Annotated in this window: 56 protein-coding genes (1 of these 56 cut by a window edge); 19 read left to right on the top strand and 37 right to left on the bottom strand. The window is 60.5% G+C overall.

Features of this window, described 5'->3' with window-relative positions:
- The 15 genes from iolB to ACTZWY_RS04140 form a co-directional block, all read right to left on the bottom strand.
- On the bottom strand, positions 1-694 hold the 5' portion of the coding sequence (gene iolB / locus ACTZWY_RS04210) for a 5-deoxy-glucuronate isomerase (protein WP_444789437.1). It extends 101 nt beyond the left edge of the window; the window shows 694 of its 795 coding nt (coding positions 1-694); it begins with the start codon at positions 692-694; its stop codon lies off the left edge, out of view.
- Between the two features lie 98 nt (positions 695-792).
- Positions 793-1,695, bottom strand: coding sequence for a myo-inosose-2 dehydratase (gene iolE, locus ACTZWY_RS04205; protein ID WP_444789436.1), 903 nt, complete (start codon positions 1,693-1,695; stop codon positions 793-795).
- An 8-nt stretch (positions 1,696-1,703) separates the two neighbouring features.
- Positions 1,704-3,560, bottom strand: a complete 1,857-nt coding sequence (gene iolD / locus ACTZWY_RS04200; RefSeq protein ID WP_444789435.1) for a 3D-(3,5/4)-trihydroxycyclohexane-1,2-dione acylhydrolase (decyclizing) — start codon at positions 3,558-3,560, stop codon at positions 1,704-1,706.
- A gap of 85 nt (positions 3,561-3,645) precedes the next feature.
- The gene (locus ACTZWY_RS04195) at positions 3,646-5,568 is read right to left on the bottom strand and encodes a bifunctional 5-dehydro-2-deoxygluconokinase/5-dehydro-2-deoxyphosphogluconate aldolase (protein ID WP_444789434.1); all 1,923 of its coding nucleotides are present in this window, start codon (positions 5,566-5,568) and stop codon (positions 3,646-3,648) included.
- Positions 5,552-6,673 carry a Gfo/Idh/MocA family protein gene (locus tag ACTZWY_RS04190; RefSeq protein ID WP_444789433.1) on the bottom strand — a complete coding sequence of 374 codons (1,122 nt, stop codon included), beginning with the start codon at positions 6,671-6,673 and terminating at the stop codon, positions 5,552-5,554. The genes ACTZWY_RS04195 and ACTZWY_RS04190 overlap by 17 nt, the downstream gene beginning before the upstream one ends.
- Positions 6,670-7,680, bottom strand: coding sequence for an inositol 2-dehydrogenase (iolG, locus tag ACTZWY_RS04185; RefSeq protein ID WP_444789432.1), 1,011 nt, complete (start codon positions 7,678-7,680; stop codon positions 6,670-6,672). Before iolG ends, ACTZWY_RS04190 begins: the two co-directional genes overlap by 4 nt.
- Positions 7,681-7,735: 55 nt before the next feature.
- On the bottom strand, positions 7,736-8,515 hold the full coding sequence (locus ACTZWY_RS04180; protein ID WP_444789431.1) for an ATP-binding cassette domain-containing protein: 780 nt from the start codon (positions 8,513-8,515) through the stop codon (positions 7,736-7,738).
- 10 nt (positions 8,516-8,525) lie between these two features.
- Positions 8,526-9,611 carry an ABC transporter permease gene (locus ACTZWY_RS04175; RefSeq protein ID WP_444789430.1) on the bottom strand — a complete coding sequence of 362 codons (1,086 nt, stop codon included), beginning with the start codon at positions 9,609-9,611 and terminating at the stop codon, positions 8,526-8,528.
- Positions 9,612-9,705: 94 nt separating this feature from the next.
- Positions 9,706-10,653: a sugar ABC transporter substrate-binding protein gene (locus tag ACTZWY_RS04170; RefSeq protein ID WP_444789429.1), complete on the bottom strand. Its 948-nt coding sequence runs from the start codon at positions 10,651-10,653 to the stop codon at positions 9,706-9,708.
- Between the two features lie 64 nt (positions 10,654-10,717).
- On the bottom strand, positions 10,718-11,542 hold the full coding sequence (locus ACTZWY_RS04165) for a TIM barrel protein (RefSeq protein ID WP_444789428.1): 825 nt from the start codon (positions 11,540-11,542) through the stop codon (positions 10,718-10,720).
- A gap of 124 nt (positions 11,543-11,666) precedes the next feature.
- On the bottom strand, positions 11,667-12,698 hold the full coding sequence (locus tag ACTZWY_RS04160; RefSeq protein ID WP_444789427.1) for a LacI family DNA-binding transcriptional regulator: 1,032 nt from the start codon (positions 12,696-12,698) through the stop codon (positions 11,667-11,669).
- Positions 12,699-12,750: 52 nt separating this feature from the next.
- Entirely contained in the window at positions 12,751-13,566 is an 816-nt protein-coding gene (locus ACTZWY_RS04155; RefSeq protein WP_444789426.1) for a 3-methyl-2-oxobutanoate hydroxymethyltransferase, read from the bottom strand.
- Between the two features lie 18 nt (positions 13,567-13,584).
- Complete coding sequence (locus ACTZWY_RS04150; RefSeq protein ID WP_444789425.1) at positions 13,585-14,793, bottom strand: NAD(P)/FAD-dependent oxidoreductase; 1,209 nt, start codon at positions 14,791-14,793, stop codon at positions 13,585-13,587.
- 3 nt (positions 14,794-14,796) lie between these two features.
- Positions 14,797-15,105 (bottom strand): MocE family 2Fe-2S type ferredoxin, encoded by a 309-nt coding sequence (locus tag ACTZWY_RS04145; protein WP_444789424.1) that lies wholly within the window; start codon positions 15,103-15,105, stop codon positions 14,797-14,799.
- Positions 15,106-15,131: 26 nt separating this feature from the next.
- Positions 15,132-16,211 (bottom strand): fatty acid desaturase family protein, encoded by a 1,080-nt coding sequence (locus ACTZWY_RS04140; protein ID WP_444789423.1) that lies wholly within the window; start codon positions 16,209-16,211, stop codon positions 15,132-15,134.
- Between the two features lie 122 nt (positions 16,212-16,333).
- Between ACTZWY_RS04140 and ACTZWY_RS04135 the strand changes: the two genes are divergently transcribed.
- Positions 16,334-17,359 carry a substrate-binding domain-containing protein gene (locus tag ACTZWY_RS04135; RefSeq protein WP_444789422.1) on the top strand — a complete coding sequence of 342 codons (1,026 nt, stop codon included), beginning with the start codon at positions 16,334-16,336 and terminating at the stop codon, positions 17,357-17,359.
- A 46-nt stretch (positions 17,360-17,405) separates the two neighbouring features.
- Here ACTZWY_RS04135 and ACTZWY_RS04130 read toward each other — a convergent pair whose 3' ends face one another.
- The 10 genes from ACTZWY_RS04130 to ACTZWY_RS04085 all read right to left on the bottom strand — a co-directional run bounded on the left by ACTZWY_RS04130 (position 17,406) and on the right by ACTZWY_RS04085 (position 26,100).
- The gene (locus ACTZWY_RS04130) at positions 17,406-17,732 is read right to left on the bottom strand and encodes a hypothetical protein (RefSeq protein WP_444789421.1); all 327 of its coding nucleotides are present in this window, start codon (positions 17,730-17,732) and stop codon (positions 17,406-17,408) included.
- Positions 17,729-18,454, bottom strand: a complete 726-nt coding sequence (locus tag ACTZWY_RS04125; protein WP_444789420.1) for an orotate phosphoribosyltransferase — start codon at positions 18,452-18,454, stop codon at positions 17,729-17,731. The genes ACTZWY_RS04130 and ACTZWY_RS04125 overlap by 4 nt, the downstream gene beginning before the upstream one ends.
- The gene (locus ACTZWY_RS04120) at positions 18,451-19,713 is read right to left on the bottom strand and encodes a Zn-dependent hydrolase (protein WP_444789419.1); all 1,263 of its coding nucleotides are present in this window, start codon (positions 19,711-19,713) and stop codon (positions 18,451-18,453) included. Before ACTZWY_RS04120 ends, ACTZWY_RS04125 begins: the two co-directional genes overlap by 4 nt.
- On the bottom strand, positions 19,710-20,642 hold the full coding sequence (locus tag ACTZWY_RS04115; protein WP_444789418.1) for a dihydroorotate dehydrogenase: 933 nt from the start codon (positions 20,640-20,642) through the stop codon (positions 19,710-19,712). Before ACTZWY_RS04115 ends, ACTZWY_RS04120 begins: the two co-directional genes overlap by 4 nt.
- Positions 20,639-21,475: a dihydroorotate dehydrogenase electron transfer subunit gene (locus ACTZWY_RS04110; protein WP_444789417.1), complete on the bottom strand. Its 837-nt coding sequence runs from the start codon at positions 21,473-21,475 to the stop codon at positions 20,639-20,641. Before ACTZWY_RS04110 ends, ACTZWY_RS04115 begins: the two co-directional genes overlap by 4 nt.
- 13 nt (positions 21,476-21,488) lie before the next feature.
- On the bottom strand, positions 21,489-22,772 hold the full coding sequence (locus ACTZWY_RS04105; RefSeq protein ID WP_444789416.1) for a TRAP transporter large permease: 1,284 nt from the start codon (positions 22,770-22,772) through the stop codon (positions 21,489-21,491).
- Positions 22,769-23,266 carry a TRAP transporter small permease gene (locus ACTZWY_RS04100; protein WP_444789415.1) on the bottom strand — a complete coding sequence of 166 codons (498 nt, stop codon included), beginning with the start codon at positions 23,264-23,266 and terminating at the stop codon, positions 22,769-22,771. Before ACTZWY_RS04100 ends, ACTZWY_RS04105 begins: the two co-directional genes overlap by 4 nt.
- Positions 23,267-23,425: 159 nt before the next feature.
- Positions 23,426-24,436, bottom strand: a complete 1,011-nt coding sequence (locus ACTZWY_RS04095; RefSeq protein WP_444789414.1) for a TRAP transporter substrate-binding protein — start codon at positions 24,434-24,436, stop codon at positions 23,426-23,428.
- Positions 24,437-24,552: 116 nt separating this feature from the next.
- A complete protein-coding gene (locus ACTZWY_RS04090) occupies positions 24,553-25,437 on the bottom strand; it encodes a helix-turn-helix domain-containing protein (protein WP_444789413.1) in 885 nt (294 codons plus the stop codon).
- A 330-nt stretch (positions 25,438-25,767) separates the two neighbouring features.
- Positions 25,768-26,100 (bottom strand): hypothetical protein, encoded by a 333-nt coding sequence (locus ACTZWY_RS04085; RefSeq protein ID WP_444789412.1) that lies wholly within the window; start codon positions 26,098-26,100, stop codon positions 25,768-25,770.
- A gap of 308 nt (positions 26,101-26,408) precedes the next feature.
- Between ACTZWY_RS04085 and ACTZWY_RS04080 the strand changes: the two genes are divergently transcribed.
- The 9 genes from ACTZWY_RS04080 to ACTZWY_RS04040 all read left to right on the top strand — a co-directional run bounded on the left by ACTZWY_RS04080 (position 26,409) and on the right by ACTZWY_RS04040 (position 35,557).
- Entirely contained in the window at positions 26,409-27,197 is a 789-nt protein-coding gene (locus ACTZWY_RS04080; RefSeq protein ID WP_444789411.1) for a GntR family transcriptional regulator, read from the top strand.
- Positions 27,194-28,699 (top strand): ABC transporter substrate-binding protein, encoded by a 1,506-nt coding sequence (locus ACTZWY_RS04075; RefSeq protein WP_444789410.1) that lies wholly within the window; start codon positions 27,194-27,196, stop codon positions 28,697-28,699. Before ACTZWY_RS04080 ends, ACTZWY_RS04075 begins: the two co-directional genes overlap by 4 nt.
- Positions 28,700-28,760: 61 nt before the next feature.
- On the top strand, positions 28,761-29,687 hold the full coding sequence (locus ACTZWY_RS04070; RefSeq protein ID WP_444789409.1) for an ABC transporter permease: 927 nt from the start codon (positions 28,761-28,763) through the stop codon (positions 29,685-29,687).
- Positions 29,684-30,520 (top strand): ABC transporter permease, encoded by an 837-nt coding sequence (locus ACTZWY_RS04065; protein WP_444789408.1) that lies wholly within the window; start codon positions 29,684-29,686, stop codon positions 30,518-30,520. The genes ACTZWY_RS04070 and ACTZWY_RS04065 overlap by 4 nt, the downstream gene beginning before the upstream one ends.
- 22 nt (positions 30,521-30,542) lie before the next feature.
- Positions 30,543-31,343 carry an SDR family NAD(P)-dependent oxidoreductase gene (locus ACTZWY_RS04060; RefSeq protein WP_444789407.1) on the top strand — a complete coding sequence of 267 codons (801 nt, stop codon included), beginning with the start codon at positions 30,543-30,545 and terminating at the stop codon, positions 31,341-31,343.
- On the top strand, positions 31,343-32,224 hold the full coding sequence (locus tag ACTZWY_RS04055; protein WP_444789406.1) for a polysaccharide deacetylase family protein: 882 nt from the start codon (positions 31,343-31,345) through the stop codon (positions 32,222-32,224). The genes ACTZWY_RS04060 and ACTZWY_RS04055 overlap by 1 nt, the downstream gene beginning before the upstream one ends.
- Positions 32,221-33,777 carry a gamma-glutamyltransferase family protein gene (locus ACTZWY_RS04050; protein WP_444789405.1) on the top strand — a complete coding sequence of 519 codons (1,557 nt, stop codon included), beginning with the start codon at positions 32,221-32,223 and terminating at the stop codon, positions 33,775-33,777. The genes ACTZWY_RS04055 and ACTZWY_RS04050 overlap by 4 nt, the downstream gene beginning before the upstream one ends.
- A complete protein-coding gene (locus ACTZWY_RS04045) occupies positions 33,774-34,760 on the top strand; it encodes an ABC transporter ATP-binding protein (RefSeq protein WP_444789404.1) in 987 nt (328 codons plus the stop codon). Before ACTZWY_RS04050 ends, ACTZWY_RS04045 begins: the two co-directional genes overlap by 4 nt.
- The gene (locus ACTZWY_RS04040) at positions 34,757-35,557 is read left to right on the top strand and encodes an ABC transporter ATP-binding protein (RefSeq protein WP_444789403.1); all 801 of its coding nucleotides are present in this window, start codon (positions 34,757-34,759) and stop codon (positions 35,555-35,557) included. Before ACTZWY_RS04045 ends, ACTZWY_RS04040 begins: the two co-directional genes overlap by 4 nt.
- A gap of 6 nt (positions 35,558-35,563) precedes the next feature.
- Here the strand turns inward: ACTZWY_RS04040 and ACTZWY_RS04035 are convergent, their stop codons facing one another.
- The 7 genes from ACTZWY_RS04035 to ACTZWY_RS04005 form a co-directional block, all read right to left on the bottom strand.
- Positions 35,564-36,526, bottom strand: coding sequence for a succinylglutamate desuccinylase (locus ACTZWY_RS04035; RefSeq protein ID WP_444789402.1), 963 nt, complete (start codon positions 36,524-36,526; stop codon positions 35,564-35,566).
- Entirely contained in the window at positions 36,523-37,395 is an 873-nt protein-coding gene (locus ACTZWY_RS04030; protein ID WP_444789401.1) for an N-formylglutamate amidohydrolase, read from the bottom strand. Before ACTZWY_RS04030 ends, ACTZWY_RS04035 begins: the two co-directional genes overlap by 4 nt.
- Positions 37,392-38,396, bottom strand: coding sequence for an ABC transporter ATP-binding protein (locus ACTZWY_RS04025; protein WP_444789400.1), 1,005 nt, complete (start codon positions 38,394-38,396; stop codon positions 37,392-37,394). Before ACTZWY_RS04025 ends, ACTZWY_RS04030 begins: the two co-directional genes overlap by 4 nt.
- Positions 38,393-39,370, bottom strand: a complete 978-nt coding sequence (locus ACTZWY_RS04020; RefSeq protein ID WP_444789399.1) for an ABC transporter ATP-binding protein — start codon at positions 39,368-39,370, stop codon at positions 38,393-38,395. Before ACTZWY_RS04020 ends, ACTZWY_RS04025 begins: the two co-directional genes overlap by 4 nt.
- A 1-nt stretch (position 39,371) precedes the next feature.
- Positions 39,372-40,295, bottom strand: coding sequence for an ABC transporter permease (locus tag ACTZWY_RS04015; protein ID WP_444789398.1), 924 nt, complete (start codon positions 40,293-40,295; stop codon positions 39,372-39,374).
- Positions 40,292-41,272 carry an ABC transporter permease gene (locus tag ACTZWY_RS04010; RefSeq protein WP_444789397.1) on the bottom strand — a complete coding sequence of 327 codons (981 nt, stop codon included), beginning with the start codon at positions 41,270-41,272 and terminating at the stop codon, positions 40,292-40,294. Before ACTZWY_RS04010 ends, ACTZWY_RS04015 begins: the two co-directional genes overlap by 4 nt.
- Positions 41,273-41,346: 74 nt before the next feature.
- Positions 41,347-42,957: an ABC transporter substrate-binding protein gene (locus tag ACTZWY_RS04005; protein WP_444789396.1), complete on the bottom strand. Its 1,611-nt coding sequence runs from the start codon at positions 42,955-42,957 to the stop codon at positions 41,347-41,349.
- Between the two features lie 177 nt (positions 42,958-43,134).
- Here ACTZWY_RS04005 and ACTZWY_RS04000 point away from each other — a divergent pair, with 177 nt between their 5' ends.
- Together ACTZWY_RS04000 and argE are read left to right on the top strand one after the other, a co-directional pair.
- Positions 43,135-44,067 (top strand): LysR family transcriptional regulator, encoded by a 933-nt coding sequence (locus tag ACTZWY_RS04000; RefSeq protein WP_444789395.1) that lies wholly within the window; start codon positions 43,135-43,137, stop codon positions 44,065-44,067.
- Positions 44,067-45,224 (top strand): acetylornithine deacetylase, encoded by a 1,158-nt coding sequence (gene argE, locus ACTZWY_RS03995; RefSeq protein WP_444789394.1) that lies wholly within the window; start codon positions 44,067-44,069, stop codon positions 45,222-45,224. The genes ACTZWY_RS04000 and argE overlap by 1 nt, the downstream gene beginning before the upstream one ends.
- A 574-nt stretch (positions 45,225-45,798) precedes the next feature.
- Here the strand turns inward: argE and ACTZWY_RS03990 are convergent.
- From ACTZWY_RS03990 to ACTZWY_RS03970, 5 genes are all read right to left on the bottom strand, one after another.
- Positions 45,799-48,009, bottom strand: a complete 2,211-nt coding sequence (locus ACTZWY_RS03990; protein WP_444789393.1) for a methyl-accepting chemotaxis protein — start codon at positions 48,007-48,009, stop codon at positions 45,799-45,801.
- Positions 48,010-48,110: 101 nt separating this feature from the next.
- The gene (locus ACTZWY_RS03985; RefSeq protein ID WP_444789392.1) at positions 48,111-49,763 is read right to left on the bottom strand and encodes a methyl-accepting chemotaxis protein; all 1,653 of its coding nucleotides are present in this window, start codon (positions 49,761-49,763) and stop codon (positions 48,111-48,113) included.
- Positions 49,764-49,765: 2 nt separating this feature from the next.
- The gene (locus ACTZWY_RS03980; RefSeq protein ID WP_444789391.1) at positions 49,766-50,104 is read right to left on the bottom strand and encodes a hypothetical protein; all 339 of its coding nucleotides are present in this window, start codon (positions 50,102-50,104) and stop codon (positions 49,766-49,768) included.
- Between the two features lie 100 nt (positions 50,105-50,204).
- Positions 50,205-50,582, bottom strand: a complete 378-nt coding sequence (locus ACTZWY_RS03975; protein ID WP_444789390.1) for a chemotaxis protein CheD — start codon at positions 50,580-50,582, stop codon at positions 50,205-50,207.
- 140 nt (positions 50,583-50,722) lie between these two features.
- Positions 50,723-51,727 carry a CheB methylesterase domain-containing protein gene (locus ACTZWY_RS03970; RefSeq protein WP_444789389.1) on the bottom strand — a complete coding sequence of 335 codons (1,005 nt, stop codon included), beginning with the start codon at positions 51,725-51,727 and terminating at the stop codon, positions 50,723-50,725.
- Between the two features lie 210 nt (positions 51,728-51,937).
- Between ACTZWY_RS03970 and ACTZWY_RS03965 the strand changes: the two genes are divergently transcribed.
- The 7 genes from ACTZWY_RS03965 to ACTZWY_RS03935 are packed head-to-tail and all read left to right on the top strand — an operon-like array spanning position 51,938 to position 56,826.
- Positions 51,938-52,213 carry an STAS domain-containing protein gene (locus ACTZWY_RS03965; RefSeq protein WP_444789388.1) on the top strand — a complete coding sequence of 92 codons (276 nt, stop codon included), beginning with the start codon at positions 51,938-51,940 and terminating at the stop codon, positions 52,211-52,213.
- A complete protein-coding gene (locus ACTZWY_RS03960) occupies positions 52,210-52,578 on the top strand; it encodes a response regulator (RefSeq protein ID WP_444789387.1) in 369 nt (122 codons plus the stop codon). Before ACTZWY_RS03965 ends, ACTZWY_RS03960 begins: the two co-directional genes overlap by 4 nt.
- 5 nt (positions 52,579-52,583) lie before the next feature.
- Positions 52,584-54,695 (top strand): chemotaxis protein CheA, encoded by a 2,112-nt coding sequence (locus tag ACTZWY_RS03955; protein ID WP_444789386.1) that lies wholly within the window; start codon positions 52,584-52,586, stop codon positions 54,693-54,695.
- Positions 54,696-54,699: 4 nt separating this feature from the next.
- On the top strand, positions 54,700-55,170 hold the full coding sequence (locus ACTZWY_RS03950) for a chemotaxis protein CheW (RefSeq protein ID WP_444789385.1): 471 nt from the start codon (positions 54,700-54,702) through the stop codon (positions 55,168-55,170).
- 5 nt (positions 55,171-55,175) lie between these two features.
- Complete coding sequence (locus ACTZWY_RS03945) at positions 55,176-56,021, top strand: CheR family methyltransferase (protein ID WP_444789384.1); 846 nt, start codon at positions 55,176-55,178, stop codon at positions 56,019-56,021.
- A gap of 23 nt (positions 56,022-56,044) precedes the next feature.
- Positions 56,045-56,434, top strand: coding sequence for a response regulator (locus ACTZWY_RS03940; RefSeq protein ID WP_444789383.1), 390 nt, complete (start codon positions 56,045-56,047; stop codon positions 56,432-56,434).
- The gene (locus tag ACTZWY_RS03935; RefSeq protein ID WP_444789382.1) at positions 56,431-56,826 is read left to right on the top strand and encodes a hypothetical protein; all 396 of its coding nucleotides are present in this window, start codon (positions 56,431-56,433) and stop codon (positions 56,824-56,826) included. The genes ACTZWY_RS03940 and ACTZWY_RS03935 overlap by 4 nt, the downstream gene beginning before the upstream one ends.
- The last annotated feature ends 133 nt before the right edge of the window (positions 56,827-56,959 follow it).

Here is a 56,959-nt window from a genome sequence, read left to right as displayed (position 1 = left end):
CACAGGGGTGGTGGCCACGCGGAACAAGGGCCACGTCATGGTTCTTGACGGCCATGGTTTCATCAAGACTGCCATCATCAGTATAGACCCGCTGCAGCGCCCAGCCATTGGCGGGGTTCAGGCGATGATAATAGGTTTCTTCCAGATAGGTGATGCGCGGGTAATCATCTTCATCATGGCGGTGGCTGGGATAGCTGGACCAGTTGCCCGCAGGGGTGAACACTTCGGTCACCAGCAGGCTGTCGCAGAAATCCTCATTCTCCATGGCGATGTTGTTGATCCAGCGGGTATTGGCCCCTTCACCACGCTGGGTCAGAGTAATGCCATCCGGGCCAATGCGCCGCGCCGCGTGCCCGCCCACCCCCGGGGCGGAACAGACGGCGATGGTGCAGTCGGTCTGCGCCACAGCCCGCCAATCATGGCCATTGGGCACATACAGGCAATGCGGCGGGGTCTTTTCAAACACATTCATCCGCGCGCCCAGCGTCCCCCAATCCTGCCCGGCGGCGGTGATGGCGGCCTTGCCCTCGACCATGACCAAAATCACTTCGCGCGCACCAGTCACTTCGCCCACCTCCTCGCCCGCGCGCAACCGGTGCACGGCGAATCCCACATAGCGCCAGCCCGCTGAGTGCGGGGTGATGTCATGCACCTTGCCATGGGTGCCGAAGGGTTTGCGCAACAGATGGGACATGGGGTTTCCTTTATTTCGGGGCGTTTGGGGGGGGGCGAAGACAATGCCGCCATACGTCCATAGCGGGCGACAGCACAGCGGCTGCACGTCCGCCAGCGTCACTGCGAAGGTGTCAGTCCGGTCTTGGCCGCCAGCCTGCGCAGCGTGTGCAGGCCAAGGGTCTGATACAACAGCGGGTTGCGGATCGCGGGGTCCTGTTCAGCCTCGATCACAATCCAGCCAGCATAGCCATGGCGCGCCAGCACAGCCAGCAGCGGCTCAAAATCCACTACGCCGTCCTGGTCGCCGGGCACCGTGAACACACCCGCGCGCACGCCGTCCATGAAGGACAGCCCCCCGCCCTCGACCCGCGCTTTTACGTCCGGGCGCACATTCTTGGCATGGACATGGCGCACGCGGTCCACATGGCGCGTCAACACTGCAACCGGGTCGCCCCCGCCGAACCAGCAATGGCCTGCATCAAACAACAGTTTCGTATGCGGCCCGGTTGCGGCCATGAACGCGTCAATATCCTCGGGGCTTTGCACCACAGTTCCCATATGATGGTGATAAACCAGATCGATACCATGTGCTGCACAATGCGCGGCCACGCCCTCAACCTTCGCGCCAAAATCGCGCATGCCCGCAGCATCCAGCACCGGACGGCTGGACAGAGGCTGTGCCAAACCTTGCACAGAATTCGACGTCTCGCACACAATCGCCACCTTGCAGCCATTATGGGCCAGCTTCTCCAGATGGGGCTGGATGGCACGAATCTCATCCTCGACCGACTGGGTCAGCAGGTTCATCGAATGCCAGCCCGACACAAATGCCAGCCCGTGGCCCGCCAGCAGCACGCGCAATTCCTCGGGGTCCTCGGGCCAGCGATGGCCATTCTCGATGCCGTCAAAACCGATCAGTTCCCCCGCTTCATGCAGAATGCGCGCAGTCGGAATATCCGCGCCAAGGCTGGGGTCGTCATCATTGGCCCAGGCGATGGGATTGGTGCCGAAACGGATCATGGATGCCCTCAATTGCTCAGCCGCGCGCGGGCGGCATTGGTGATGTAATTTGCGTACGCGTCGCGCAGCCGCTCTGGCCCGCCAACTTCCGGCACGGCAACGTCCCACCAATGGCCCGCCCCCTCCAGCCCGTCGCCGGGGCCTTGTGCAGCAGTGGTGTCAATCACAATAACCGTAGGAATGTCGCGGCCCCGCGCCGCCTTGATTTCGACCTGCAGCGCGGTCAAATCACCCGCTTTCACCGCATGCGCCCCCATGCTGGCAGCATGGGCCACATAGTCAATCTGTGGCTGCCCCTCGACCAGACAATCCACATACATGTTGTTGAACGGCACACAGCCCGTGCCCTGTTGCAGCCGGTTGATACAGCCATAGCCGCGATTGTCGGTCAGGATCACCGTAAACGGAATGCGCCGCATGACCGCTGTGGCCAGTTCGGAATTGGCCATCATATAGCTGCCATCGCCCACAAAACACAGCACCTCGCGCGCAGGCTGGGCCAGCTTCAGCCCCATCGCGCCCGCAATCTCATAGCCCATGCAGCTATAGCCATATTCCATGTGATAGCCGCCCGCGCTGGCGCGCCATAACAGCTTCAGCGCACCGGGCATTGTGCCCGCAGCACATAGCGCCACGCTGGCATCAGTTGCCACCGCCTGCACTGCGCCGATGACCTGCGCATCGCCGGGCAAATCGCCCGCTGCAACCGGGGCGCCGCATTTGCCGTCCACTGCCGCCAACCATGCGGCCCGCGCGCCCGTGTCAGGCTTGGCACGGTAGTCCCCAAGTCGCGCAGACAGCGCCTCCAGCGCGACCTGCGCATCCGCCACCAGACTGACCGCGCCATGCTTGGCCGCGTCATAGCCATGAATATTGATCGAAACCAGCTTTGCATCCTGCGCAAACAATGCCCGCGATCCCGTGGTGAAATCCTGCAACCGTGTGCCAAGGCCCACCACCAGATCCGCCGCAGCCAGCGCCGCATTGGCCGCAGCCGACCCATCCACCCCCGCCGCACCGAAATTCATCGCATGCGCCTGCGCCAACGCGGATTTGCCCGCCTGCGTCTCGGTCACGGCAATCCGGTGGCGGTTGGCAAAATCCCCAAGCGCCGCCTCCGCCCCTGAATAGATCACCCCACCACCGCAGATGATCACAGGGCGCTTGGCCTGCGCGATCATCCCCGCCACCTCCTCCAGCTCGCGCGCATCAGGCGCGGGGCGGCGGATATGCCAGATGCGCGGGGCAAAGAACTCCTCCGGCCAGTCATACGCCTCGGCCTGCACATCCTGACAAAAACTCAGGCAGACCGGCCCGCAATTGGCAGGGTCCGTCATCACCCGCAACGCGCGCGGCAAGGCGCTCAGAAGTTGTTCAGGGCGCGTGATCCGGTCGAAATACCGCACAACAGGGCGGAAACAATCATTGGCGCTGACCGTGCCATCATCAAAATCCTCGACCTGTTGCAAGACCGGATCGGGGCGACGATTGGCAAAGACATCGCCCGCAATGATCAGCAGCGGCAGGCGGTTCACATGCGCCAGCGCCGCCGCTGTCACCAGATTGGTCGCCCCCGGCCCGATGCTGGACGTCACCGCCATCGCCTGACGCCGCGCCCGCCCCTTGGCAAAGGCAATCGCGGCATGCGCCATGGTCTGCTCATTCTGGCCGCGCCATGTCGGAAAGGGGGGCTCGCATAAATCGCCATGCTGCGCGCGCTGCAGCGCCTCGCCCAGACCGGCGACATTGCCATGTCCAAAAATCGCCCAGATGCCGGGAATGAACCGCTGCCCCTCCGGCGTCATCTGCACGCCCAGCCAGCGCACCATCGCCTGTGCCGCTGTCAATCGAACTGTCCCGCTCATGCTGTTCCTCTTTCCAGTCTTCATCTTGCCAAAAATACTCCGGGGGGAAATCCGCGCTTGCGCGGATGGGGGGCAGCGCCCCCTGTCACGCGGCGGCAACTGCGCGCAACCGCGCCTTGTCCCAAACGCTGCACAGCCGCGCATAGCGCGCGCGCATTTCCGCCACGGCCTGCGCGTCATCGCACTCCCCCGCGAACCAGCGCCGCGCCACATCGCCGAAAATCGTGCGTCCCACGGCAAACCCCTTGACCAACGGGAATTGTGCTGCCGTAGCAAAACTGCCCGCCAGCGCATCCTCTGGCGCGTCCAGCCCCAGAACCACAATCCCGCGCGTGTGGCGGTCATGCGTTTCAATCGCGGCAATCGCATTGGCCCAAGCGGCTCGCGTGGTCAGCGGCTCCAGCTTCCACCAGTCGGGATAGATACCCTCGCGGTAAAAGCGGTCGATCACCTGCGCGGTGGTCTGCTCATTGACCGCGCCGACCTTGGACGGGATCACTTCCAGCAGGAATTCCAGCCCGTTGCGGCGCGCGGATGTGAACAGCCGCCTGACCGTTGCGATCTGATCGGCCCACAGGCTTTCCGCGTCATCGGGATGGCAGAAGCACAGCACCTTGACCACATTGCCGCGCGCCCAGGTCGCAAGCCCGCCGCAGTCAGGGCCAAGGGCCGGTTCCAGCGTCAGCGGGCGCGATCCCGGCCATTCCGCAGGCCGCCCGACCCATAGCCCCGTGCCAGAGGCCGCATGCAGCGCCCGCCGCCCGATCCGGTCATCGCACAGGATGCCATACCCCGCGCGCCCATCCTGAACCGCCAGTGCCGCTTCAAGACACAACTCCTTGAACGCCGCGCCGCGTTCGGGCGTGTAACCCGCCATTTCCTCCAGTTGCAGGCGGTGGTCGAAGGCAAAGATGCGGTAGTCATCCCAATCCGGCCCGTGATTGCGCGCGCGGTTGGTGGACCAGTGTATCTGCTCCAGCGCCGCGTCATTGCGCAGATCAGGCCGCAGCACGCCGCGCTTCAGAAAGAATTCCAGTTCTGCAAGCGAGGGATAAGCCGGTGTGCAGCCATGGCGCGAGACGGCAAAGGCCCCGCAGGCATTGGCGTACTTGAGCGCGGTCGGCCAATCCGCCCCATCAAGCCAGCCCTTCATCAGCCCCGAGAAGAACCCGTCCCCCGCGCCCAGCACATTGAACACTTCGATCGGGAAGCCCGGACCGCTTTCGCCCTCCTCCAGCCTGTCAGGGATCGCGCCACTGAAGGCCACCGCGCCTGCGGCACCGCGCTTGCACACCAGCGTGGCATCCGACACCGCGCGGACTGCGCGCAGCGCCGCAATCGTGTCGGTGCTGCCGCCTGCAATGTGGAATTCTTCCTCCGTGCCCACGATCAGGTCGAAGAAATGCAAATGCGATTGCAGTTTCGCGGTCACCGCCGCCGATTCCACAAACCGGCTTTCGCCATCGCCATGCCCAGCCACCCCCCACAGGTTGGGGCGGTAATCGATATCCAGCGCGGTCTTGACCCCGTGCTGCCGCGCCAGCCGCAGCGCCTTGAGCACAGCTGCCTCAGTCCGCGGGTGGGACAAATGCGTGCCCGTGGGCAACAGCGCACGGGCCGAGGCGATCAAATCCTCGTCTATATCCCCCTCTGACAGTGCCATATCCGCGCAATTCTCGCGGTAGAAAATCAGCGGGAACTGCTCCTTATCGCGGATACCCAGCAGCACCAGCGCCGTCAGGCGGTCAGGGTCGGTCACCACGCCATCGGTGCACACCCCTTCGCGCGCCAGTTGTTCACGGATGAAGCGCCCCATATGCTCATCGCCGACCCGCGTGATTACTGCAGACCGCAACCCCAGCCGCGCCGTTCCACAGGCAATATTCGTAGGGCTGCCGCCAATATACTTGGCAAACGATCCCATATCTTCCAGCCGACCGCCAACCTGGGCGCCGTATAAATCCACCGAACTGCGCCCAATCGTGATAACGTCAAGATGTTTGGTCATGGGTCATTTCCTCCAATCGGATCGGGTGGCCGTTTGACCGTGCCATGGCGTGGATGATCCGTTCAATTCCCAGCCCTTGGGCAAAATCAGGGCCGCAGGGCGGGCCGCCGTCAATTGCGCGGATCAGGTCGCGGGCTTCGATGACTTTTTGTTCATTGAAGCCGAAATTATGCCCCGGTGCGGGGCAGAACGCCGCGAAATCAGGCTGGTCAGGGCCGGTCAAATGGCGGGTGAAACCGGCATCCCCTGCGCGGTGCACCCATAATTCGTTCATGTTTTCCTGATCGAAAACAAGCGTTCCTGCACTTCCCTGCACTTCCCATTGCAAACGGCATTTGCGCCCCCGCGCTACGCGGCTGGTGGCAAAGGACCCCTGCGCGCCACTGGCGAAACGGACCAGTGCCAGCGCGCTGTCCTCATTCTCGACCGGGCGGGGGCCATCGGGGGCAGGGCGCTGGGGCACGGCAATCTGGGTCATGGCCGTCACTTCGGACACCGCGCCCATAAGCGCCACCATCACACTGACCAGATGGCAGCCCAGATCCCCAAGCGCGCCCAGCCCGCCCCCTTCCTGCGTCATACGCCATGACCATGGCAGGGCGGGGTCGGCGCAGTAATCTTCGTCATAGGCACCGCGAAACGCCAGTGGCGTGCCAATTTCGCCTGCCTGCACCATGGCGCACGCGGCCTGAAACGCTGGCGCGCGCAAATAGTTATAGCCCAAAAGCGTGACCTGCCCGGGATGGGCGGCTACCAGATCCGCCATGGCCTGCGCGTCTGCCAGCGTCAGGGCCATGGGCTTTTCCAGCCAGACATGCTTGCCCGCGCGCAAGGCCGCGTCCGCCATGGGGCGGTGCAATCCGTTGGGGGTGGTGATGGACACCACATCAACAGCCGGATCGCAAATTGCGGCTTGCCAGTCGACCATGGCGCGCGCAAACCCGAATTGCGCGGCACATGCATCGGCCTGCGCTTGGGTGGCGTCGCACAGGATTTCCAGCCGTGGATGGGCCACGCCAAAAGCAGGCCCGACCGCGCGCCACGCCAGCGCATGGCATTTGCCCATGAACCCTGTGCCAATCAGCGCGACACCCAATGACATCATGCGGCCTTTTGCGTCGCTGCGGGCACCTGCACCGCTTGCCCGCTTTGCGCCGATTGCAGCGCGGCATCAGCCAGTTCAAGCGCGCGCAACCCGTCCAGCGCCGTGGTGGGCATGGGCGTTCCATCGCGCAACGCCGCAACAAAAGCCGTGATTTCTGCCGCATAGGCCGCTGTATAGCGTGTCATAAAGAAATTCAGCAGCGGGGCATCATGGAAGCCTTGGGCATCGGCGAACTGGATATTCGCTTCTGACTGGTTCCTGGCGCTGACCATGCCCGCCGCGCCCAGAACTTCGATGCGCTGGTCATAGCCATAGGTTGCGCGGCGCGAATTGGTGATGATGGCCTGTTTGCCGCTGGCGGTGCGCAAGATTACATTTGCGCTGTCGTAATCGCCCAAGTCGCCAATCTGCGGGTCCGTCAGAACAGAAGCCTGCGCCATCACGGTTTCAACCTCCTCGGCCAGCAGCCAGCGGGCCATGTCGAAATCATGGATCGTCATGTCCCGGAATATCCCGCCCGAGCGCGCGATATAGTCAGCAGGTGGGGCGCCGGGGTCGCGGCTGGTTATGGTGATCATTTCAACCTTGCCGATGCGGCCTGCGTCAATTGCGGCCTTCATCGCGGCAAAATCGGGGTCGAACCGGCGGTTGAAGCCCAGCATCACGCGGCCTTTGGTTGCCTCGACGACGCTCAGACAGTCGCGCACGCGCCCCACATCCAGATCGACGGGTTTTTCGCAAAAGACCGCCTTGCCCACACGGCAGAAACGTTCAATCAGGTCGGCATGGGTGTCGGTGGGTGTGCAAATCACCACGGCATCCACGTCATCTGCCGATTCGATAGTGTCTATGGTGCGGATATCGCAGCCATATTTCGTGGCCACACTGTCAGCGGCGGCGGCAACAGGGTCTGCGATGGCAACAAGCGTGGCCCCGTCGACCTGCGCAATCGCGCGGGCATGGACCTGACCAATACGGCCTGCGCCAAGAACGGCAAAACGTGTCATAAGTGTTCCTTTTGAAAAGACGCGAATGGCGTCCTGTTTGTTACGGGTCGCGGTGTCACAGCACACCGTCGGTCATGTATTCAGGCTGGGTTTTGGCACCCGTGATATAAGCGACCACCTGTTCCCCCGTCACCTCACGCGCAAGCAGGTTCGCGCAAATACGCCCGCGCCGGAACACCACAATCCGGTCACATAAATCCATCACCTGCCGCATGTTATGGCTGATCAGGATCAGCGGTTCGCCCTGTTCCTTCAGGGTGCGGATGATGTTTTCCACCTGCGCGGTTTCCTGCACACCAAGCGCGGCAGTCGGTTCATCCATGATGGTCAGTTTCGAATGGAAGGTTGCGGTGCGCGCGATGGCCACGCATTGCCGTTGCCCGCCGGACATATATTGGATGGTATTGCGGATGGACGGGATTTTTACGCCCGTTTTTTCCAGTGCGGCCAGTGTATCGGCATGCATGGCCTTGTAATCAAGTCGCCGGAACGGGCCAAGCCAGTTCCATTTCGTCTTTTCACGCCCCAGAAACAGGTTGTCGGGCACGTCCAGATGGTCCGCCAAGGCCAAAGTCTGGAACACCGCTTCAATGCCGACTTCCCGCGCGTCCAGCGGACCTGCGAAATCCACCTTCGCGCCGTTGAACCGGATTTCGCCACGGGTGGGGCGTTCTACCCCGGTGATCTGGCGCACGAATGTCGATTTGCCCGCGCCATTATCGCCCATGATGGCAACATGCTCGCCTTTGCGGAGGGTGAAATTCGCGTCCTCCAATGCATGCACACCGCCATAATGCTTGGTCAGACCGCGTGTTTCGAGTGTGTACTCGCTCATTTTCGTCCCCTTACATGCGATGGGCCGCGCGGCGCTGGCGCCACTGGTCCAGAACGACGGCACCCACGATGATCGCGCCCTTGGCCATTTCCTGATAATAGGCATCCAGCCGCAAATAGGTGAAACCGGAAATGATAACCCCGAAAATCAACGCCCCCAGACAGGTGCCAACAATCGATCCGCGCCCGCCCTGAAGCGAAATGCCCCCGATCACGGCCATGGCAATGGCGTCCAGTTCATACATCACGCCCATACCGGCCTGAGCCGTCAGGTTCTTGGAACTCAGGACCACAGCCGCAATGGCCGCCAACCCGCCCGCGATGGTGTAAACCAGTGTCAGGTGGCGCTGAACATTGATGCCCGACATGCGCGCCGCATCAATATTGGACCCGATGGCGTAGGTATGCTTGCCATAAACAGTGTGGCGCATGACCAGATAGAACAGCACCGCAAGCGCAAGAAAAATGTAGACAGGCATCATGCCAGAACCGATGGCGGCGTAACTTTCCGTCGGAAAGGAAACTGGCTGCCCCTTGGTCCACCATTTTGCCACGCCCCGCGCAGCGACCATCATACCAAGCGTGGCAATAAAAGGCGGGATGCGCGTGTAAGCCACCAAAAGGCCGTTGACCAGCCCTGCCAGCAGCCCGCAGGCCAGCCCGACGATGACGGGAACAAACACCGGCAAATCAACCCAGCCCTGTTCAAAAAACACCGCGCGCGCGAAGGGGTTGCCATTCACCTCGCTGACCTGTGCAAAACTCATGGCAATCATCGCCGTTGCGCCGACAATCGAGCCCGAAGACAGATCAATCCCGCCTGTGATGATCACCTGTGTGACCCCCAGCGCAATGATGCCGATGATGGCGACCTGCAAGATGATGATCTGCAAGCGCGCTTCGTTGAAAATGGATGAAAACCGCCCTTGGGTGTCGAACAGAAAGCTTTGCCCGTTCATATATGGCAGCGTTTGGCCCAACACCTCGAACACACCGATAATCAGGACAAGTGCCAAAAAGACATTCAGTTCCGGGGGACGACTTCGCTTTCGGTGGTCATATTTCAACCCTCCGACACCCACTGTTGCCTCTGCCATGCCAGTTTCCCTCCTCGTCCATCGCGCTTGGTCTTAATTGCGGGGCGGTGCGACACCACCGCCCCCTCGTCAGCCGGTCCGATCTTGTTGTCGATCAGTTGGCGCTCAGGTAATCAGCCACGTTTTGCGGTGTGACCAGTTCAAACGGAATATACACCTTGGACGCGACAGGATTGCCCGCCGCCAGATCAAGCGCCGCCTGAAGCGCGCCAGCCCCCTGCCCTGCAGCGTTCTGGAACACTGTTACATCCAGATCGCCCGACTGCATGGCCGCCAGCGCATCCTGGGTGGCATCAACACCCGTGACAATGACATCAGCCATGGAAATGCCTGCCGATTTCATGGCCTGAATCGCCCCGATGGCCATTTCGTCGTTGTTGGACAGCACCGCGTCGAACGGTTCACCTGAAGACAGCCAGTTGGTCATCATGTCCTGCGCCTGATCGCGCGACCAGTTGGCCGTCTGGCGGTCAACCACATTCATGAAATTGCACATGTCGATCCCAAGAATATCGTCGAAATCCTTGGTGCGTTGCACGGCAGCCTGGTTCGACAACTCGCCCATCAGAATATAGATATTCGCGCCTTCGCCCTTGCCCTCGGCGCGCAGCAATTTGCAGGCCTCAAATGCCGCCAAGGTGCCGGATTCAATTTCGTTGGACGCCACGAAAGCCTGATTGTCCGGCAGGGTGTCCACGTTGACGGGCTGGCGGTTGACATAGACCAGCGGCACGCCACCACTTGCGGCGGCATTGCTCATGGCTTCGGTTGCCGCAGTGTCAACCGGGTTCACGATGATCGCATCCACGCCCGACGCCACGAAATTGTTGATCTGGTCAAGCTGCCGCGCCACGTCATTTTGCGCATCTTCCACCTGAAGCGTGACGCCGTCCATTTCTGCGGCCATCTCGATCATGCCATTGCGCAAGACGGTCAGGAAATTATCGTCAAACAGCGCCATCGACACACCGATATTCTGCGCATTGGCCATGGATGCCATAAGTGCAGTGGCCGCCGTAGCAGCAAGCAGGGTTTTCTTCATGTTCTGGTTCCTCCCGGTAATGGTGTCCGGCGCACCTTGCTCCTTTGCCGGAATTCCTTTCCGCTCAGGCGGCTTTGGCCTGTAATTGGGCGGAAATGAAATCGAATGATTGGCGCAGCGCCGTCAAAGGGTCGCCAAGCGCCTGTGTTTCTGGCGAGAAACACTCATAACTGAAGGCGCCCTTATATCCTGCTGCCAGCAAGGCGGCCATCTGGTCGATATTGCCCAAACGGTCGCGGCGGTCGATCAGGACGCGGTGTTCATCTTCCATCTGCTCGATCCTCAGCGAAGGGTCCACCACCGCCGAGATATGCACAATGCCAGTCTGCGCCGCATAAAGGGCGCCCCCCCCGGCCAAGGTATGATGGAACGTGTCATGCACAATGCGCAACCGCGCGCCCATATCCAGCGCGGCGATCATGTCGACCAGTTCCTGCTTGGACCGCAGTGATGACCGGCCAAAGCCCAGCGGCTCGACCAGGGCCGTCATGTCTGCGGCCACCAGCAGCGGGTAACACGCCTTCAGCGCCACGCGCAGATTGGCCTGACGCTCTCCCTCGGCGCCGCCGGTGCCGTCATTGCGCGGGATCAGGCTGATGGTTTCGGCCCCCGCGCGCTTGGCCGTGTCAATCAGCGCGGCCACTTCCGCTTGGCGTGCATCATCCCAGCTGTTGAACGGATAAACCTGGCTTAGCCCAAGAAACCGCAACCCGCGGGCGCGCACCAGTGCGCCCGCCTGCGCAGGGTCCAGCCCGTCAAATAACGGGCGGCCCAGCCCTGCCATGTCGTTGCGCAACTCCACGCCCATGCAGCCCAGATCGCGCGCCAGATCCAGAAAAGATGCAAAAGGCAAATGCGGGGCCGTCATCTGGTTCAGCGCGAATTGCATAGGCAAAGTCCTGTCATGTGGGTTGCGTTGGCTGCACGCTGCATGCGAGAGCAGATTCAGTCAATCTGGGGCACATGTTTTTCCATCATTGATGACGTTTTTCTGCGCAAGCGAAATGACGTTTTTACATCATTTCAGGCAGAATGATACATGGGTTCAGGAAATGCTGGCCCGTGATCCCGTCTTCGCCGCCCTGCACGGCACGCACCATCAATTCCACCATATCGGTGCACAGTTCCGCCAAAGGTGTGCAGATCACCATTGTGACATAGCCATCCGCAAGCGCGGCGCGGCTATCGGCGGTCAACTCATTGACCACCAGCGCCACACGCGGGCTTGCATGCATTTCGCGCAATGCGGCGATTGCGCCTTCCATGCCGCCGCCCGCGCAATAAATGCCGGTCAGGTCGGGATGGCGGCGCACCAGATCAAGCGTGGCTTCATAAGTCAGTTGGCGGGTTTCCAGATTGACCAGCGTTTCCAGCACCGAAAATTCAGGCGCGTTTTCGCGCACATAGGACCGGAACCCCACTTCGCGCAAATCATGCCCATGCCACCGGTTGCCGCCCACAAATACCGCCAGCTTTCCGGGGCGCTTTACGCGGCCTGTGATCATCCATGCGGCGATCCGGCCTATTTTCATGTTGTTCAGACCAAGGTAGTTGCGCCGCACCCCTTGGGCAAAATCGTTCAGCAAGGAAAACACCGGCACGCCATCGGCCTGCATGTCCTGCACGGCCTGCGTCAGCCGCTGGTGGTTGACCGCAACCCCCGCCACCGCGTCGCATCGCGTTCCCAAAGCGCGAAGCTCCTGCGCAAAGGCATCGGGCGACTGGGACGATGTGTAGCGAATGATCACGCGCCCGCGAATGTCGGGGCGGGCCGCCACGGCATGTTCGATTTCACGCGCGAAATTCTGGTAGAATTCCTGTGATTTCTTGATCAGAACGACCCCGAAGGTCAGTTCGGGTTTCGCCGCATCCAGATTTTGCGCCAACACCCCCCGTGCATGATACCCCACGCGATGCGCCGCATCAGCGATTTTGCGCAACGTCTCCTCGCGCACCTTCAGGCGCCCGTTCAAGGCGCGGTCAACCGTCGTCACGCTGACACCCGCGGCGCGCGCCACATCCTGAACTGTCGGCCGCTTGGTCACGGGGCACCCCATCTGCATGACGCTTTTACATCATTGTGGCAGTCACGAACCGTTATGACAAGCCTGCGTTTGCATCCAACCCCTGAAGAAACCCGTCAAGTTCCGCATCCGCGATGGGCACAGTATGCGCCGCCGCCGGATAGGCACCTTGGGCAACGTCGTCCTTGAACGCTGCGAATGCATTAACCCGCATCTGGTGCAGGCGCGCGTATTCCGACGCGAAATCAGCGTAGGATTTGGCGTGGCGGGGTTTGTGCCCGCGGGTGCAGCCCAACACATCCTCGGAAAACAGATATTGCGCATCAGCCCCCGCGCCCGCGCCCATTCCCAGCAAAATCAGGGAACTGCGGCGGGACAGTTCCGCCGCCACGCGGTCAGGCACCACCTCCAGTTCGGCACCAAAAGCGCCCGCATCCTGCAGGGCCTGCACATCGCGCCACAACTGCAATGCGGTCCGGGCGGTTTTGCCAACGGCCCTGAAGCCGCCGGTCCATGTGGCCTTGGATGGAATCAGGCCGACATGCCCGACCACGGGAATGCCATCATCGGCCAAGGCCCTGATGGTGCCCAGCGACGACGCACAATATACGCAATCTCCCCCTGTCTGCATCGCGGCATGGGCGGCGCGCTGGTAGTCTTCTTGCGTGACAAGCTGGCCATATAAAAGCCCCACCTGCACGAAGCAAGTTCCGGCGGCAGCGCGCATTTGCGGTGTCCAAAGCGGCGCTATGATCGACAGCATGTCAATTCCCGCCTGCGCGGCAGCGGCGGCTTCCTCAGCGGTTTCGACATACAGCATTGTCAGGGTGCGTTTGCCCTTCTGGGCGCGAATATCGGCCACTGTGGGCCGCGTGGTGTTCGGTGACACGGGAATTTCCTTTTTCGGTCAGGCGGCCGTGGCGCGGCGCAACAGGGCTTTTAGCGGTTGCCCCACATCGCTCAGGGCGTCGGGGGTGACAGGCATGGCAGCTTGAATCAGGCGTTCTGCCAAGGCGATATCCTTGGCGCTGCTGCGCCCCGCGCCCAGCCCTGCGGCCCCGATCAAGGCCCCATCTGCACCCAGCCAGAACAGGATTTCACCATCTTGCACCAATTTGCGTGACGCGGCCGGGGCCCCTGCCACATTGCCCACAACCTGCAGGCCCAGATCATACTGATCCGACCAGAACCATGGCAGGGCCTCGAAACAGGCTGCGTCGCCCGCAAGGGCCCGCCCGGCAAGAATGCCTTGATCACGGGCATTGCGCCACGTCTCGAAGCGGTGAACACTGCCATCCGGCTGGCGCAGGGCCGCACAATCCCCAGCGGCGAAGATAGCGCCCCCGGAACAGCGCAACTGACCATCAACACAAATGCCATTTTCGCATTCAAGCCCTGCACCCTGCGCCAAGGCTGTTTCAGGCACCACCCCGATGGCCGCGATCACCATGTCACAGGGCAGAACGTCCCCCCCGTTCAACTGGACCTGACCCTTGGAAATTGCATCAAGGGTGCAGTTGAAACGGAACGAAACCCCCGCGGCACAGTGGCGGGCCACAAGCCGACTGGCCAGTGGCTCAGGAACCGCGCGGCCCAGCGCGCGCGCGCCCGCTTCCAGCACGGTAACGCGGGCCCCCAAGCGGCGCAAACTGGCCGCCAGTTCCAGCCCGATCAACCCCGCCCCGACAATAACGACATGCCGGTTGGCCAAGGGCTGGCTGAAAATGGCATTTGCATCGTCATAACTGCGCAAGACCAGCGCCTGCTCCGCGCCCGCACACCGCAGGCGGCGCGGCGTGCCCCCCGTGGCCAGAAGCAGGCGCGCATAGCCGATGGCAGTGCCGTCCGACAGCGCAAGCGATTGTGCCGCAACGTCAATGCGCGTGGCGCTGATACCGTCACGGTAGGTGATGTTTGCCGCGCGCAAGTCGGCGCCGGCGCAAATCTTGTGGCGCTTCACTGCGCCCGCATCCGGTTTCGACAAGGGGGGGCGTTCATAGGGCAAGCCGGTTTCCTGACCGATCAGCGTGATTGGCCCGCTATACCCCGCATCCCGTGCCGAAAACGCCGCGCGCGTGCCGCATTCGCCCGCGCCGACAATCACAAGGCCCGTCATCGCCTAAACCTCAATCAGGACACGCCCGCCTTCGGTTTTCACACGATAGGTGTTCAGGTTCACACAAGCCGGGGCGCGCTTGGCTTCGCCTGTGCGATAGTCGAAAGTTGCATTATGCTTCGGGCATTCAATTTCATAATCCATCACCAACCCATCCGCCAGATGCACTTGTTCATGCGTGCAAAGTCCGTCTGTACAGAAAAAATCATCATCCGGGCTGCGATAAATCGCAAAGGTGCGTCCGTCATGGTCAAAACGGATCAGGTCCTCGCTGTCGATGTCGTCAGTTGCGCAAGCGTCAATCCAAGGCATTGCTCTCTCTCCTTCGGGAACAGGTGTCATTGCGCGGCGGTGCCAAGCGCGGCATGGTGCAAATCCTCACGATAGGGTTTTGCCGTCGCGGGCAGATCGCGCTTCAGAAAGAAATCTTCGTTCTGTAACTGGCGCCGCAAGGCAGGCCACATTTCCGCAAATGCCTGCGCAATGGAACGGTTGGGCGCAGGCAGATCATGCTTGATGGCCTGATGCAGTTCCGGCAGCCGGTGATAGGGCACCATGGGGAACATGTGGTGTTCGACATGGTAATTCATGTTCCAATAGATGAACCGGCTGACGGGGTTCATATAGACAGTGCGCGAATTCAGCCGATGGTCAATCACATTGTCGGCCAGCCCACCATGCTGCAACAGGCCCGTCATGACGTGATGCCACGCGCCATACAGACGCGGCAGACCGATAACCATCAAGGGCAGGATGGACCCCAGCGCCACGGCCAGCGCGATGGTGGCCCCGTAGATCAACACCCAGATACGCGCCACGCGAATGACCTTGTGCTGCTCGGCCTTGGGAATGTAGCTGGCTTCTTCAGGGTGAAGCTTGCCCGCCGCGTTATACAGCATGCGCGCCCAACCGTTCCATGCATCGACCAGCCCGAAGAAATTGGCGATCAGGCGGGCAAATTCCGGCGGGCGCATGATGGCGATTTCGGGGTCGCGCCCGACAATAACGGTGTCGGTATGGTGGCGCGCGTGACTCCAGCGCCAAGTGTGCGGGTTGCGCACCATGCAGAAGCTTGCAATCTGATAGATAACATCATTCATCCAGCGCGTCTTGAACGCTGTGCCATGGCTGCATTCATGCCAGCGTGAATCCATGGCCGACCCATACAGCACGCCGTAAGCCAGCCAGACCGGCACCGACCACAGCGACGGCCAAAGCGCGATCCCTGCCCCCGCAAATACCACCATCGCCCCGAACAGGATGATCGTATCACGAATGGCAGGCGCGTCCTGGCGGCGCATCAGGTCTTTCATCTGCTTGCGCGGAATGTCCGTATGATACCATTGCGCCGCAGCAAGGCCCGTTTCAACCGCGCGTTTTGCATCTGGTCCCAACATGGAATAATCTCTGTTTGGCATAGGCCCCTCCAAACCCTATTGTGGAATACAGATTATTCGGCCAGCGTCAGCATGCCAGAAAATTAGGTTGCAACCCCCTCAAAAACCCTCAAGTTAATGCAATGGTATGAGGGGAATCCATCATGGCACGCAAACCCACACTGTCCGATCTGGCGCAGGCCGCCGGGGTAAGTCTGGCAACCATCGACCGCGCGGTTCATGGGCGCGGCAAGGTGTCGGCGCGCAGCCTTGCGCGTATTCAGGACGCAGCGTCGCGCATAGGGTTTTCTGACCCACAGTTCCAGCCAACCCCACCCCCGCGCATGGCGCTTCGGCTGGGGTTTGTGCTGCATAAGGGCGGTCAGGAATTTTACCGTAATCTGACCCACGCCTTGGAATGCGCCTGCAAGGCACGCAGGGATTTCAACATCACTGCGGAATTTCATTACGCAACATCACAAGCGCCCGATGATTTCTGCACCGGGTTAAGCGCGGCCAGTGAAACTTGCGCGGCGCTGGCGTCCTCTGCGGTCACACATGCAAAGGTGGCGCAGGCCGGGGCGCGACTGGTGCAGCAGGGCCTGCCGGTTTTTGCGGTCCTCAATGATTTCGGACGGGATGCCCATATGGGATATTTCGGGCTGGACAACCTGCGCGTTGGCCGCATTGCCGGCTGGATGATGGCACAGCGCTTGCAACAGGGGGGGCGTGTGGCAGTGTTTGTGGGCGGCAACCGCTGGCATGGGCACGCCCTGCGCGAGACCGGGTTTCGCAGCGCGTTGCGGGAATATGCGCCGCATGTCACTGTGCTGGACACATTGGTGAATCTTGAAACACGGCAAGTCACCTATGAGGCAACGCTGAACCTGCTGCACACATATTCCGACCTGCGCGGTATTTACGTCGCCGGGGGCGGCATGGAAGGCGCGATTGCCGCACTTCGGGAAACGCGCCCGCCCGACAAGGTTGCACTGATCCTGAATGAACTGACGGGGGACAGCCGCGCTGCGCTGTCAGACAGATATGCCATGATGGCCATTGCCACCCCTGTGGACGCGCTGGCCGCTTCGCTGGTGGACGCCATGGTGCAGACCACACAAGACCTGTCAGCCGCACCGCGCCGCGCCACTGTGTTCGACCCGCAAATATGGCTGCCGGAATCGTTTTGAAGGTGCAACGCCAACCCGACAACGCCCCCCAAGGCGCGCTGTCGCGTCAGCCCGTGCTGCGCATCGCAGCCGCTTCATGCGCGATGTTGTTTAGCACATCCAGCACTGCGGCCCTGTCCCCACTTGCAAAAGCCGCATCAAGCGCCGCAGCATTCGCGCTGATGCGGTCAAACATGGCGTCAATCTCGCGGGCGGGGACGGGCATACGTTCGACGAATTCCACAAAATCATCGGCTTGTTTGGCCAGAACGTAATAGGCTGCGGCCTGTGGTCCGCTGCGCGCTTTTTCATAGGCCGCTTCGGCCAATGCGCTATAGCCATGAACCCCGCGCCCGTGGTCCTTCAGGGTGTCGATCAATGCAGTGAACATCATGCAGTCCTTTCTTGGAAAAACAACCGGGATGCCCCGCCATGGCGGGCCGACCAGTCAAGCGGATTGTCAAGGAATGACCGTATTTCGGCCAGTTCGGGCGCGCTGAAGGGGCCATCGCTACCTGCGACGGCCAAAATATCCTGCCAGTTGGCCAGCGCGTGCAGGGTCAGGCCCTGGGCGTGCAGCATGTCGCGGGTCTGAGGGAAAATATCATAGTAGAAGATCACCAGACAATCCGACACAGTTGCCCCCGCACGGCGCAGCGCCTTGCAAAACCGCAGCTTCGATCCGCCATCCGTGGTCAGATCCTCAATCAGTGTCACTTGCTGGCCGGGGGTTACCACCCCTTCGACCTGCGCATGGGGGCCATACCCCTTTGGCCGTTTGCGCACATATTGCATGGGCAGCCCCGTATTTGCCGCAATCAGCGCCGCAAAGGGGATGCCGGCGGTTTCCCCCCCCGCAACGGCCTGCGTGCCGGGCATGTCGTTTTGCAACAGTTCCGTGGCACAGGCCATCAGGCTTTCGCGCACCGCAGGGTAGGAAATGATGCGGCGACAATCGATATATACCGGGCTGACAAGGCCAGAGCTGAACATGAAGGGGCGGTCCACCGACAGCCGCACCGCACCAATCTGCAACAGCGCTGTGGCAGTTTCCCGCGCGATCTGGCTGCGTCTGGCTGGCGTCAGTCGGGGCATGGCGGCGGGTCCTGTGGTCATGTGTCCTTCGCTTCCAGATAGGCGGAAATGATGGCGGTTCCTACCATAAAATCCGAAATCTCCATGGCTTCGCGCGGATTATGGGACCCGTTGCGGTTGCGCACGAAGATCATCGCGGCGGGCACGCCCGCTTGCGCGAAGACCGCCGCATCATGCCCGGCACCCGACGCCATGGAAAACGGCGCAATGCCCGTGCGGCCCATTGCCGCCATCAGCCCCGCCACCATAGTGTCATCCATCTGCGCAGGCGCGGCGGGTATTTCAGGGCCCGTGTCGAACCGCACGCCGCGCACGCGCGCGATATCGGCCATTTCTTCATGCAGATAATCGCGCATGTGGTCCAGAACTTCGGTATTCTGGGACCGGATGTCCAGACTGAAGCTGATGCTGTCGGCAATGCGCGCAATGGCATGGCGCGCGGGGTCCGTCCCTACCACACCCGAGGTCAGCACCAGATCACCACCCGTTTGCAGGATATGCAGCCAACTGTCATCCAGCCGCGTCAGCAAATCGGCCATGGCCAGCACCGGATCATGCCGATAGGCGCGCGGCACCGCGCCGGAATGCCCCCCTTCGCCCGTGCAGGTAACCGAGCGGTAGCGGATATTGCCCCGAATGCCAGTCACCACGGCGGCGGGAATATCGCGTTCAACCAGCAGCGGTCCTTGTTCGATATGCAGTTCCACATAGCCCAGGATGCGTTCCAGCGCGATCAGGGGCTGGCCTGCGGCAATGGGCGCCGTGTCAATTCCCAGCGCTGTCATATGGTCGGCAAGCGACCTGTTGTCGCCCTTGTGCGGGGCGGCAAGTTCGGCGGCGGTCATCTGGCCGGTCAGTGCCTTGGACCCCAGATAACATGACCCGAACCACGCGCTTTCCTCGGCGCGCAGCGCAAGGCACTTCACGGGCACGCGCAAGCCCTTCTCGCGCCCGCGGATCAGCACCAGCAACCCGGCCACCACACCGGCAAGCCCGTCGAAATTTCCGCCTTCGGGGACAGTGTCGACATGGGACCCAACCACCATGTAACGCTGGGCGTCGCGGTGTTCGGGCAGGCTGAACCACAGGTTGCCTGCCGCGTCCGCGTCGACCGCCAGCCCCTGCGCACGGGCAAATTCCGCCAGATAGTCCAGCGCTTGCGTTTCAATGCGCGAATAGGCAGGGCGGCTGACGCCCGCGCCATCAGGCGACATGGCGCGCAAGTCCTTGAAGATTTGCTGCGCCAGCGCTGTCAGGGGGGCAAGTTTGTCCATCATCATGTCAGCATCGCCGCAACAGGGGTATCGGGCAGCGCCACTGTACCGCGCAGGTCACGCACCGACGCCACGTCATGTGCCGCCAGCCAGTCTTCCAGCCCCGAAAGCAGCCTGCGCATGGTGGTGGGGGACTGGAATGTGGCTGTGCCCACCTGTACCGCCGTCGCACCTGCAATCAGGAATTCCACAACATCGGCCACTGTCGAAATACCGCCACAGCCGATCACCGGAATGCGCGTGGCACTGGCCGCCTGATAGGTCATGCGCAGTGCCACAGGCTTGATGGCGGGGCCGGAAATGCCGCCCATCACATTGCCAAGGCGGGGTTGGCGGGTTTCCACGTCAATGGCCATGCCCAGCAGGGTATTTGCAACAACCAACGCATCCGCGCCAGCGGCTTCGGCAGCTTGCGCAACGTCTACGGGTTCTCCGGTATTGGGGGACAGTTTCACCCATAACGGCAGGTCGGTCGCCCCGCGCAACTGCGCGACCACCTGACCCGTGGTATCGGCGCGCACAGCAAACGCCCTGCCGTCAGCCTCTATGTTCGGGCAAGAGATGTTGGCCTCGATCGCGGCCACACCGGGCACCGTCACTGCGGCAGCCAGCCGCGCGAAGGCGTCATAACTATGCGCGGAAATGGACACCACCAGCGGCACATCATAGCGCGCCCAGAACGGCAGCGTCTGTGTCAGAAAATGCTCCAGGCCCTTGGACGGAATGCCGATGGCATTCATCATGCCACCCGTCAGGTCGCACACCCGCGGCGTCGGGTTGCCAGTGCGAATTTCCGGTGTAAAGGTTTTCAGCACATGCGCGCCAAGAATGCCAAGGTCGAACACATCGGCCAGATCCTCGGTAAAGGTGCCGGATGCGGGCATGATGGGGTTGGCCAGCTGCAACTGGCCGACGCGGGTTGCAAGCGCGCTCATGCCACCACCCCTGCCAGCGGGAAAACCGGCCCTTCGCGGCAGACCCGGCGATGCACAATCTTGTCCCCGTCACGGAACGGGCGCACGCAGGCCTGACACATGCCAAGGCCGCAAGCCATCTGCTGTTCCACTGCAATTTCGCCGGGAATGCCATGTGCTGCGCCAATGTCTTGCAACATGCGCGCAATCCGCGCTGACCCGCAGGTATAGAACGCGTCAACCCCGCCACTGGCAATGCGCCCTTCGATCAGCGCACGCAACGCATCGGGCGCCGAGGATCCATCACTGTCGGTCACGACAATCACCTCGGCCCCGCAATTGCGGAAATGTTCCAGCGACATGACGAATTCCGGCGCGCGCGCCGAACATATCGCGGTCAGCTGACGCCCGCGCGCCTGCGCCAGACGTGCAAGCGGCGCAAGTGTCGCCAGCCCCACGCCACGCGCCACCAGCATAAGCCGTTGCCAGTTGTCTGGCATGGTGAACCCCTGACCCAGCGGGCCAAGCACATTCAGCCGATCCCCCGCACGCAGCGTGGCCAGCCCGCGCGTGCCCGCGCCAGTCACCTTGTACAGAAACCGCAAACTGCCCGCCTGCGCGTCGAAGTCATAAATGCTCATGGGGCGGCGCAAAAATGGCTGATCGTCGTCAGTGCCGGGGCATAGCAGCTGGAAGAACTGCCCGGGCGCGCAATCCAGCACCTCGGGCGGGGCGTCCAGCGTCAGCAAGCGGTAGTCGGTATTGACCACCTGATTGGTGCGCACAACGCCCAGCGCTTCCGCGCAGCGGTAGCGCGGCGGGGTCAAGGTGGCATCCTTGGCGATTGCATTCATGGCTATTCCCCCTTCAACCGAAAATAAGCCGCGGAATAAACAGCGAAATCTGCGGGATATAGGTGATCAGCATCAGCACAATCAGGTTCACCGCCAGAAACGGCCATACCCCGCCAATGATCGTCGCCACCGGCTTGCGCAACGTCGAAGACGCCACAAATATATCCAGCCCGAAGGGCGGCGTGATCATGCCCAACCCTATATTCAACGTGACGATCAACCCGAAATGCACCGGATCAATGCCCATCGCCACAGCCACCGGATACAGGGGCGGCACAAGGATCAGCAGCGCCGAATTGGGGTCAATGAACATGCCCGCAATCAGGAAGCAGATGTTGACGACCAACAAGAAGGTGATCCAGCTTGCATCGATCGCGCCAAGAAAGCTGATAATCTCGTTGGGGACCTGCGCCAGCGTGACAAAATAGGACACAAGCCCCCCCATCGCCAGCAACACAAAGATGATGCAGGTGTTGATCGCGCTTTGCTCTGTCACCTCGAACAGGCCACGCAAGGTCAGGCTGCGCAGGATCACCACCTCGACCAAAATAGCATAGACAACGCTGATGGCTGCGGCCTCGGTCGCGGTGAAGGTGCCCGAATAGATCCCGCCCAGAATAATGACCGGCATTCCAATGGCCCATTTCGCCTGCCAGATGACCCGCGCACGGGTGGGCCAATCCGCGCGCGGTGCCCGCGCAATGCCATCGCGGCGCGCAACATAGGTGACATAAATCGAAAACGCCAATCCCAGCACCAGCCCCACGGCCAGCCCGCCCGCAAACAGCCGCGCAATGGATGTGCCGGTCATCCAGCCATAGATAATCATGGTGATCGACGGCGGAATCAGAAGTGCGGTTTCCGCGCTGGAGACAATCAACCCCAGCGAAAACTTGTCAGAATAGCCGCTGCGCCGTAATTCGGGATAGGCCATGCGCGACATGGCCGCCACAGTTGCGGGCGCCGATCCCGACACGGCGCCAAACGCCATCGACCCGCCAACAACCACATGCCCCATGCCGCCGCGCGTATGGCCCAAAAGCGCCTTGACCACCGACACCAGTTGCCGTGCAATTTGCCCCGACCCCATCAGGTTGGCCGCGAATATGAAAAACGGAATGGCCAGCAGCGTGGCATGATCCACCCCGCCCAGTATTTTCTGCACGACCACCAGATCAGGCAGGTTGGGATAAAACACGGCCTTATAGGCCAGTGCAGGCACGGCCAGCACCAAAAACATCTCAAAGCCCAGCACCAGAAGCGCCACGGCCAGAATGACAATCAAACCCATCATCATTCCACGTCCTCCGCTTCGGCAAAGCGGTCGATGACCCCGAACAAGCTTAGGCCATAGCGCAGCGCAAGAAGCGCGAAACCAGCAACAGGGGCCATGTAGATCATTCCCATGGGCACCCCCAAGGTGGGCGAACGCTGGCCCGTGCCCAGCACGAATTGCGCCAACCCGAACCCCAGCCACGCGATATAAAGCGCAAAGACAAGCCCCGCGATGTCGGTCACTTTCAACAGCATCCTGCGCACCCCGTCAGGCAGCTTGTCGCGCAAATTGCGAATGCCGACATGCCGCCCGCGTTCCAACGCCAGCCCCAACCCCAGAAACACCATAAACAGATTCAGCATGCGCACCGCTTCCTCGATCCATGCGAAGGACGACGCGGCCTGACCGCCCATTTCGCGCACGATGACGCTGGTAAAATACAGCGCAACCATGGTCAGAAACGTCACGACAAGGACTGATCGTTCGACCAGACGAAGTATATTGAGGGCCAGCATCAACGATCCGTTCGCGTTGGGGCACGGGCGAAAAGCAAAAGCGCGCCATGCGGGTCATCGGGGCTTGCATCGGGGGGGGCCAGCAGCAAGACGAAAGGAACAGGACCGGGGCACGCGCCCCGGTCCGCATTGGCAGGAAACCCGGTGACGGGGTGGCGTTTACTGCGCCAGCTTTTCATACTCGGCAAGGTAGACATCCAGCAGCGCCTGCCCCGCATCGCCTGCCATTGCGACATAGGCAGATGATGTTGCCGCAAACGTCGCCTCGCGGAAGGCCGCGCGTTCATCTGCACCGGCTTCGCGGACATTCATACCAGCCGCTGTCACGGCCTCCAGCGCGCGGTCAACTGCAGCTTGCTTGTTGGCAACCAGTTCGGGCACCGTTTCGATAAACGCGTCCTGAATGATTGTCTGGTATTCTTCAGGCAGGGTGTTCCACCAGATCGGGCTGAAGATCACGATATCTTCCATCGCGCCATGCCCGGAAATCACAAGATTTTCCTGAACCTCAAAATACTTCATCGTCTCGATGGTATCGAGCGGGTTTTCCTGCCCGTCAACCACACCTGTTTGCAGCGCAGTGTAAAGTTCCCCGAACGGAATTGCGATGGCCGACGCGTCCAGTGCGTTGAACTGTTCAATCAGCACGCGGCTGTCCATGACGCGGAATTTCTGGCTGGCGAAACTTGCCAGATCATCAACCGGCTGGTTCGAAGTAATATGCTTGCGCCCGTTGGGCCACAGCGCAATCGCGTGCATCCCCTTGTCCGAGAAGCTGTCCAGCAACGCCTGACCGAACGGCCCTTCGCGCAGCGCCTGCGCCGCCGCTTCATCCTCTGGCAGCAGATAGGGGATGTCCAGAATGGACACCACCGGGTTGAACCCGCCAAGGAATGCCGCCGGGGCAACCGTTCCTTCCAGTGACCCGAATTGCACGCCTTCATTCATCTGGCGCTGGTCACCCAGCTGCGCTTGCGGGAACAGCACGAATTCCACCGCGCCATTCGTGCGCTCATTCACCAATGCGGCGACTTTCTCCAGATGGACGTGGCGGTTTTGCGCCGCGGATTCCAGATGGCCAATCTTGGCCGTGAATTCCTGCGCAAGCGCGCCGCCCGCCATCAAGGCGGCAGCGGCGACGGTGATCGAAAGGTTGCGGATGGTTTTCATTACATGTCCCCTGTGGCTTTGGTTGTTTCCAGACTTCCCTGAACTGGCGCCCCTGTCAAACAAAAAATCTAATTTTTGAGACGGCGCGAAAGGCAAGGATAGTTTTTGCTTAAAAATTAATCGCTTTCATCCGCACTTCCGGCTTGCGCGATCAGGTCTTCCAAATGATCGGCCGCAGCTGCACCCCGCAGCGACCGTTCCCATAGCATCCGGGCAATACCGTCATGCAACTCCACTGCCTCAGGGGCGGAGGTTACAAACCCCACCCCCACAGCAATATTCGGGTTATGCCCCAGCCGGAACGGGCTGACCGTCAGCACCGACTGCCCCCCCGTGCGCGTGATCTGAAAACTGGTCGAGGGAAAAGGTTCAGGCGACACACCCAGTTGAACCCCTATATCAGGTTCGCGCAAAAGCCCGATGATATGGCGCACTTCGCCCGCTGCGGCGCGCCGCCGTTGCGCGCGCAATTCATCAGGCAGCCCATGCCGCCCTTCCAGCCCGTCGCGCAAGAAACTTTCGATCTCGGCGGTGGAAATGACGGAAACCAGCAACGGCCTGCGCTGCACAAATCTTTGTTTTCGTTGCAAAAGTATCTCAAGAATCTGTTGCGCCTCGACTTGGCGTCCGGCGGGGACGGATTCCGCGAAAACATCGCGCAGGATTGCATCATAGCGCTGCGTCGTCACAAGATAGGAGATCGGACTAAACAACCCGATAATCTGATCGGCGTCCCCTTCAACCTGCCGCATGCGTTCAAAATAGCCCAGCGCGTTTGGGATATATTCTATCCCTACCCCCAGAAGTGTGGGCAACGAAACCTTCAATTCGCGCGAAATCGACGCCAATGTTTCAATTTTGGTGATCTCGCCCTTTTCAGCGCGATACAGGGCAGCGCGGGAAATACCGATGCGCAGCGCCAGTTCTTCCGGCCCCAGCCCGCGCCCGATCCGGTGCGCACGCAACCGTGCCCCGATCTCTTTGAAACTGAGTTTTTCCATATCCGTCACGACGATCCTCGGCTTTGCTGCGCATGCCTGCCGTCTCAATTCTGATACAAAACTTCATGAAACGCAACTGGCATGGATGGGCAGGGCAGCGCTTGCCAGCGCCGCCCTGCCCCCCTTGCGGTTCGGCCAGCCCCATGCGCGCAAAACCGGGTCCCACTTTTGCGCGACATGCTTTAGACCGGCTGAAGTATCATCACAGTGACTGTGTAAATCGCGGTTCCCGCAAAAAACCCCGCCACAAGCCATAAACGCAGCGTATCCATCTGCGACCTCCTGAACATATGTTTCGATGCGCCTGCTGTGCAGGCCACGACATTTCGATCAGAAGGGCAGCGGCGGGGCGCGGGCCGGGTTGCCAACATTTGCGCCCTGCGGAACCGGCCCGCTGGCACCTGTGGCGGCGCACAGGCGGCCAGCACTGGCCAATGACATGGCAACTGCCGCGCCACCGGGCCAGGATGCCGCATCGGCACCGGCGGGATCAGCGTCTGACACGGCCTGCGCGGGCGCGCGCCCGACATGTTCCAGCCAAAGCGCGCCAAGTGCTTTCTGCGGCGCTTCCGTGTCAGAAAATGACACAACACGATGCGCATGCGCCTGCGACAGCCCCGACAGGGTCAGCAAGAAAGCCAGAATCAAGGCGATGTGGCGCATTCCGAACCATGCCCAAGGGAAACATCCCGACTATGCGCGATCACGCCGTATTGTCCACCGGAATTGACGCCGGAACACAGCAAATTGCCTGTGGCGCAGCCCAGCTTACCCGCTGGCACCTGTCGCGGCGTCCCCACCGGGCCAGGCCCCGCGCCCGGACAGGGCGGGGGCGCATAGGGCAGTGCCCCGCCCCTAATTTCACGCCCGATTGCAAAACAGTTCAGCACATAACAGCAACCACCGCAGTTAATTTTGAAATGTTAAAATACAGAATTGACATGTTGGATGCGGCTTACTAGCATTTTAACATGTTAGATAAAAACTCCCCTTTTGGTATGCCAACTGCCCCCCGGCGGGGCGAAAACCTGTCGTCACTGGCGTTAAGCCTGCTCAGTGACGCCATTGTGGCGGGGTGCCCGGCACCGGGTGCCATGGTGTCGGAACTGGACTTAAGCGCGCGTTTCGCGGTGGGCCTTGCGGCCACGCGCACTGCGCTGGCACGGCTGGCCGCACAGGGATGGGTCAGTGCACAAGGGCGGCGGGGCTGGCGTGTGCTGCCAGTATCTGGCGAACATCTGGCGGATTTGCAGGCCGCGCGCGACTGTCTGGAACGGGTTTTGCCCGACAACCGCCCCCCTGCGCCGTTGCGCGCCGAATTGCGCAAACGCGCGCAATTGCATAAGGCCGCGCTGCACCGGCTAAATGCGGACACGTTGTTCCATCAGGAACGCAGCCTGTTGACCCTGTCGGCACAAGTGATGGCCGCGCCGCGACTTCGCGCGTGGTTGATCGACAGTTGGGATTTGTCCCTGCGTGCTGACCGTTTTTTGGACATGCGTTTTGGCATAGACCGCGCGCCCTTGCCGCTTGCCGATCTGGCCGAAGCGCTGGCGCAGGGGGATGCGGGGCGCGCGCATGACTTGCTTGGCGCCATGCGCCGGGATTTCGCGGACAGATGCGCGCGCGCGCTGTCCCGCAGCGATGTGCAAATCGCACCGCCGCCCAAAGCGGCACACACCTCAACCACCAGCCCCCGGACGGCCCCCGCCCCTGACGGGACCACCTCAAGAAACGCCCAACACGGAGAACCCAAGTGAAACGTATACCCCGCCTGATGCTTGCTGCGGCCCTTGCCGCCACAACTGCCTTGACCGCACCCGCCGCTTGGGCGGATGCACAACTTCTGACTGTCGATCTGGTGAATGAGCCATCGTCGCTGGACCCGCATGTGCAGTGGAACCCCGACAGCTATTATGTGTACCGCAACATCTTCGACAATTTGCTGACGCGCGATGATGCAGGCGAGATTGTCCCGCAGGTGGCCACCGAATGGGAACAGGTTTCGCCTACGGAAATCATCTTCACCATCCGCGATGACATCGCCTTTCATGACGGCTCGCCCCTGACGCCGCAGGATGTTGTCTATTCCGTGCAGCGCATCACCGACCCTGAATTCGGGTCACCGCAATTGTCGCAATTTGCCACCATTGCCAGCGCAGAAGTGCTGGACGGCAACAAGGTAAAGCTGACAACCAGCGCCCCTTATCCGGCCCTGATGGGACAGCTTGTGAAACTGTCGATCGTGCCGCAGGCCATTGTCGAGGGCATGGGCAAGGACGCCTTCAATCAGGCGCCGGTCGGATCAGGCCCGTATAAGTTTGACGGCTGGGATCGTGGCGTCGAGGTGCGGTTGACGCGCAATGACGACTACTGGGGCCAGACAGGCACCTTCCCTGCGGCAGTGTTCCGCGCAGTGCCCGATGCGTCAACGCGGGTGGCCAATCTGGTTTCTGGCGCGTCCGATCTGGTTGTGACCATGGACCCCGATCTGGCCATGCAACTGGACGCAGCCGCTGGCGTTGGTCCACGTTCGGCGCTGACCGAACGCGTGGCCTATCTGGCCGTAAATGGCGCAAAACCCGGGCTGGATGATTTGCGCCTGCGTCAGGCCATCGCCCACGCCATTGACCGCGACCTTATTGTAGAAGGGTTGCTGGGCGGGTTTGACATGCCAGTGGGGCAGTTGCTGACACCCGCGCATATCGGCTGGGTCGAAGGGTTTGAAGGTGTGTCCTATGACCCCGACAAGGCCCGCGCCCTGATCGCGGAAGTGGGCGAACCGGCCACCCGCAGGCTCTCATTTGCGACCTCGCCCGTGTTTGACCAGCGCATCGTTCAAGCCTTGCAGCAAATGTTGACCGAAGTTGGCCTGAATGTCGAAATCGAACTGACCGACATGGCCACCTATCTGGGCAGGGTTCAGGGCGAACCGGCCGAAAGCCCTGACATGTCCTTCGGGCGCTGGTCCTGCGCGTGCCAGGATGCGGATGGCGTGGTCTATCCCTTGCTGCATTCGTCCAGCAGTTGGTCGCGGGTCAGCAACGCCGAACTTGATGCCGTGCTTGAAGCGGCGCGCGGCGAACTGGACCCGGAAACACGGCTGGGCCACTACCGCGTTGTTCAGGAATGGGTGCGCGACAATGTTTCGCAAGTGCCACTGTATCAGGCGGCCATCATTTACGGGGCAAGCGACAATCTTGAATGGCAGCCCACCCCGAACGAAAGCCTGTTTTTGAACCGCATGAGCTGGTCCGACTGACCAGCCCCGCGTGCGCGCCCCTGACCGGGCGCGCCCCCTTCTTCCGACCGGAGCCATGGGCATGAGCGTGTTTCTGATCCGCCGTCTGGTGCAGGCAGCGGTATCCCTGCTGGGCGTGACTGCCCTGATTTTCTTTCTGCAACGGCTTACTGGTGATCCGGTCCTGCTGATGGTGCCCGAAGGGGCCACGCAGCAATCCATCGACGCGCTGCGCAGTCAGTTGGGCTTTGACCGGCCCGTTATTGTGCAGTTTACCGAATACATGACCGGCCTGATGCAACTGGATTTCGGCCGCTCCGTCATCCAAAACGTGCCGGTGGCTGACATTGTCGCATCCCGCTTGCCCCATACCCTGCGGCTGGCCGCGGTGGCGCTGGTGCTGGCCTTGGGGGTTGGTGTGCCGCTGGGGGTGTTCATGGCGGTGCGGCGGAACCACCCGCTGTCACGTCTGGGCATGGGTTTCGTGCTGGCGGGCCAGAGTTTGCCCACGTTCTGGAGTGGTATTCTGCTGATCCTGATCTTCGCTGTCTGGCTGGGGTGGTTGCCGTCCTCGGGTGCACGACAGGCCAATAGCGTAATATTGCCCGCGATTTGCCTGTCATTGCTGTCAATGGCCACCTTCGCGCGCGTAACCCGCACGGCAGTTCTGGACGAACTGAACAAACCCTATGTGCGCGCAGCCCGCGCCAAGGGCCTGCCGCTGGGCCGCGTTGTCACGCGCCATGTGCTGCGCAACAGCGCCATTCCGGTTATTTCCATTGCCGCGCTTGAAATCGCCAATCTGCTGTCAGGGGCCGTCATTGTGGAAACGGTTTTTGCATGGCCGGGCCTTGGACAACTGACCATCCAGTCCATTGCCGCGCGTGACTTTCCCATTGTTCAGGCAGTGGTTCTGCTGGGCGCTTTTGTCTCGATCTTCCTGAATCTGGCCGCAGACCTGCTGTATAGCGCCGTCGATCCCCGCATCCGGCTGGAGGGGGGCAAATGACCGCCGCCCTGAAACACTGGATGCCGCCGCGCCTGTGGCCGTTCTTGGCCATTGTCGTGGTGCTGGTGCTGGCCGCACTTCTTGCGCCCTGGATTGCCCCGCGCGACCCGAATGTGCAAAACCTGCTGGGCCGGTTGCGCGCACCAGGAACCGAGCTGCGCGATGTGACCTATCTGCTTGGCTCGGACGAACTGGGCCGCGATCTGTTGTCGCGCCTGATCCATGGCGCGCGCGTGTCGCTGATGGTCGCGGCGCTGTCTGTGGTCGTGTCCGGGGTGGTCGGCACCGCGCTGGGGATGATTGCAGGGTGGTATCGTGGTGTCGTCGGCATGATTATCATGCGGGTCGTGGATATTGTGCTATCCGTTCCCGCCATCCTGCTGGCCATCATCACAGTGGCCATCCTTGGCCCCGGCCTGTTCAACGTGGTCGCGGTGCTGGCCTTTACCCGCTGGCCACGCTATGCGCGTGTGGCTTACGGGCAAACCCTAAGCCTGCTGAACCTGCCATATGTGCGGCTGTCGCGGTTTATGGGCGCGTCAACGCCGCGCGTGCTGATCCGGCATATCCTGCCAAATATCATCGGCCCTATCATGGTGGTTGTGACGCTGGAATTCGGCCTGATGGTCCTGTTTGAAGCGGGTCTGTCCTTCCTTGGGCTGGGCGTGCAACCGCCAACGCCCAGCTGGGGCGCGATCATGTCAGCGGGGCGAAACTATGTCACAACCGCGTGGTGGATCGCGGTGTTCCCCGGTGTCTTGCTGTTCCTTCTGATCCTTTCGGTCAACGTGCTGGGCGATCATGTCCGCGACGTGGTCGAAGGGCGCCGCTAATCTTGTTGAAAGGGCCTGTGCCATGACAAAACCCAACCCGCTTCCCTGTGCCGATTTCACCGGCAAGAAAGTTGTCGTCACCGGCGCCGCTGGCGTTGTAGGCCGCTGGATATGCGAAGCCTTCGATGCCGCAGGCGCAACCCTGCTGCTGTCTGACCGTGACAGCGCCATGATGACGGACCTTGCCGCCACATTGTCGCGCCCGGCCCTGACCCATGCCACCGAACTGACCGATGCCGCCAGTATTGCCCAATTGGTGGACATGGTCGGGCAGGAATGGGGCGCGGCGGATGTTCTGGTGAACAACGCCGCAGTTTACCCCAGCGCCTTCCTGCTGGATGTGGATGCCGCCGAATGGGACCGCATTTTTGACATCAACCTGCGCGCGCCCTTCTTGCTGACACGCGGAATTGCCACCCAGATGGTGCGTCAACAGGTCAGGGGCAATATTGTGATGATTTCATCCGGGGCATCGCGCAAGATGCGCACGACCGCCGCGCCCTATTCCATCTCGAAATCAGCACTGGACCGCCTGACCAAGGGGTTTGCCGTCGAACTGGCGGAATATGGCATAAGGTGCAATGCCGTGGAACCCGGATTTGCCGCAGGCAGCAAGGCCAGCCCGCTGTCTGACAAACATGTGCAAGCCACAACCGCCGCCATCCCGCTGGGGCGCGCGTCACGCTATGAGGATGCAACATCTGCCATACTGTATCTGGCCTCGGACTATGCGAACTACGTTACCGGGGCCACATTGTCGGTCGATGGCGGGAATTCCGCAGGCACAATCCTTGTCCATCAGGACAAGAAAAAGGCACTGTAATGGATCGTCCCGGCTATATCTGGCCAGAAGGCAAGTCATCTGCCCTGTGTTTCAGTGTCGATGTCGACGCAGAAGCCCCCTATCTGTGGCAGCACCGCGCGGGGTTGCCGGACCGGCTGGGCCAGTTGGAACAGCGCCGTTTCGGCCCGCGCGAAGGGCTGTGGCGCATTCTGGACATGCTGGACAGGGTGGGCATTGCGGGCAGTTTCTATGTGCCGTCAGTTGTGGCGGAACTGCACCCCGAAATCCTGCCTGCGCTGGTCGCGCGCGGCCATGAAGTGGGGTTGCACGGGCATTTGCATGAACTGGTGGGCGACTGCCCCCATGACGCATTCGAAGCCGCGCTGGACCAGTCGCTTGCGGTGTTTCAGGCGCAGATCGGGCTTCGCCCTGCGGGGTTTCGGTCGCCTGCATGGGAAATGACGCCTGCCATGCTGGCCGCGCTGGCCGCGCGCAACATAGGGTATGACAGTTCGCTGATGGGCTGGGACCACCCCTATGACATAGACGGCATGACCGAAATTCCTGTGCAATGGCAAATCGACGATGCGATATATTTCAAGTTCTTCGGGGGGGGTGCCGACAAATGGCCCCCTGCGCAGGCTGCACAAATCGGGCAAGGATGGCGCGATGAATTTGATGCAGGGCGCGCTTATGGGCAATTGTTCATGATAACGGTGCATCCGTGGATTTCAGGACGCGCGCAGCGGGTGGCCATGCTGGAACATTTGCTGCGCCACGCCACCGCGCAGCCCGATGTCTGGGTTGCCCCCGCCGCGCAGATTGCCGCATGGCACCAAACCGCGAATGCGGGGCGCTTCGTGGCGCGCAGCGGGCTGGACACCCTTGCCGCGCATTTGCCGAAAGGAACACCCGCATGACCTGCACATGGACCCCCGGCAAGGCAATGGCCAAAGGCACCGGCGGCATGGTCGCGGCCCAACATCAGGTTGCCGCGCGGGCAGGTGCCGACGTGCTGGCGCGGGGCGGCAACGCCATGGATGCCGCTGTCACCACCGCGCTGGTGCTGTCGGTGGTGGAACCCTGGCTAAGCGGTATCGGTGGTGGCGGTTTTCTGGTCTGGCGCGACGGGACAAGCGGACAGGCGCGAACGCTGGATTTCGCCATGCGCGCCCCCAAGGGGCTGCGGCTGCAGGATTACCCGCTGGCCCCGGGCAAGGATGGCGACTGGTTCGACTGGCCACAGGTCGAAGGGCAGCGCAACCTGATCGGGGTGCATTCCATCTGCGTGCCCGGTGCCATTGCGGGCCTGTCGCAGGCGCTGGCGGAACTGGGCACCATCAGCTGGGCCGAGGCATTGGCCCCCGCTATTGAAGAAGCGGAAAAAGGGCTGCTGGTCGATTGGTTCACCAACCTGTGCCTGTCCATCGACGCGCCCAACCTGCTGACGGATCCGGTATCGGCGGCGATGCTGCTGCAGGATGGCCGCGCCCCCGCAGTGGGCAGCGCCGGGGCCGAAACACGCCTGCCATTGGGCAACAAAGCCGCCACACTGCGCCGGTTGGCCGAATGCGGCGCGCAGGACTTCTATGAGGGCCAGATCGCCCGCGACCTGACCCGCGACATGGCAGAACTGGGCGGGCGCATGACGCTTGACGACCTGTCGTCCTATCGCCCGCGCTGGGGCACGCCCTTGACAATGGATTGGGCGGGCGCGCGTATCCTGGCCATGCCGGGGTTGTCGGGCGGGCCTGCGCTGATGGATGTGTTGTCGCGCATCGGCGCGGGCAGTGCCCAGCCCGACGCCCGACACCACGCCACTATGGCTGACGCACTGCGCGCGGCCTATACGCTGCGGCTGAACACGGCAGGTCATGGCGCGCGCACGGGAATTGACCCCGGCTGCACCAGCCATATCAGCGTGATTGACTGTCAGGGCAACGCCGTCGCGCTGACCAACACGCTTTTGTCGCGCTTCGGGTCGAAGGTCACATCAGGGCGCACGGGAATTTTGCTCAATAACGGCATGATGTGGTTTGACCCCCGCCCCGGCCAGCCCAATTCCATGGCTCCGGGGGCGCAACCACTGGCCAATATGTGCCCGGTTCTGGCCGAACTGCCGCAAGGCGGGGTTCTGGCCCTCGGGGCTGCGGGTGGGCGGCAGATCATGCCCGCACTGGCGCAATTGCTGGCCTATCGGCTGCTGCATGGCATGGATCTGGAACAGGCATTGTCCCACCCCCGGCTGGACGCATCAGGGCCGCGCATTGTGCTGGACCGCCGCCTGCCGGACGGCACTGCAGGGCTTATCGGGCACAGACATGATGTCGAAATGGTGGATGACGTGCTGTATCCGGTGCAATTCGCCATCCCCAGTGCCGTGGAACGGCGCGGCGATGGCACGGTTTACGGCATGGTTCATCCAAACCACCCTTGGTCTGCCGCCGTATCCGCACAAAAGGCCACGCCATGACCGCGCCGCCTGTTTTATCCGTGCGCGACCTGCGCATCGAAATCGCCGCACAGCCCGTGGTTGATGGGATGACATTCGACATTGCCGCAGGCGAAACGCTGGCAGTGGTCGGGGAATCGGGCTGCGGCAAAAGCATGGGCGCGCTGGGGATTATCCGGTTATTGCCCGATGTCGCCCACCAAAGCGCGGGCCAGATCATGCTGGAAGGCACGCGCATCGACACCCTGCCGGAACGCGGCATGAACCGCCTGCGCGGTGCCCGTATCGGGATGATCTTTCAGGAACCTGTCGCGTCCCTTGATCCGTTGATGCCCGTGGGCAAACAAATCGCCGAAGCGCTGACAATGGACGCGACCATTCCGCCCGCACAAGTGAAAACACGCATTCTGGACATGCTGGAGCGTGTCGGGATTGACCGCCCCGACCTTCGCGCGCGGCAGTTCCCTTTTGAGCTGTCGGGCGGCATGTGCCAGCGCATCATGATTGCCATGACGATGATCCGCCGCCCGGTGCTGCTGATCGCGGATGAACCGACCACCGCACTGGACGTCACGATCCAGAAACAAATTCTGGAACTGATGGCCGAAATGCGGCGTGACACAGGTGCCGCAGTCCTGCTGATCACGCATGATATGGGCGTGGTTGCCGAAAGCGCGGACCATGTGGCGGTCATGTATGCCGGGCGCGTGGTGGAAACCGGGCCAGTGACGCAGGTTTTCGCCCGCCCGCGCCATCCCTATACAAGCATGCTGCTGCGCACGATCCCGCGGCTTGATGGCGCGCGCAAGGTGGCGCTGCCCGCCATTGCCGGGGCAGTGCCTGATATTCGGAACTGGCCCAAAGGATGCCGGTTCAATACCCGCTGCCCACTTGCCACGGCGCAATGCCGACAGGATGTGCCACCGCTGGAAAACGCAGGCACACCGGGCCATGCCAGCGCCTGCTGGAACCGCGACCGCATAGAAACGGAGCTAGCGCCATGACCCCCGCCGCCCCCATCATCTCGGTGCGTGACCTGAAGGTGCATTTCCCCATCCGCAAGGGTTTGCTGGGTCGGGTGACGGATTATGTGCGCGCGGTTGATGGCGTCAGCTTCGATCTGTATCCCGGCCGGACATTGGCCATCGTGGGCGAATCCGGCAGTGGCAAATCGACCACCGGCTATGCGGTCATGGGGATGGAAGAACCCACATCGGGGCAGGTGCTGATCAATGGCAAGGATCGCGCGCAAATGACACCTGCCGAACGCCACGCCGTTACGCGCCAGCTGCAGCTTGTGTTCCAGGACCCCGCATCAGCCCTGAATCCGCGCATGAAGGTGCGCCATTGCATTGCCGAACCGCTGGAAATTCACGGGATCGGCAACGCGGCCAGCCGCGCGCAGCGTGTGCGGGAACTGCTGGATCTGGTGGGCCTGCCCGACTCCGCGCTGGAGCGGCTGCCGCGTGAATTTTCGGGCGGGCAGAAACAGCGCATCGTGATTGCCCGCGCGCTGGCGCTGAACCCCAAGGTCATTATCTGCGACGAGGCCGTTTCCGCGCTTGATGTCTCCATCCAGTCGCAAATTCTGAACTTGCTTCTGGACCTGCAGGCGCGGCTGGGACTGGCCTATCTGTTCATCAGCCATGACCTGTCAGTGGTGCGCCACATCTCGGATGATATTGCCGTGATGCATCGGGGCCGCGTGGTCGAGGCCGGCCCGACAGACCAGCTATTTGCCCAGACCCGCGACCCCTATACGCGCCAGTTGCTGGCCGCTGTCCCACAGGCCCGGCCCTGACCCGTTTCAGCCCGCGTCAACAGGTTGGGCCAGCCGGACAGCGGTTTTGCCGGGCCACAACCGGGCAGACGGCATGATCAGAACCGTGGTGGGATGGGGCGCGCGAATTTCCTTGGCCCCGTCATGCCCGATCAAGGTGCCCTGCGGCAGATGTTCAAACCCGCGCCAGTCTTGCGCAAAGCGGAAATCGTCGGTCTGAATGGTGACCGGGCCGGAAACTTCATAAAACCGCATTTTGTCAGGCACGGGCAAGGGGCGGTGCGCATCGGCAAATTCCTGTGGCACGGTTCCGGTTGCCGCAAGAAACGCCAGCGCTGTGTCCAGTGCAATATCGGCAGCAGGGGCTTCCCAGTGCTGACCACATTCGACCAGCAGCGCATTGCGCTGGGACGCGGGGTCGGCAAACGCGGTGTAATCGCGCATCCGCACCCCTTCGGCATGGCCACGGTCGCTGACCACAACTGCAGGCGTGCCAACATCGCGCGCCAGCGCGCGCCCTTTTTGCAGCGGCCCTGCAATGGTCAGGGGTTCGGTTTTGTGTTGCATCGAATGAATATCCAGCAACAGATCAACACTATCCAGCCATGGCCGGATTTCGCGCGCGCGCACCAGTTCGACAGTCAGCTTGCGGTCTGGATTGTCCAGCACATCGGGCGACCACAGGCGGTTGAAATCCTCATCCACCCAGCGGCTGGCATTGGGGTTCGTGGCATCAAACGCATGATAGGCCGCGATGTTGATGAAGGCCAGCGACAACTTGCCCTGCACCGGGCGCAGGTTGTTTCTGAACAGCCAGTCCAGCGCGATGGCCCCGCAAGGTTCATTGCCATGCACAACCGCTGTCACCGCCACATGCGGGCCGGGTTGGCCACTGTCATAGGTCCAGACATAAGGAATGCCGGTATTGCCGGGCGCATAGGGCGTAATGTCGGGCGGGGTCAGTTCAACAGGATAATGGGCAGTGTTCATGCGGTTTGCTTTCGCAAAGGTTCAGTGACGAACCCGGCCAGGTGCACGGCCAGATCGGACATAAGGGATTGCACGACAGCGAAACCGTCATTGGGGGCGCGCGTTGCTTCGTCCATATACAGGCGGCGGTTGATTTCCACTTGCAGCGAATGCCGCCCCGCTGCCGGGTTGCCATTGGCGCGCACCAACTCGACCCCCTTATACGGATCGTTGACGCGGACAGAAAACCCCCGCGCTGCGATAAAGGCGCGCACGGTTTCGGTAAATTCGGGCGCGCAGGTGGTGCCGTCACGGTCGCCCAACACAAAATCGGCGCGCGGGGTGCCGGCGGGGTCTGGGGCCATGGCGCTGGCACGGTGGGGCATGGAATGGCAGTTGATGTGCCACACCTGCCCCCAGCGCGCATGCGCACTGTCCAGCAGGTCGCGCAGCGCAGTCTGATAGGGCTGATGATATGTGCGAATGCGGTGCATCACCTGTTCCGCTGTCAGGGGGCTGTCATACATGGGCGCACCATCAGGTGGCACGCGCGTCCAGCACAGGCCAATTCCGTCACGGCTTTTGACTGACGGGTTCAGCGCCATGGGCAGCGTGCCGTCAATCTGGGCGGGGTCCAGATCGTCCATCGCGCGGTTGGTATCCGCATAGGCGCGCGGGAACAGCGCATGCAGCAACACTGCGCCCGCATCCACCGCGCCCGCAAACAGCGTATGGACATGGGTATCTTCAGCCATGCGCAACAAGGCGGGGTCAGCGATGGGGCGAAAATCAGCGGGATAATCGGTGCCGGAATGGGGGCTGTCAAACACCAGCGGCACATGCTGAGTATCCACGCCAAGAATTTCCAGCACATTGGGACTATAGGTCATTCGACACCCCCATCTTCCAGATGACAGGCCACAGCGCGCGCGCCAGTATGGCGCAGCGCTGGCACTTCGCGCGAACAGCGCGGCCCCGCGAAGGGGCAACGCGTGTGAAAATGGCACCCGGGCGGCGGGTTCATGGGCGATGGAATTTCACCCTTGATGGGTTCGAAGCGGCGCTTTTCAAAGGACAGGCGCGGCACTTCGGCCAGCAGCGCCTGCGTATAGGGGTGGCGCGCGTCGGCATACAGCGCCTCGGTCGGGGCAATTTCAACAACGCGGCCCAGATACAAGATCACCACGCGGTCAGAAATATGTTCAACCACCCCCAGATCATGGCTGATGAACAGATAGGCCAGCCCCAGTTCCCGGCGCAACCGCATGAACAGGTTCAGCACCTGCGCCTGAATGGACACATCCAGCGCGGCCACAGATTCATCACAGATCAGGAATTGCGGACTGACCGCCAGCGCGCGCGCGATCACGATACGTTGGCGCTGCCCGCCCGAAAACTGGTGCGGGTAGCGGTCGCCCGCTGTGGGTTCAAGCCCCACGCGTTCCAGCATCTGCGCCACGAAGTCCCGCGCCTGCGCCTGTTTGATAATGCCATGATAGACCGGCGCTTCGGAAATAATATCGCGCACCCGCATCCGCGGATTGAGCGAGGACATGGGATCTTGAAAAATCATCTGGATCTGCAGCGCCGCCGCCGTGGTTTCGGCGCGGTTGCGGGTGGTGATATCTGCCCCTTCAAAGCGGATTGTCCCATCTGTCGGGGGCAGCAACCCCGCGATCATGCGGCCAATGGTGGATTTGCCGGACCCGGATTCCCCCACCAGCCCCACCACTTCGCCCGGCGCGACGCTGAAACTTACATTGTCGACGGCATGCACCGTGGCGGGTTCATGCCCCAGCCCCATGCGGGCGGCAAGCCGCGCGGCCATGTCATGATCTTCGCGGAAGCGTTTTGAAAGATTGGTGATTTCAATCAGCGCGTCAGACATCATGCCACCTCAGTTGCGCGCATAGGGTGAATGCAGCGGGCCATCTGGCCCGTGGGCATTTCGCGGGGGGGCTGTTGCGCGCGGCACGCATCGGTTGCGTTGGGGCAGCGCGGGCGGAATGCACACCCTTCGGGCAGGTCCAGCAAGGGCGGCGTCATGCCCGGAATCTGCGCCAGATCAACCCCGCGTTTGTTGCGGCTGGGAATCGATTCAATCAACCCGTGCGTATAGGGGTGCGCGGGGTGGCGCAGCACAGTTGCCGCGCGCCCCTGTTCGACCACGCGGCCCGCATACATCACGGCAATATTGTCGGCCAGACTGGACACCACACTCAGGTCATGGGTCACCCATATCAGCGCCGTGCCGCTGGTTTCGGCCAGTTTTTGCACCTCGGCCAGAATTTGGGCCTGAATGGTCACATCCAGCGCAGTTGTGGGTTCGTCGGCAACAATCACTTCAGGGTCGTGCAACAGCGCAATGGCAATCGCCACGCGCTGACGCATGCCCCCCGAAAACTGGTGCGGATACGCTTCCATCCGTTCCGCAGGGGACGGGATGCCCACGCGCGCCAGCGTAGCAAGGCAGCGTTCGCGCGCGGCTTCCTTGCTGATATGGACATGCGCCTGCACGGCCTCGATCATCTGGGTTGAGATTTTCAGAACCGGGTTCAATGTCATCATCGGGTCTTGAAAAATCATGGCGATGTGGCGGCCACGAATGGCCTGCCATTCGCGTTCACTCAGATTGGCAAGGTCGCGCCCCTGATACAGGATGCGCCCATCCACAATGCGCCCCGGCTTGTCCACCATGCCCATGATCGAGAACCCGGTGACAGTCTTGCCAGACCCGCTTTCGCCCACCAGCCCCATCACCTCGCCACGGTTTACGGAAAAGCTGACACCGTCCACAGCAGGGACCACGCCCGCGCGGGTGAAGAAATGGGTTTTCAGGTTTTCTACCTGCAAAACAGCAGTCATATCAGCGCCTCAGACGGGGGTTAAGGACATCGCGCAGCTGGTCGCCCACCAGATTGATGGCCACAATGGCGATCAGCAGCGCAACACCGGGATAGACGCTGATCCAGTAAGCGCCCGACAGAAGGTAGGAATAGCCATTCGCAATCAGCAGGCCCAGCGACGGTTCAGTGACCGGCACGCCAACACCCAGGAAGGACAGTGTTGCCTCCAATGCGATGGCCTGCGCGATTTGCACAGTGGCGACCACAATCAACGGCGGCAGCGTGTTGGGCAGAAGATGGCGGAACATCACCCGCGCATGGCCCAATCCCAGCCCGCGCGCGGCGGCAATATAATCGCGTTGGCGTTCCACAAGGGCCGAACCGCGCACCGTGCGCGCGTAGTAGGCCCATTGCACGATGACCAGCGCAATGATCACCTTGTCCACCCCCTTGCCCAGAATGGCCAGCAGGATCAGCGCCACCAGGATGGCGGGAAACGACAGTTGCAGGTCCACAACACGCATGATCAGCGTATCAACCCGCCCACCGAAATAGGCCGCCGTAATCCCCATCGCCATGCCAATGGCCAGCGCGCACAAGGTGGCGGTAACCGCGACCAGCAGACTCATCCGCAGGCCATAGATGATGGCCGACAACATGTCGCGGCCCTGCGGGTCCGTGCCCAGCCAATAGGTCATCCCCCCGAAGGATTCCGACCCCGGGCGCATGTTGTTATCCATGATGGACAGTTGCGACAAGTCATAGGGGTTCTGCGGCGTGATCCAGGGCGCGAACACCGCCGCCAGCACCATGGCCACCATGACAACAAACCCGATCATTGCCAGCGGGCTGCTTGCGAAATCCAGCATGGCGGCGCGCAATGGGCTGACAGCGGCTTTCTTGTGGGCCTTTTCTTCGGGGGTGGGCATTGGAATATTGGTCATGACGTGCCCCGTTGTGCCAGCCGAACGCGGGGATCAAGCACCGAATACAGCAGATCCACCAGAAAATTGATCAACACGAACAGGAAAACAATCAGCATCAGATAGGCCACAATCACAGGGCGGTCCAACCTGTTGATACTGTCGATCAGCAGCTTGCCCATGCCGGGCCATGCGAACACGGTTTCTGTGACCACCGCAAAGGCGATCATGGACCCCAGTTCCAGCCCCAGAATGGTGACCACCGGAATCATGATGTTCTTGAGCACATGAACCAGCACCACACGGCGGTGTGACAGCCCCTTGGCGCGGGCGAATTTGATGTAATCCTGCATCATCACCTCGCGCGTGCCGGCCCGCGCCAGCCGGATGACCAGCGCCATCTTGAACAAGGCCAGGTTGAAGGCCGGAAGCAGCATGTGTTTCAGCCCGTCGGCATTCAGGAAACTGACGCGCATGCCCAGAAATTCGGTCGTCTCGCCGCGCCCGCCTGCGGGCAGCCAGCCCAGGAATACTGCGAAGATCAGGATCATCATCAAGCCTTGCCAGAAATTCGGCAAACTGAATCCCAGAATGGACCCCGCCATGATGCCCCGCCCGGTAACCGTGTCGGGCTTCAGGCCCGCAATCACGCCCAGCGGCACACCCAAAACGATGGCCAGCACCAGCGCGAACAGCGCCAGTTCCATGGTCGCGGGCAAACGCTGCAAAATGACCGACATGGCGCTTTCGCCATAGACGAAAGACCGGCCAAAATCGCCTTGTAGCAGATTGCCGAAATACACCCCGAATTGTTCCCAAAGGGGGCGGTCAAGTCCCATCCTCTCCATGACTTCCAGGCGCTGGCGTTCAGTCGCTTCCGGGTTGATCAGGATATCCACGGGATTGCCAATCGCATAGACGCCGACAAAAACCAGCACCGCCATTGCAATCACGGCAAGCAGGCTTTGGCCCAGACGCCGAAGCAGATAAGCCACCATGATAAAATTCTCCGCTGGCAAAAAAGAAATGATGCGCCGGGGTCAGACCCGGCGCATCGTGCAACAACACGCGATCAGTCAGCCCGCGTGACGGCGGCACCGATTGTGTATTGGTCAGCGCGTGCTTCATATTCCAGACCAGGGGCCAGCGCCCATGTGGTCAGTTCGTAATGAATGGGCACAATGGCGAATGTGTCCATCGCCAAGGCACTGGCCTGACGCAACAGCCCCTCGCGGGTCGCATCATCAACCGTGCGCAGCGCTTCTACCAGCAAGTCGTCAATTTCCGGGTTGGAATGGCGCGCAAGGTTGGTGCCGCCAAGGCTGCGTTCGGCGTCACGGGTGGCCACCAAGGCGCCCAGCGGTGACGACATTTCGCCCGTGCCAGCCCCCCAGCCCGCCAGATAGGCGGAGAAGTTGAAACCGTTACGGTCCGCGATGAAGGCCGAGAAGGTCTTGGCGTCCACTTCGGTGCGCACGCCAACTTGCGTCCACATCTGGGCAACTGCCTGTGAAATTGCGCCATCGTTGATATAGCGGTCATTGGGTGTGCCCAGCACAATCTGGAATCCGTCCGGGTAGCCCGCTTCGGCCAGCAATTCGCGGGCGCGGTCGGGGTCATAGGGAATGGCCGGACGGTCTGGGTTGGTGCCAAACATCGGCGCAGGCAGCAATTCGCCCGCAGGTTCTGACAGGCCCAGCATCAAGCGTTCCTGAATCGCCACGCGGTCAATGGCCAGTGCCAGCGCTTCGCGCACGCGGGCGTCCTGCAACGGGTTGGTGTCGCCGGAAATACCCGGCGTGGGGGCCTCACCCTGATCCAGCGCGATATAGATAACGCGGTTGGACAACCCGGATGCAAGCATGAACCCGTCACCTTCGATGCGGGCAATATCCTGTGTCGGCGGGTTTTCGATCATCTGCACGTCACCGGCCAGCAGGGCTGCAACGCGCGCACCTGCATTGGTCAGCGGACGCATGACGATTTGTTCCCAAGCGGGCGCATCACCAAAGTAGGTGTCATTGCGCGTCAGGCGCAATTCCTCGCCTCGGATATAGGCGTCAAGAGTATAAGGGCCGGTGCCAATGGCAAAGGCAGGGTCATTGAATTCAGCCGATGCAGGCGCGTCGCCAACCCCGGTGCACCCGTCAGTGCTGAACGTCAAATCATCCTCTGCACCCGAAACACTGGCCGAAATGATGCCAAAGGTTGAAAGCTGGTTGGGCAGCAAAGGCGCGGGGCCGTCAGTGGTCACGATCAAGGTGTGATCATCCTCTGCCTCCAGCCCGGCGATTGCGCGCGTATATAGGGTGAAAGGCGACGGCGCATCCGGCACCAGCGGAATGCGGCACACTGTGTAGATCACGTCACGCGCAGTAAACGGCGCGCCGTTGGAAAACGTCACACCTTCGCGCAGGGTGATGCGCCATGTTGTGTCGTCAATCGCCTCCCATGCGGTCGCAAGGCCCGGTTCCAGCAGCTGGTTTGCATCTTGCGCGATAAGCGGTGTGAAGATGTGGCGGGCCAGCGCGTTGTTCGGCCCAAGGTTGTGGTAATGCGGGTCAACCGATGTGGGTTCGGACGCAAGCCCGATGCGCAACGTGTCGGCGCCGGCAACGCCAGCCGAAAGCGCAATCGCCGCGCTGGCGGACATTAGAAATGTGCGTGATGAAGTATTGGGCATTCATAACTCCCTGTTTGCGATTCTCGCACGTCGGGCGTGCGGCATCATCTTTGTCTTTTGACAGAACGACCTGTGGCAGTGCATGCCGACTACGGTGCGCCCTTGCGTTAAATGCTATGATGCATTAAAAGCATTGTAAATAGAAAACATCATAACCAAAACGCATAGGCGGCGGCGGTGCCTGAAGATACCAGCAAAATTGACGGGTCTGACATAAGACTGCGGGAATTGCGCGTCCTGCGTGCGATTGTCACCGCGGGAACCACAACTGCAGCCGCAGATATGCTGGGAATTTCGCAGCCTGCGGTCAGCCGCGCCTTGGCGCAGCTGGAAGAACGCCTTGGGCGGGTGCTGTTTTCGCGCGAAGGGGGGCGCCTGCTGCCCACAGCCGAAGCGCTGGGCGTGGATGCGGAACTGGATATCCTGTTCAAGGTGCTGGCCCGCATCGAAAACCCGGATCGGCGCGCCCCTGACCCGACAGTGCCGCTCCGGATTGCGGCCCCCCCCACCATCGCGCACCGCTTCCTGCCCGGCCCGGTTGCAGATTTCGCACGCCATTTTCCAGACCAGAACATTCTGATTGATGTGCTGTCCAGCGATGTTCTGGTCACACAGGTGGCAGAAGGACGCGTGGACATTGCCCTGTCTGATGCCGACCCAAACCACGCGGGGGTGCGGGTGGAACCATTTCGTGAATCCCATGTCGTCTGCCTGATGAAACGCGACCATCCGCTGGCGTCAAAAACGGTTATTCGCCCCGAAGATCTGGACGGGCGCGATTATGTCGCGCAAACCCGTCGCCATTCGGCACGGGTCGCCAAAGACCGTGCGCTGGCCGCAGCCGGGGTGCAGCCGCGCATTACCATCGAAACGGCAACTGTGGTATCAGCGGCGGAACTGGTGCGCGAAGGGTTGGGGGTTGCGCTGATCAACCCCTTCCCCACGGCGCTGCGGCTGGATGCCAGCCTGACCACCCGCCCGTTTGAACCGACAATCACACTGCAGACCAGCTTTCTTTCCCCTGCGGACATCCGCCATTCCTCGGCCACGCTGGCCTTCATGGCAATGGTGCGCGCGCGGGCCAACCAAACCCAAACCGGAGAATTCTGATGCCAAGCGCCGCCACGCGGACCGCCCTGGAAGCCCTGATCGGTTTCGATACAACCAGCCGCAACTCCAACCTGCCCCTGATTGACTGGGCACAGGACTGGCTGACCAGCCATGGCGCAACCTGTCGCCGCGTGCATGATGCCACCGGGACCAAGGCAAACTTATGGGCAACATTCGGCCCCGCTGATGTGCCGGGCTGGGTGCTCTCGGGCCACACGGATACAGTGCCCGTGGACGGGCAGGACTGGAGTGTGGACCCATTTCAACTGACCGAACGTGACGGCCTGTTTTATGGCCGCGGCACCTGCGACATGAAAGGGTTTATCGCGTGTTGTCTGGGGCTTGCGCCGGTTTTGGGGCAAACGGCGCTGGCGCGCCCCGTGCATCTGGCCCTGTCCTATGACGAAGAAGTGGGGTGTCTGGGGGTGCGCGAACTGTTGCGTATGGTCATGGCCGAACCCGTGCAACCCATGGCCTGCATCGTGGGCGAACCCACGCTGATGCACGTCTGCATCGGCCATAAGACGAAACGCAGCCTGCGCGCCACCTTTACCGGCACTGCGGGCCATTCATCGCGCGCGCCGCAATTTGTGAACGCCGTCGAATATGGCGCGCGACTGATTGCGCATATGCAGTCCATCGGGGTGCGGCTGGCCACCAAGGGGCTGCGCGATCCCTTGTATGACACCCCCCACAGCACGGCCCATGTCGGCACAGCCCATGGCGGGACGGCCCTGAACATTGTTCCCGAACGGTTCGTCACCGATTTCGAATTCCGCGTTCTGACACAAGAAGACGCCGACGCGCTGGTGGACGAAGTGCGCAGCTTCATCAATGACGAATTGCTGCCAGAGATGCAGCGCACCGACCCTACGGCGGGCGTCAATCTTGAACTGACCTCGTTCTATCCGGGGCTGGATACCGCCGTGGATGCCCCCGTAGCCGTAACCGCGCGCAGGCTTGCCAATCGCAATGACAGCATCAAGGTTGCCTTCGGCACCGAAGGCGGCCTGTTTCACGAAATGGCGAATATTCCAACTGTCGTTTGCGGCCCCGGTTCCATTGGACAAGCGCATCAGGCAGATGAATTCATCGCTGCGGCCCAGTTGGACGCTTGCGAACAGTTCCTGCGCGGCATTGTGGAAGAATGCATGTGACATTCTGACAAGAACCTTTCGCTTTTGGGCAGTGCCATGATGTCCTGTCCAAAAGCCCAGAACTGCTTGAAACTGCGCCAGCATGTGGCGTCGGGCAGTGCATTGTGATGCATGCTTTTGGCGCGCGCCGTTCCATCTACAGCATGTTGCGCAAAAATGCGAACCAATTTGCTGCACAAGAACACGCCATGACAAAGGGTTAGAGAGTGCGTTATGTGAATGCCCATGAAAGTGGGCACAGTTTCTGGTGATGAAACGCCCCGACATTCTTGCGCGCGCCATAAATGTAACGGCACGCGCGGGTTCTGTTTTGGAGCCTGCGATTGTACAAGCCCCTCACCCAAGCATGGAACGGGCCGCCCAGCACCAGGGCGGCCCCTTGTTATGGCCGTATTTCAAACCTGAAAGGATAAACCTTTCCATGAAAGCGCACCAAGGTCCGCATTGTCGCAGTCACTCCTCGCGTGGGGCGCGCTCATTGCGATGCACACAACCACGTTGACATACTGATGGCGCATCAGCGGGAAGCGTAATTTCTGCCCCCCGCTTTTGCGCGGCACGCCGAACATATTGATCAGAATTCAAGAAGCCTTGCTTGCGCGCCATCCGACGGCCTGCCCAGTGCCCGCTTTGACTGAAAACTTGCCGCCGCGACAGGTGTTTCGCTCAAGGGCATCTTCACAACCTTTGCCGCATTTCTGGACGCTTTGCTGAACTTGAAGTTTGACAGCTCGCCCAACAAAATATCGGCTTGTTGCTGCAACGAACCCGCTGCCGCGTTGGTTTCTTCCGCCACAGCGGCGTTTTGCTGGGTCACTTGATCCAGTTGGTTCACACCAGAGTTGATTTCACCCAACGCACTGGACTGGTCTGCTGCGGCAATGGCAATGGAAGACGCCTGATCGGACACATCCTTGGCTTTGTGCAGGATTTGCTCGAGGCTTCCGCCAGTCCTTGTCACAAGGGACGACCCCGCCTCAACCTGCTGCGCACTTTCAGAGATCAAACCCTTGATCTCGCGCGCTGATTCAGACGCACGTTGTGCCAGCCCGCGCACCTCTGATGCGACGACGGCAAATCCGCGACCTGCCTCACCCGCGCGCGCGGCTTCCACCCCTGCGTTCAGGGCCAGAAGATTGGTCTGGAACGCAATATCATCGATAACACCAATGATCCGATTGATTTGATCTGAAGATTTTTCAATCTTCTGCATGGCGGCTATCGCATCGCGGACGATGACTGTCCCTTCTTCGGCGATCATACGATTGTCGCGCGTCATATTTTCAGCGGTCTTGGCAAGCTCCGCGGTGGACCTGACGCTTTCTGTAAGCTCATTCAGCGCGGCGGCTGATTGCTCAAGCGTGGCGGCCTGGGTTTCAGCACGACCCGACAGATCCTGCGCAGCAGAGGTGATTTCCTCGGACCCGCCACGCACCTGTTCGGCAACTGTCACAATACGTGACATGGTATCAGCCAGGTTCGACGCGACAGTATTAAACGCTGTGCGAAGCTCCTCATATTCTGCTGGAAACGGATCATTCGCAGGGCTGGGGATGGAGTGTGTCAGTTCCCCTTGCGCAAGCCGTGTCAGCGCGTCTTCGATATCCCGCACGACACGCGCCTGACGGCGGCGCTCCTGCTCCTGCTTTTCATTTGCACGTTCTTCAGCGCGGCGCGCTTCTTCTTCTGCCTTGGCGCGCGCAACGGCGTTGTCTTTGAATACATCCAAAGCTTGGGCCATCTGTGCCAGATCGCCACGTCCGTCCGCATTGGTTATTTCAATAGACATATCCCCCTTGGCAAGACGTGTAGTCTGGTGAACCAAGCTTGACAGTCGGCGTGACAGCGAAACGGACAGAGTTGCAGCAATGCCAGCCCCCAATGCCGCAGCAAAGGCCACGCCGGCAAGAATTGAAAACACGGTCTGGTCGATCAGCTGATGCGTGGACGCATTCAGGCTTTCACGCGTGGTACGGATTTCGGCACGCAGGCGCTCCAGTTGGGACATCACATCCACTGTCGTTGCCATCAAGACACTCAGCGCGTCGCGGCTGGCAATTTCGACAGTGCGGATATCTGCGGCAATAGACCAGAATTCCGTCAATCCGCGTTGGGTTTCCCCAAGCAGCGCACGTTCTTCGGCATTCAGGCCAGTCCCCGTCAACCGCGAAAGAAACGCAAGTGTTGCCTCATAGGGAGCGGTCGCTGTGTCCAGCTCTGACAAGGGCATGCCGTCCATGAAACGGTCAACACGCACACGGGTAACAAGAAAGCTTTCAGACGCCCGCAACGCGAGGTAAGCCGCGCTTTCTGCGTCACGTTCTTCCAGAAGCGACACAAGGCGACCCAGGTTGCGGCGATGTTCGATGCCCAAGGATTGCAGCCGTGTGTTCAGCATATCCCGCTGGCTGTACACTTCTACAAAGGCCGAAAGCTCTGCAAGGTGTTTGTCCTTGAGAATGACGATATCAAGGGCCGACTGATATCCCGCGTCCACAAGGGCAGTCGCAACACTGCGGACCTGCTGCATTTCCTCGAACGTGCGTTCCGCATCAGCCGAGTCAGCTGTCTGCCTGTAGACTTCCAGCGCAAGGCCGGCCTCTGTTATCTCGCGGCCCAGATCAACGGCAGCAATCGTCCTCTCCATCGAGGCTTCGATATCGTAGACTGCGGTATTCATCGAAAGAAGCCTTTGCCAGCTGAACAGCCCCAAGGCGACAATCAGGATGACTATGACGGCAAAACTGCCTGCGATCTGTGTTGCTGTGTTCGTATTTTTCAACATGATTACCCTCGGAACTTAGCTTCGTTGTTTTATGAATTTCAGGGACCGATCGGATGATCGGCACGGTCGGACCGCTGCGGTGAAACCGACGTGATTTGTCATCACGCGCCTCTCGCAAAACGAATTGGGGGGGTGGGCGTCATCAGTTCGTCTGGAGGGCCGATTTCAGACCAATCCATCCGATCCGGTGCGGTCAGGTATGACTGGAGGGTTGCCACCAGCTCATCAGCTTGTTTGCCAATGCTGACCGCAACCGCCTGCGCATCCTGCGCGGCATCCTGGGTCTGCAGGTTTATGGACTCGGCCTGATCAATAACCGTAGCTGTACGATGAAGCCCGGCCACTTGGTCCACGGACGCAGCGCTTATGCCATCCATAAGGTGGCGCACTTCGGTGGCGCGTTCAACAATACCTGACAATGCGTCCGTCGTGCGGCGGACCAGCATGGCCCCGTTGCTGACATGGCTGGACCCTTGCGCGATAAGCGCCCGGATTTCCCGTGCCGACGCGGACGCGCGCTCAGCCAGACCGCGCACTTCCGCCGCAACAACAGCAAACCCGCGCCCCGCATCACCGGCGCGCGCCGCCTCTACGCCTGCATTCAGGGCGAGGAGGTTGGTCTGGAAGGCGATATCTTCGATCACACCGATGATTCTTGAAATCTGCTCGGAACTTTCTTCGATTGCATGCATCGCTTCCACCGCATCTTGCATGATGCTGCGCCCAGCTGTCGCCTGGCTTTCACTTTCACGGCTTTCATCAGTGGCCTTGCGCGAATCGGCCTGACTGGAGTCAACAAGTTCAACGACGCGCTGCAGGGCTTCGCGGCCATCGCGCAAACTGGCGGTCTGTTGTTGGGCGCGATCGAAAAGCTGCTGGGCCGCACGCTCAATCTCGACTGCTTCCGACCTGACCGATCCGGCCACCAGGTCCACACGTATCATGAGGTCATCTTGCAAAAGCAAAGTCTGGTTATATGCCTGCCGAATACCCTCATATTCCGCGGGGAACGGATCATCATCGGGGCTGTCGATCGGAACTTTCAGGTTGCCTTCGGACAGGCGCAACAATCCTTCTTGCAGATCGCGCACAACACGTTCCTGACGTACGGCCTCTGCTGCCTTTTCGTCAGCTGCCTGTCGGGCAATTTCTGCCTGACGCAGGCGAAGCGACTCCGCTTCATGGCTGGCGGTTCTGGCATTCGACGCCTCTTCCGCGGCGGTGTATAGCGCGCGTCGGACCAGTTCGGCAATCACCCCCAGCGCAACAGCTTCGACAAGAAGAATGGCTGCATGCACCAGAATGCGGGCGATATCCGTCCCGCCGGGCAATACCGCGGACGGAAGCACAACCGTCAACGAAAGGTGGTGTATGGCGACCAGCCCCGTGTAAAGCACGATCGCACGCCAGTTGCAGTAAATCCCAAGAACTGCCAAAGCCGCGAAAAACTGCATATGCATGTCAGGCTGCCAAGGGTGGTCCGCAAACTGCGACACCAGCAGGGCAACGCCCAATGCCAGCGCAGCGGCAGACGTCAGTTGAACGCTTTCACCAGAAGAATTTCGCTTATACTCGACCGTCACGATGCCGGCCAGAGCCGCCATGCACACAACAACATATGTCGAGGGTATATCAAGCAGCCAGCCAATAAGGGCCGCCTGAAGAACCATGCCCCAAAGCAACAAACAAATTCCAAAGGCACCATACTTGCGGATCGCAACCAACATTTCCGGAGTGCCGTTATTCGTCGCCATTCCTAGTTTTCCTTCGTTTGGGGCAGGTCGATGCAGAATGTTCCAGCCCGTATTGCAAGTTGGATTTCTGGTTCAGAAACAAGGCTGGCAAGGCCCGTTTTCAGCCGGTCCGGCAGGTCTGTCGCATCAAGTTCGACCAGATAGCCGTTCCCGCGAATATGGCCGATTGACAGATCGAGCGCAGTGATGTCGCGCAGAACTTCAGCGCGCGACACAGTCGGGAGAAACCGCAGCGCGGCCGCGCCATGCCCTGCCCGAGGAAGGGCAGGGACGACGCTTAGCGAGAGCAACCCCAACACCAAGGTTACAACGGGAATCACCATTTCGGTGTGTATCGGCACTGTTCCGCCCCTTTTCAATCTGACGACAGCATATCAAAGGCATGTTAATGAGTGCTTATCGACACCGACTATTGCCACATCACGCAACACTCGCCCCCCCTTAAAACAGCTCAACCTCGCCGAGTGCAGGGCGCACAGCCCGTTCCACGGGAACAGGGGCATCATTCCCAAGAAGTTGCACCTGCACGCGCCCGGTGGTCGGCCAGAACCGGACCCGCCGCGCCTCGTTGCCGCATAAGTCACCGTTCACCAGACGTATGCCGTCAGTTTGCAGGATGCGCTGCGCGGCATCCGCGTTGCGCCGCCCAATATCGGGCAGGGACGGCATCATTCTTGCGCCACCAAACAGCTTGGCCTGCATCCGGCTGCGGACTGCACCCTGCCGTAGCAAGCCATTAATCAGCATTTCCATTGCAGCCGCAGCATAGCGTATGTCCCCTGAACCGGCTGCCGAATCCGGCAACAAAAAGTGGTTCATGCCACCGATCCCGCGTTCCAGGTCATAGATGCATGCCGCCACGCAAGACCCAAGAACTGTGGTGATTATGACATCTGACTGCTCAGAGATACGATGCTCACCCTGAACGATATGAATTATTTTTTTCTGCGTTTCCGTCATTACATTGCCCTGCCTTGTCGATATGCGGCGCGCGACTGGTCGCGCAGCAATGCCTTCGCGATGAACGCCAAGGGCAGCACATCAACCACGCCCCCCATTTCGACGGCAACGCGGGGCATGCCCCAAACCACAGAACTGCCCCTGTCCTGAGCAACAGTATAGGCACCAGCCGCGCGCAGGCTGCGCATCCCGGCGGCACCATCCGCCCCCATTCCTGTCAGGATTGCCGCATTTATCGAAACCCTGCCTGCAATCTGCGCGCCCTGCTCGAACAGAACATCGACTGACGGGCAGTGCCCTGATACGGGCGCCGAATCGATAAGCCGGGTCATCAGGCCCCCACGCTGGATCAGGCCAAGATGGCGGTCACTGCCCGCGGCAACATACACTGTGCCCATACGCAGCGGCACGCCGTTCTCCGCAATCACAACCTTCGGGCGAACAGTTTCATCCAGCCGCCGAATCAGCCCTTCGGCGAAGCCCGGGCGCAAATGCTGCACAACCAGCGTTGGCGGACAGTCCTGCGGGAAGGCGGAGAGAATCGTTTCAAGGGCTGTAATGCCGCCTGTCGATGCCCCGATCATGATCAACCGGTTCACTGGCGCGGCATTCGGGCTGGCGATGGCATTCATGTCGCGGCTGGCCACAGGCACCCGCCGCATTCCAGTCAGGCCAGCTGACAACAAAGTGACGAGGCGCTGCGCCGATTCGCGCCCCCCGAGCCGGAACACCTGATCGGACATTGCGGCGGGCCCGTCCCCATAAATCAGCAATTCGGCTGAAATAATATTCAGCATGTCAAGCACGGCATCGAATTCGTGTGTTTTCACAAACTCAACGGAAACAGCCACACGTTTGGGCATATGCTGTTCAGCACATTGATAAATTTCGCCCAGCGTGCCGGCATCGATGACAGCATCAATCCCCATCTCCGCACATATCGCCATCAGCATTTTGCGACGGGCGCGATTCGGGTCCGCAATAAGAATAACCGGATCAGTCACATCAGACTCCTTCAGCAATGAGGACAAGGTAATCCACACTGCTTAAGAAACTCTGTGCATCCACCGTCCGATTTAACAAAAGAAGCGTTTGGCGCGAAACCAATTCTTAAGGGAGCAGTGTTACCCCTAGTTTCAACGAAAGCCGGTAATCTTGGATCGAGAAGGCGGGATATGCCGGACAATCACGATGATGTGCGAAAAGGGGGTGTCATGCCAGAACTGAAACTGCCGGAAGTCCTCGATCAGAGAGGTGCGCAGATTGTCGCCACCCAACTTCTGGACAGATTGGGGGAGGACGTGAACCTTGATGCACGCAATCTAACCCGGCTGGGCGGGGCCGGGCTGGAGATGCTGATCGCCGCGCATCGCCAATGGCAAGAAGACTGCATACGATTTGAAATAAGCAATTTGTCGTCATCAATCCTTAGGGTTTTTGAAATACTGGATGTCGACCCCCAAACATTGAGAGTGGAGGTCCCAAAATGACCGCGCGTATTCTGGCTGTTGACGATTCCCCGACCATCCGCGGACTCGTGGCAGATGTCCTGCGCAAGGCAGGATTTGAAGTTTTCCTTGCATCAGACGGTGTTGAGGGCGTTGGCACGCTGACCGATGCGAACCCCGACCTTATTATAACAGATATAAACATGCCAAAGATGGACGGGTTTGGCCTGATCGAAACGGTGCGCGCCACAGGCAACTACTCCAGCATACCGATACTTGTGCTCACGACAGAAAGCAGTGCGGAACTGAAAACACGCGCCCGCAATGCCGGGGCAACCGGCTGGATTGTAAAACCATTCGACGATGAGCGCTTGATTGCGGTTATCTCTCGGGTCTTGGGAAGGTAAATTCAATGCCGGATATGGACGAATTCCTCGAAATGTTTTTTGTCGAGTGTGACGAGCTGCTTGACAGCCTGGCAACCGGATTGCGCGCGATGGAAGCGCCAGATCACGAAAAAGAAACAGTTCACTCTGTATTCCGGGCGGTGCACTCCATGAAAGGCGCGGCTGCTGCTTTCGGCCTGTCGGACCTCGTGACCTTTGCGCATCGTTTTGAGACAGTGCTGGATCTGCTGCGCTCGGACAAGCTGACTGCAGATGAGGACGTGATGACGGTCCTGCACCGATCCTCCGACCTGTTGACCGATCTTGTTTCCGCCGCGCGTCAATCCTCTCCAGCTGACACGGGGCGTATGGATGAACTTCTTGGCGATCTGGATCGATTGATCGGTGACGAGGTCGACGACGCGGAAGATGACGCGCTCGCGATGGAGTTCACCCCTCTGACGCTTGATTTCTCCCCCATAGCGGAGGAACCTGCGATCAGGACATACAAGATCGTCATGATGCCTGACCCGGAAATGTACCGGACTGGCAATGACCCTGCGGCCCTTATCCACGCCTTGACCCAACTTGGCGATGCAACCGTGAAGTTAAATGCCACAAATGTTCCCAAACTCTCGGTATGGTCGCAAGATGACACTCGATTGAGTTGGGAGATCGAACTTGCCACGACCGCGCCAGTCGCGGACATTCACCAGATATTCGAATTTGTTGTGGATTGCTGCCAGCTCGATATTCATGAGGTTTCCGATAATGTTGCGCAGGCCGTCCCAGAGGACAGCACTGTCTTGCCCGAAATACCGGCCTCGCGCGCGCCAAGCGCTGATATTGCCCTGCCTGACATTGACGAGACCAGCAAGGCAGCAGCACCCACAGACGCCAGCGCCGCCAAGTCCGGTCAAGCCACAGGGCAAGCCGCGACAATACGGGTCAGTCTGGACCGCGTGGACAAACTGATGAACATGATCGGTGAGTTGGTGATCAAAGAAGCCATGCTCTACCAGGTGATTGAAACAGCTGGATTTACCGAAGATCCCGACGTGGTGACCGCACTTGAAGGCATACGCCAACTTGCGGGGGACATTCAGGAAAGCGTTATGTCCATAAGGGCGCAACCCCTGAAGCTGGTATTTCAGCGGATGCATCGCATCCTGAGAGAGGCCGCAGACGCGACCGGCAAAAAAGTTCGTCTGGACACGTTGGGAGAGAACACCGAAGTCGACAAGACAATGATTGAACGACTGATCGATCCGTTGACGCATATGATCAGAAACTCGATCGATCACGGGCTTGAAGACGCCGTCACAAGACAGCGCCGCGGCAAACCTCAGGAAGGCACAATTACCCTGTCCGCAGCACACAGATCAGGGCGCGTTCAGATCGAAGTTTCTGATGACGGGGGCGGGATCGACCGCGAAAGGGTCCGCCGCATTGCCGAGGAACGCGGGCTTATTCCACAAGGAGCAACGCTGTCTTCAAATGAAATAGACTCTCTTCTGTTCCTGCCCGGCTTTTCCTCCAAGGATGAAGTTTCTGCGCTATCGGGGCGCGGGGTTGGCCTAGATGTTGTCCGCCGTGAAATCATGGCGCTTGGCGGCCGTGTGATGATCCAGTCAAAAGAAGGCGAAGGAACAACTTTTTCGATTGCCTTACCCCTGACATTGGCTGTGCTTGAAGGGATGCTGATCCAGTTGCGCGACCAGACAATGGTTTTGCCGATAACCGCGGTTCAGGAAACCTTGCGCCCGACCTCCGCAACCTTGCACGGGATTGGCAAACACGGGCGCGTCCTGTCAAACCGGGGGGAACTGATCCCGATCATCGACCTGGCGTGCTCTTTCGGGCTTCGTGATGCGCCCGCACCCCTTGATGACGGCGTTTTGATCGTTGTTGAAACTGACAGCCACAAACGGGCCGCCTTGCATGTTGACGGGATTTTTGACCAGCGCCAGGTTGTCATCAAAAGTCTGGAAGAAAATTATGGTCGCGTGCCGGGCGTATCTGCCGCAACAATTCTGGGCGATGGAAAAATCGCCCTGATCATCGACCCTGAAGAAATCGTACTCTCCTCATTGTCCGAGCAAGGTCGCTCTGCAATGGCCTTCGCAGCAAACGGGTGACGCAATGCTAGAAACCATGTCTCACAATTCCGCCGGCAAAAAAGATGTTGTCGCATTCAAACTCGCAGAACAGGATTTTTGTATAGATATCAGCCTGGTACGCGAAATTCGTGGATGGGCGCCTGCCACTGTCCTGCCTCATGCCCCAAGCTATGTGAAGGGCGTTATAAACCTGCGTGGGTCTGTCGTAACTGTTGTCGACCTTTCGGCGCGGTTAGGGTTTGGTCCGTCGCAGCCGTCGCAGCGCCACGTCGTCATAATCGCCTTTCACGAAGGCCGTATCGTCGGGCTTTTGGCGGACCTTGTGTCCGATATTGTCACCATAAATGACGAGAATATTCAGGCTGTTCCCGACATTGCTTCTGATCCCTCGCGGGAATTCATAACCGGAATGATCACCTTCGATGACGGCCGCATCCTGCGCAAAATCGATCTGGCACAACTGCTGCCGGCGCCGCAGCTTGTTTCAGCGTGAACCTTATGCTGGTTGAATCGCCTCCCTCCCTTACAACTGAGCAGTTCAGTCGGCTTGCAAAAATCGTGCACGAAGATTCCGGGATCGTGCTCACCGAGGCGAAGCGCGGGCTTTTAATGGCGCGGTTGAATCGGCGCCTTCGGGTGTTGGGCCTGTCAGAATACGGCGCCTACTGCGCCCTTCTGGGCAGCCCCGAGGGGGGCGAGGAGCGGCGACATATGCTGTCAGCTGTGACAACCAATGTGACGGCTTTCTTCAGGGAAGACCACCATTTTGACGCCCTGACACTCCAGGTTTTGCCACCGCTAATTGACGCAGCACGCAAGGGCGGAAGGGTGCGGCTATGGTCTGCGGCATGTTCTTCCGGGGAAGAACCGTATTCGATGGCAATCTCGGTCCTAGAAGCGTTCCCGGATGTCTCGCGATACGATCTGCTTGTCCTTGCGACCGACATCGACCCTGTCATGGTTGCAAAGGCAGAGGCCGGGATATTCAGTGAAGATGCCGTTCAGGGCCTTGACCCAGCAAAGCTGAGCAAACATTTTACACGCTCGGGCGGCACCTATGAAGTCCGCCCCGCCTTGCGCGACATGATGCGTTTTGCCGAACTGAATTTACACAAGGACTGGCCGTTCTCGGGCCAATTTGACGTGATATTCTGTCGCAACGTGGTGATCTACTTCGACGGGAACGCGCGGAGGATGCTCTGGCAACGGTTCGCAACCCAACTGAACGCTGATGGGCATTTATTCATCGGCCATTCAGAGCGTCTGGATGGGCCGGCAAGCGCTGCGTTTCGCCTGGTTGGGCCAACCCACTATATCAAGGCCGCCTCCGACACATTGCGGTAATATGCTTCACGAAGGATAAACTTATGCTGTTAAAATCTCAGCTTCACGTCATGGTTGTTGACGATATGTCTGTAAGTCGCGGACTTATTGAACAGGCGCTTGACTGGGCCGGAATATCAAATGTCCAATACGAAGCAAACGGGGAAAGTGCGCTGAAACGGCTGGTGGCATCCCCGGTGCATCTGGTCATTTCTGATTATAACATGCCCGGAATGGACGGCATCAGCCTACTTGAAGCGCTGCGCTCCAATAAATCGACGCACCGTATGGGGTTTATTCTGATCACCGGAAAGGCGGATCGGGCCCTGCTGGAACGCGGTCAGCGCGCCGGAATGAACAACTTTTTGACAAAGCCATTCACCAAGGAAGCGCTGCTGCGATGCATCGAATCCGTCACAGGTAAATTGCAATGACACTGCATCAAACCCGTGCGGATGCATTCGACAGGGACACTGCGGACAAGCCCCGTGTCCCGTTTTCTGAAGGTTTGCTGCGCGCGGCAAATGAAGCCAGGCTATTATCGCAAGAAGCTGCGCATCTGGATGATACAATTGGCGTTATACTTGCGCGATACAGTCAAACGGATGCGCGAGGATTGCAAAATGCAGACTTGCTTCGGCAAGGACTGGAAGGACTGGCCGACTTTCTTACAGGACTTGTAGAAACAATTGACGTTGCGGGAACGTGCTGCCCCTCGGAAGCGGCGGCAGCATTGCGGATGCAGGAACAGTCCCGCCGCCTCGGGGATAAAACCATATCCGATACGGTTCCGGACAACACCACCGCCGGAGAGATTTGGGGTTGAGAGCCATAGGGCCAGCGCCCCATACCAACGCAGGGCCGTGTGGTGTGTTTGGGGTGTGCTCGGTCTGGGACGCTTGGCGCAATATGTCCTCCTCATCATGTATCACGTTCATTCGTATTCACGCCACCCAATC

The sequence above is a fragment of the Roseinatronobacter sp. NSM genome (assembly GCF_052379845.1).
Lineage (GTDB): Bacteria > Pseudomonadota > Alphaproteobacteria > Rhodobacterales > Rhodobacteraceae > Roseinatronobacter.
This window is presented reverse-complemented; position numbering and strand designations above follow the sequence as displayed.

Coding starts and splice junctions, on each gene's coding strand:
- iolE (WP_444789436.1), bottom strand. CDS start 1,695: ATGATCCGTTTCGGCACCAATCCCATCGCCTGGGCCAATGATGACGAC.
- iolD (WP_444789435.1), bottom strand. CDS start 3,560: ATGAGCGGGACAGTTCGATTGACAGCGGCACAGGCGATGGTGCGCTGG.
- ACTZWY_RS04195 (WP_444789434.1), bottom strand. CDS start 5,568: ATGACCAAACATCTTGACGTTATCACGATTGGGCGCAGTTCGGTGGAT.
- ACTZWY_RS04190 (WP_444789433.1), bottom strand. CDS start 6,673: ATGATGTCATTGGGTGTCGCGCTGATTGGCACAGGGTTCATGGGCAAA.
- iolG (WP_444789432.1), bottom strand. CDS start 7,680: ATGACACGTTTTGCCGTTCTTGGCGCAGGCCGTATTGGTCAGGTCCAT.
- ACTZWY_RS04180 (WP_444789431.1), bottom strand. CDS start 8,515: ATGAGCGAGTACACACTCGAAACACGCGGTCTGACCAAGCATTATGGC.
- ACTZWY_RS04175 (WP_444789430.1), bottom strand. CDS start 9,611: ATGGCAGAGGCAACAGTGGGTGTCGGAGGGTTGAAATATGACCACCGA.
- ACTZWY_RS04170 (WP_444789429.1), bottom strand. CDS start 10,653: ATGAAGAAAACCCTGCTTGCTGCTACGGCGGCCACTGCACTTATGGCA.
- ACTZWY_RS04165 (WP_444789428.1), bottom strand. CDS start 11,542: ATGCAATTCGCGCTGAACCAGATGACGGCCCCGCATTTGCCTTTTGCA.
- ACTZWY_RS04150 (WP_444789425.1), bottom strand. CDS start 14,793: ATGACGGGCCTTGTGATTGTCGGCGCGGGCGAATGCGGCACGCGCGCG.
- ACTZWY_RS04145 (WP_444789424.1), bottom strand. CDS start 15,105: ATGCCTTGGATTGACGCTTGCGCAACTGACGACATCGACAGCGAGGAC.
- ACTZWY_RS04140 (WP_444789423.1), bottom strand. CDS start 16,211: ATGCCAAACAGAGATTATTCCATGTTGGGACCAGATGCAAAACGCGCG.
- ACTZWY_RS04135 (WP_444789422.1), top strand. CDS start 16,334: ATGGCACGCAAACCCACACTGTCCGATCTGGCGCAGGCCGCCGGGGTA.
- ACTZWY_RS04130 (WP_444789421.1), bottom strand. CDS start 17,732: ATGATGTTCACTGCATTGATCGACACCCTGAAGGACCACGGGCGCGGG.
- ACTZWY_RS04125 (WP_444789420.1), bottom strand. CDS start 18,454: ATGACCACAGGACCCGCCGCCATGCCCCGACTGACGCCAGCCAGACGC.
- ACTZWY_RS04120 (WP_444789419.1), bottom strand. CDS start 19,713: ATGATGATGGACAAACTTGCCCCCCTGACAGCGCTGGCGCAGCAAATC.
- ACTZWY_RS04115 (WP_444789418.1), bottom strand. CDS start 20,642: ATGAGCGCGCTTGCAACCCGCGTCGGCCAGTTGCAGCTGGCCAACCCC.
- ACTZWY_RS04110 (WP_444789417.1), bottom strand. CDS start 21,475: ATGAATGCAATCGCCAAGGATGCCACCTTGACCCCGCCGCGCTACCGC.
- ACTZWY_RS04105 (WP_444789416.1), bottom strand. CDS start 22,772: ATGATGATGGGTTTGATTGTCATTCTGGCCGTGGCGCTTCTGGTGCTG.
- ACTZWY_RS04100 (WP_444789415.1), bottom strand. CDS start 23,266: ATGCTGGCCCTCAATATACTTCGTCTGGTCGAACGATCAGTCCTTGTC.
- ACTZWY_RS04095 (WP_444789414.1), bottom strand. CDS start 24,436: ATGAAAACCATCCGCAACCTTTCGATCACCGTCGCCGCTGCCGCCTTG.
- ACTZWY_RS04090 (WP_444789413.1), bottom strand. CDS start 25,437: ATGGAAAAACTCAGTTTCAAAGAGATCGGGGCACGGTTGCGTGCGCAC.
- ACTZWY_RS04085 (WP_444789412.1), bottom strand. CDS start 26,100: ATGCGCCACATCGCCTTGATTCTGGCTTTCTTGCTGACCCTGTCGGGG.
- ACTZWY_RS04080 (WP_444789411.1), top strand. CDS start 26,409: ATGTTAGATAAAAACTCCCCTTTTGGTATGCCAACTGCCCCCCGGCGG.
- ACTZWY_RS04070 (WP_444789409.1), top strand. CDS start 28,761: ATGAGCGTGTTTCTGATCCGCCGTCTGGTGCAGGCAGCGGTATCCCTG.
- ACTZWY_RS04065 (WP_444789408.1), top strand. CDS start 29,684: ATGACCGCCGCCCTGAAACACTGGATGCCGCCGCGCCTGTGGCCGTTC.
- ACTZWY_RS04060 (WP_444789407.1), top strand. CDS start 30,543: ATGACAAAACCCAACCCGCTTCCCTGTGCCGATTTCACCGGCAAGAAA.
- ACTZWY_RS04055 (WP_444789406.1), top strand. CDS start 31,343: ATGGATCGTCCCGGCTATATCTGGCCAGAAGGCAAGTCATCTGCCCTG.
- ACTZWY_RS04050 (WP_444789405.1), top strand. CDS start 32,221: ATGACCTGCACATGGACCCCCGGCAAGGCAATGGCCAAAGGCACCGGC.
- ACTZWY_RS04045 (WP_444789404.1), top strand. CDS start 33,774: ATGACCGCGCCGCCTGTTTTATCCGTGCGCGACCTGCGCATCGAAATC.
- ACTZWY_RS04040 (WP_444789403.1), top strand. CDS start 34,757: ATGACCCCCGCCGCCCCCATCATCTCGGTGCGTGACCTGAAGGTGCAT.
- ACTZWY_RS04035 (WP_444789402.1), bottom strand. CDS start 36,526: ATGAACACTGCCCATTATCCTGTTGAACTGACCCCGCCCGACATTACG.
- ACTZWY_RS04030 (WP_444789401.1), bottom strand. CDS start 37,395: ATGACCTATAGTCCCAATGTGCTGGAAATTCTTGGCGTGGATACTCAG.
- ACTZWY_RS04025 (WP_444789400.1), bottom strand. CDS start 38,396: ATGATGTCTGACGCGCTGATTGAAATCACCAATCTTTCAAAACGCTTC.
- ACTZWY_RS04020 (WP_444789399.1), bottom strand. CDS start 39,370: ATGACTGCTGTTTTGCAGGTAGAAAACCTGAAAACCCATTTCTTCACC.
- ACTZWY_RS04015 (WP_444789398.1), bottom strand. CDS start 40,295: ATGACCAATATTCCAATGCCCACCCCCGAAGAAAAGGCCCACAAGAAA.
- ACTZWY_RS04010 (WP_444789397.1), bottom strand. CDS start 41,272: ATGGTGGCTTATCTGCTTCGGCGTCTGGGCCAAAGCCTGCTTGCCGTG.
- ACTZWY_RS04005 (WP_444789396.1), bottom strand. CDS start 42,957: ATGCCCAATACTTCATCACGCACATTTCTAATGTCCGCCAGCGCGGCG.
- argE (WP_444789394.1), top strand. CDS start 44,067: ATGCCAAGCGCCGCCACGCGGACCGCCCTGGAAGCCCTGATCGGTTTC.
- ACTZWY_RS03990 (WP_444789393.1), bottom strand. CDS start 48,009: ATGTTGAAAAATACGAACACAGCAACACAGATCGCAGGCAGTTTTGCC.
- ACTZWY_RS03985 (WP_444789392.1), bottom strand. CDS start 49,763: ATGGCGACGAATAACGGCACTCCGGAAATGTTGGTTGCGATCCGCAAG.
- ACTZWY_RS03975 (WP_444789390.1), bottom strand. CDS start 50,582: ATGAACCACTTTTTGTTGCCGGATTCGGCAGCCGGTTCAGGGGACATA.
- ACTZWY_RS03965 (WP_444789388.1), top strand. CDS start 51,938: ATGCCAGAACTGAAACTGCCGGAAGTCCTCGATCAGAGAGGTGCGCAG.
- ACTZWY_RS03960 (WP_444789387.1), top strand. CDS start 52,210: ATGACCGCGCGTATTCTGGCTGTTGACGATTCCCCGACCATCCGCGGA.
- ACTZWY_RS03955 (WP_444789386.1), top strand. CDS start 52,584: ATGCCGGATATGGACGAATTCCTCGAAATGTTTTTTGTCGAGTGTGAC.
- ACTZWY_RS03950 (WP_444789385.1), top strand. CDS start 54,700: ATGCTAGAAACCATGTCTCACAATTCCGCCGGCAAAAAAGATGTTGTC.
- ACTZWY_RS03945 (WP_444789384.1), top strand. CDS start 55,176: ATGCTGGTTGAATCGCCTCCCTCCCTTACAACTGAGCAGTTCAGTCGG.
- ACTZWY_RS03940 (WP_444789383.1), top strand. CDS start 56,045: ATGCTGTTAAAATCTCAGCTTCACGTCATGGTTGTTGACGATATGTCT.
- ACTZWY_RS03935 (WP_444789382.1), top strand. CDS start 56,431: ATGACACTGCATCAAACCCGTGCGGATGCATTCGACAGGGACACTGCG.